Source organism: Stieleria mannarensis, assembly GCF_014154935.1.
Taxonomy (GTDB): Bacteria; Planctomycetota; Planctomycetia; order Pirellulales; family Pirellulaceae; genus Stieleria; species Stieleria mannarensis.
The window spans coordinates 115344-170321 of the sequence record NZ_JACEHH010000019.1 but is presented as its reverse complement, the minus strand read 5'-3'; the positions used below and the strand labels follow the sequence as shown (position 1 = coordinate 170321).

At 59.8% G+C, this 54978-nt stretch carries 38 protein-coding genes and 1 tRNA gene (1 of these 39 cut by a window edge); 16 read left to right on the top strand and 23 right to left on the bottom strand.

Annotated features, from left to right (window positions below):
* Positions 1-36: 36 nt before the first annotated feature.
* Complete coding sequence (locus H1B37_RS14780) at positions 37-615, bottom strand: RNA polymerase sigma factor (protein ID WP_182867429.1); 579 nt, start codon at positions 613-615, stop codon at positions 37-39.
* On the opposite strand from H1B37_RS14780, the gene H1B37_RS14775 reads away from it, so the two are divergent.
* Positions 614-2326 carry an FAD-binding protein gene (locus H1B37_RS14775; protein ID WP_182867428.1) on the top strand — a complete coding sequence of 571 codons (1713 nt, stop codon included), beginning with the start codon at positions 614-616 and terminating at the stop codon, positions 2324-2326. The genes H1B37_RS14780 and H1B37_RS14775 overlap by 2 nt on opposite strands.
* A gap of 226 nt (positions 2327-2552) precedes the next feature.
* Here H1B37_RS14775 and H1B37_RS14770 read toward each other — a convergent pair whose 3' ends face one another.
* Positions 2553-3110 carry a Uma2 family endonuclease gene (locus H1B37_RS14770; protein WP_182867427.1) on the bottom strand — a complete coding sequence of 186 codons (558 nt, stop codon included), beginning with the start codon at positions 3108-3110 and terminating at the stop codon, positions 2553-2555.
* Positions 3111-3150: 40 nt separating this feature from the next.
* A tRNA-Arg gene (locus H1B37_RS14765) sits at positions 3151-3224 on the bottom strand.
* Positions 3225-3736: 512 nt separating this feature from the next.
* Here H1B37_RS14765 and H1B37_RS14760 point away from each other — a divergent pair.
* Positions 3737-5383, top strand: a complete 1647-nt coding sequence (locus H1B37_RS14760) for a putative transporter (protein WP_182867426.1) — start codon at positions 3737-3739, stop codon at positions 5381-5383.
* 349 nt (positions 5384-5732) lie between these two features.
* Here H1B37_RS14760 and H1B37_RS14755 read toward each other — a convergent pair whose 3' ends face one another.
* The 3 genes from H1B37_RS14755 to H1B37_RS14745 form a co-directional block, all read right to left on the bottom strand.
* Positions 5733-12740, bottom strand: coding sequence for a hypothetical protein (locus tag H1B37_RS14755; RefSeq protein WP_182867425.1), 7008 nt, complete (start codon positions 12738-12740; stop codon positions 5733-5735).
* A 155-nt stretch (positions 12741-12895) separates the two neighbouring features.
* Complete coding sequence (locus H1B37_RS14750; RefSeq protein WP_182867424.1) at positions 12896-16396, bottom strand: YfbK domain-containing protein; 3501 nt, start codon at positions 16394-16396, stop codon at positions 12896-12898.
* Positions 16393-17004, bottom strand: coding sequence for an RNA polymerase sigma factor (locus H1B37_RS14745; RefSeq protein ID WP_353620845.1), 612 nt, complete (start codon positions 17002-17004; stop codon positions 16393-16395). The genes H1B37_RS14750 and H1B37_RS14745 overlap by 4 nt, the downstream gene beginning before the upstream one ends.
* Positions 17005-17495: 491 nt before the next feature.
* Here H1B37_RS14745 and H1B37_RS14740 point away from each other — a divergent pair, with 491 nt between their 5' ends.
* From H1B37_RS14740 to H1B37_RS14725, 4 genes are all read left to right on the top strand, one after another.
* Positions 17496-17828: a DUF427 domain-containing protein gene (locus tag H1B37_RS14740; protein ID WP_182867423.1), complete on the top strand. Its 333-nt coding sequence runs from the start codon at positions 17496-17498 to the stop codon at positions 17826-17828.
* Positions 17829-19160, top strand: a complete 1332-nt coding sequence (locus tag H1B37_RS14735) for an MFS transporter (RefSeq protein ID WP_286177767.1) — start codon at positions 17829-17831, stop codon at positions 19158-19160. It begins immediately after the preceding gene.
* Between the two features lie 121 nt (positions 19161-19281).
* Positions 19282-19812: an NAD-binding protein gene (locus tag H1B37_RS14730; RefSeq protein ID WP_182867422.1), complete on the top strand. Its 531-nt coding sequence runs from the start codon at positions 19282-19284 to the stop codon at positions 19810-19812.
* Complete coding sequence (locus H1B37_RS14725) at positions 19788-19961, top strand: hypothetical protein (protein ID WP_353620844.1); 174 nt, start codon at positions 19788-19790, stop codon at positions 19959-19961. Before H1B37_RS14730 ends, H1B37_RS14725 begins: the two co-directional genes overlap by 25 nt.
* A 124-nt stretch (positions 19962-20085) precedes the next feature.
* On the opposite strand, the gene H1B37_RS14720 is transcribed toward H1B37_RS14725, so the two are convergent.
* Entirely contained in the window at positions 20086-21105 is a 1020-nt protein-coding gene (locus H1B37_RS14720; protein ID WP_182867420.1) for an NAD(P)H-dependent flavin oxidoreductase, read from the bottom strand.
* 290 nt (positions 21106-21395) lie between these two features.
* Between H1B37_RS14720 and H1B37_RS14715 the strand changes: the two genes are divergently transcribed.
* Positions 21396-22931: a hypothetical protein gene (locus tag H1B37_RS14715; RefSeq protein WP_286177766.1), complete on the top strand. Its 1536-nt coding sequence runs from the start codon at positions 21396-21398 to the stop codon at positions 22929-22931.
* Positions 22932-22942: 11 nt separating this feature from the next.
* Here the strand turns inward: H1B37_RS14715 and H1B37_RS14710 are convergent, their stop codons facing one another.
* From H1B37_RS14710 to H1B37_RS14700, 3 genes are all read right to left on the bottom strand, one after another.
* Positions 22943-23404 (bottom strand): DUF1569 domain-containing protein, encoded by a 462-nt coding sequence (locus tag H1B37_RS14710; RefSeq protein ID WP_182867419.1) that lies wholly within the window; start codon positions 23402-23404, stop codon positions 22943-22945.
* 39 nt (positions 23405-23443) lie between these two features.
* On the bottom strand, positions 23444-24289 hold the full coding sequence (locus H1B37_RS14705) for a fumarylacetoacetate hydrolase family protein (RefSeq protein ID WP_182867418.1): 846 nt from the start codon (positions 24287-24289) through the stop codon (positions 23444-23446).
* Between the two features lie 137 nt (positions 24290-24426).
* Entirely contained in the window at positions 24427-25797 is a 1371-nt protein-coding gene (locus H1B37_RS14700; protein ID WP_286177765.1) for a sulfatase family protein, read from the bottom strand.
* A 248-nt stretch (positions 25798-26045) separates the two neighbouring features.
* On the opposite strand from H1B37_RS14700, the gene H1B37_RS14695 reads away from it, so the two are divergent.
* Positions 26046-26825 (top strand): hypothetical protein, encoded by a 780-nt coding sequence (locus tag H1B37_RS14695; protein ID WP_182867416.1) that lies wholly within the window; start codon positions 26046-26048, stop codon positions 26823-26825.
* Here H1B37_RS14695 and H1B37_RS14690 read toward each other — a convergent pair whose 3' ends face one another.
* Positions 26826-28202 (bottom strand): carboxypeptidase-like regulatory domain-containing protein, encoded by a 1377-nt coding sequence (locus H1B37_RS14690; RefSeq protein WP_182867415.1) that lies wholly within the window; start codon positions 28200-28202, stop codon positions 26826-26828. It abuts the gene before it with no gap.
* A 315-nt stretch (positions 28203-28517) separates the two neighbouring features.
* On the opposite strand from H1B37_RS14690, the gene H1B37_RS14685 reads away from it, so the two are divergent.
* The gene (locus tag H1B37_RS14685; protein ID WP_182867414.1) at positions 28518-29426 is read left to right on the top strand and encodes a DUF6655 family protein; all 909 of its coding nucleotides are present in this window, start codon (positions 28518-28520) and stop codon (positions 29424-29426) included.
* Between the two features lie 68 nt (positions 29427-29494).
* Here the strand turns inward: H1B37_RS14685 and H1B37_RS14680 are convergent, their stop codons facing one another.
* A complete protein-coding gene (locus H1B37_RS14680; RefSeq protein ID WP_182867413.1) occupies positions 29495-30529 on the bottom strand; it encodes a S26 family signal peptidase in 1035 nt (344 codons plus the stop codon).
* A gap of 167 nt (positions 30530-30696) precedes the next feature.
* Here H1B37_RS14680 and H1B37_RS14675 point away from each other — a divergent pair, with 167 nt between their 5' ends.
* A complete protein-coding gene (locus H1B37_RS14675; protein ID WP_286177763.1) occupies positions 30697-31800 on the top strand; it encodes a beta-ketoacyl-ACP synthase III in 1104 nt (367 codons plus the stop codon).
* A gap of 160 nt (positions 31801-31960) precedes the next feature.
* On the opposite strand, the gene rnc is transcribed toward H1B37_RS14675, so the two are convergent.
* Positions 31961-32713, bottom strand: coding sequence for a ribonuclease III (gene rnc / locus H1B37_RS14670; protein WP_182867434.1), 753 nt, complete (start codon positions 32711-32713; stop codon positions 31961-31963).
* Between the two features lie 653 nt (positions 32714-33366).
* On the opposite strand from rnc, the gene H1B37_RS14665 reads away from it, so the two are divergent.
* Positions 33367-35475, top strand: a complete 2109-nt coding sequence (locus H1B37_RS14665) for a sigma-70 family RNA polymerase sigma factor (protein ID WP_182867412.1) — start codon at positions 33367-33369, stop codon at positions 35473-35475.
* 90 nt (positions 35476-35565) lie between these two features.
* On the opposite strand, the gene H1B37_RS14660 is transcribed toward H1B37_RS14665, so the two are convergent.
* Positions 35566-36477, bottom strand: a complete 912-nt coding sequence (locus H1B37_RS14660) for a cysteine peptidase family C39 domain-containing protein (protein ID WP_182867411.1) — start codon at positions 36475-36477, stop codon at positions 35566-35568.
* A 212-nt stretch (positions 36478-36689) separates the two neighbouring features.
* Positions 36690-37022 (bottom strand): hypothetical protein, encoded by a 333-nt coding sequence (locus H1B37_RS14655; protein ID WP_182867410.1) that lies wholly within the window; start codon positions 37020-37022, stop codon positions 36690-36692.
* 379 nt (positions 37023-37401) lie between these two features.
* Here H1B37_RS14655 and H1B37_RS14650 point away from each other — a divergent pair, with 379 nt between their 5' ends.
* The 4 genes from H1B37_RS14650 to H1B37_RS14635 all read left to right on the top strand — a co-directional run bounded on the left by H1B37_RS14650 (position 37402) and on the right by H1B37_RS14635 (position 43342).
* Positions 37402-39015, top strand: coding sequence for a DUF1549 domain-containing protein (locus tag H1B37_RS14650; RefSeq protein ID WP_286177773.1), 1614 nt, complete (start codon positions 37402-37404; stop codon positions 39013-39015).
* Positions 39016-39127: 112 nt separating this feature from the next.
* Positions 39128-40372, top strand: coding sequence for a DUF1501 domain-containing protein (locus H1B37_RS14645; RefSeq protein WP_182867408.1), 1245 nt, complete (start codon positions 39128-39130; stop codon positions 40370-40372).
* A gap of 82 nt (positions 40373-40454) precedes the next feature.
* On the top strand, positions 40455-41075 hold the full coding sequence (locus H1B37_RS14640; protein WP_182867407.1) for an RNA polymerase sigma factor: 621 nt from the start codon (positions 40455-40457) through the stop codon (positions 41073-41075).
* Complete coding sequence (locus H1B37_RS14635) at positions 41072-43342, top strand: hypothetical protein (RefSeq protein WP_182867406.1); 2271 nt, start codon at positions 41072-41074, stop codon at positions 43340-43342. Before H1B37_RS14640 ends, H1B37_RS14635 begins: the two co-directional genes overlap by 4 nt.
* 94 nt (positions 43343-43436) lie before the next feature.
* Here the strand turns inward: H1B37_RS14635 and H1B37_RS14630 are convergent, their stop codons facing one another.
* Entirely contained in the window at positions 43437-44006 is a 570-nt protein-coding gene (locus H1B37_RS14630) for a GNAT family N-acetyltransferase (protein ID WP_182867433.1), read from the bottom strand.
* Between the two features lie 106 nt (positions 44007-44112).
* Between H1B37_RS14630 and miaA the strand changes: the two genes are divergently transcribed.
* Entirely contained in the window at positions 44113-45087 is a 975-nt protein-coding gene (gene miaA, locus H1B37_RS14625) for a tRNA (adenosine(37)-N6)-dimethylallyltransferase MiaA (protein WP_182867405.1), read from the top strand.
* A 176-nt stretch (positions 45088-45263) separates the two neighbouring features.
* On the opposite strand, the gene H1B37_RS14620 is transcribed toward miaA, so the two are convergent.
* The 7 genes from H1B37_RS14620 to H1B37_RS14590 all read right to left on the bottom strand — a co-directional run.
* Positions 45264-46202: a hypothetical protein gene (locus H1B37_RS14620; protein WP_182867404.1), complete on the bottom strand. Its 939-nt coding sequence runs from the start codon at positions 46200-46202 to the stop codon at positions 45264-45266.
* A gap of 84 nt (positions 46203-46286) precedes the next feature.
* Positions 46287-48371 carry a YyaL domain-containing protein gene (locus tag H1B37_RS14615; RefSeq protein ID WP_182867403.1) on the bottom strand — a complete coding sequence of 695 codons (2085 nt, stop codon included), beginning with the start codon at positions 48369-48371 and terminating at the stop codon, positions 46287-46289.
* Positions 48372-48557: 186 nt separating this feature from the next.
* Positions 48558-50996, bottom strand: coding sequence for a response regulator (locus H1B37_RS14610; RefSeq protein ID WP_182867402.1), 2439 nt, complete (start codon positions 50994-50996; stop codon positions 48558-48560).
* 4 nt (positions 50997-51000) lie between these two features.
* Positions 51001-51453: a response regulator gene (locus H1B37_RS14605; RefSeq protein ID WP_182867401.1), complete on the bottom strand. Its 453-nt coding sequence runs from the start codon at positions 51451-51453 to the stop codon at positions 51001-51003.
* A 57-nt stretch (positions 51454-51510) separates the two neighbouring features.
* Positions 51511-53040: an ATP-binding protein gene (locus H1B37_RS14600; protein WP_220498203.1), complete on the bottom strand. Its 1530-nt coding sequence runs from the start codon at positions 53038-53040 to the stop codon at positions 51511-51513.
* A 20-nt stretch (positions 53041-53060) separates the two neighbouring features.
* Positions 53061-53846 (bottom strand): YfiR family protein, encoded by a 786-nt coding sequence (locus H1B37_RS14595; protein WP_182867399.1) that lies wholly within the window; start codon positions 53844-53846, stop codon positions 53061-53063.
* Between the two features lie 33 nt (positions 53847-53879).
* Positions 53880-54978, bottom strand: the final stretch of a protein-coding gene (locus tag H1B37_RS14590) for a TonB-dependent receptor plug domain-containing protein (protein WP_182867398.1). It continues 1280 nt past the right edge of the window; the window shows 1099 of its 2379 coding nt (coding positions 1281-2379); its start codon lies beyond the right edge, outside the window; its stop codon occupies positions 53880-53882.

Here is a 54978-nt window from a genome sequence, read left to right as displayed (position 1 = left end):
AGTGGCGGATGGTGTTCGGTTGCTCGAGACTTACCCTCACTCATCCTGCGTCCCCATTCGATGAATCAGATTCTGCCTTCCTCGATAAAGCAATCCTGCTGCTGCGGACTCAGAGAGATCGAGGGACGTTGCGACTTCTTTCAGCGATAAACCTTGAAGATGCTTCATGATGACCGCCATACGCTGTTTGTCGGGCAGTTCTTGCAGTGAAGAAAGCATGGTTGCGATCTGTTCGTTGCGAGAGGCCAGTTGGCTCGGCGACGTCTCGTCTCCGGCCAGCACTTGCTCTAGGCGTGCGAAGGACTCCTCAAGTTCAGACTCTCGTACTCTCCGGCTGACGTCGTGTTTCTGTGTGTTCAGACGCTTTACCGCGTCTAGCATGTTGTTCTGGAGTGCTTTGCGTAGCCAACCGAAAAACGGGCCTTCGTCCAGGGGATCGAGAACTCCGGCACCAGCGTGCGCTTCCAGCAGCGTTTGCTGCACAAGGTCCGAAGCCTCGATATCACCTCGATAAGCAGGAGAAATCATGGCCTGGGCAATGGTCACAAGCACGGGCCGAAACCGTTCCAATGCCCCTTCAAAATCGCTCTTTTCTTCGTTATTGAGTTGTCCCATGGAGGATTCCTATTCTGCCAAGCGACGTATCACGGCCGATAGTGCGCGAAATTTCCAGAACTTATGTTTTTTCGCGCATAGAACTGCCGGCGAATTCGCTTTTCGTGTTGGGAGCAAGCTTATCACGCTCGACGGACTTCCTGCGAACATGAAGCGATTGAATTTCGGCCGCAATATCACGTTGAATCCTCGCGTACTGCACGCTCCCAGGTGCGAGCAGGAGGTGATCGAGATTCTTGACGCGAACAAGGGTAGTCGCATTCGCTGCATCGGTCGGCTTCATTCGTGGAGCGAAGCAGTCCAGTGCGACGATGTGTTGCTGGATCTGCGGTACCTCAGTCATGTAGAGCTATCCGCCTCCGGCGATACAGCGGTCGCGCGGGCCGGCGGGGGATGCCAGATCAAGCAACTGCTGGCAGAACTGGAGAAGCAGAATTGGACATTGCCATCGGTTGGTTTCATCACCGAGCAGTCGGTAGCTGGTGCGATTTCCACCGGCACGCACGGATCCGGCCGTCATTCACTTTCACACTACGTGACAAGCCTCCGAGTCGCGAGGTACGACCGCGATAGCGGCAAGGCGGTTATCGAGGAAATTGAATGTGGGGACGAGCTTCGCGCCGCCCGGTGTTCCTTGGGCTGTGTCGGTGTCATTCTTAGCGTCGCGATAAGGTGCCGCCCGATGTATCGCGTGGAGGAGCATTTTCGTGAACACGACAATCTGGACAGCGTCCTGAGCGCGGAGAAAGACTACCCACTTCAGCAATTCTACCTGGTCCCCTGGTGTTGGACATTCATCGCTCAACATCGACGTGAAGTGGAGGCCCCGAATTCTCGCACATCGTGCGTGTACCATTGGTATCGTTTCATCGCTCTCGACGTCGCAATGCACTTGTTGATTCTTCTTTCGGTGAGAGTCATCCGCATTCACGCTTTCATACGAACTCTGTTTCGCTGGGTGCTACCAACATTTGTCGTCCAGAACTGTCGGTTTGTTGCAGATTCAACGACGCAACTGGTCATGGAGCATGGACTATTTCGACATGTAGAGATCGAGTTGTTCGTGCAACGGGACCGGTTGGACGCGGCGCTCAAGTTCCTCCAGCATGCACTTTGTACTGCGGGAGATCGCGTAAGCGATCCTGACGAGGCGTTTCTTGATCAAGTTGACCAGGCGAACTGCACAGAAGCGCTCGATCAGTTGCGCGGCAAGTATTGTCATCACTACCCGATCTGTGTCCGTAAAGTCTTGCCGGACGATACGCTGATCTCGATGGCAAGCAATGCAAACGCGTCGCCAGTCTCCGAACCAGCCAACGCGACTGACCGCCCCCCAAACTACGCCTGGTACTCGATTACGTTGACCAACTACCACCGCGGGGCGAATCGAGAGCCCTTCGAGAACCTGGCTGAGTTTTTGGCAAGATCTATGAGACGCCTGTTTCGCGCCAGGCCACACTGGGGAAAGCTCTGTCCGCTATCCTCCGATGATCTTCATGCCCTCTATCCAGCAATGGGCCGATTTCGCGAAGTCTGTGCAGAACGCGATCCAGATGGGCGGTTCAACAATCTTTGGACGGAGAGCGTTATTCACCATAAAGACCAGCTCAAATACGAAAAACACAAGTCGAGTAACCGCCTTTGTGTTCGATCTTCTTTGCGTAGTGACCGCAATCAGCGACCACCAGATCTGACTTCGTCATCAGCTTGATCCTCTTCAGTATCGCAATGTGTATGCGGGACTTCGATCGGGGCAGAAGTAGGCTCCTGACCCGAATGGCACCGGGATAAGCCGATACGCTGAGCCGTAGACGCTAGCCTCGGGCCTTACCGCCGTGTTAAAGACGTATCAAGGCCCGCGACTAGCGCCGTCGGCTCGCTAAGCCCGTGCCATCCGCTCCTGACCCTTTTTCTCTTCTTGCCCTCAAACGAGAGGCTTAGCCTGTGGTGAGCGTCACCTGAATCGCCAGCGGAGGCAGACTTCCGATGGGGTTGCCAAATTCAAACGTTTCGTTTGTGCCGTAGCCTTCTTCGCCAGGGTGTGTGAATCGCTCGATTGTTTTGCTGCTTGGCAGAACGATCCAGTATTCAGGAATCTGAGCTTCGGCGTAGACCGCTGCCTTGGCTCGATCGATAGCTTCGGAACTGACGGCGACTTCAACGACCAACTGCGCTGTCGAAGGGTGGTTTGCGCCGGGCTGGTAAGACCCAACCTGGACGATCGCGATGTCGGGTTCCGGTTCCGATGACGAAAACGTCAGGGGCTCCTCCTTTCGCAGTTCCAACTCCGCGGGCAGTTGAGCCTCAATCGCTGAAACGAGTTGCTTGACGATCAACGTGTGCAGGGGCGACTTGATCATCTTTTGCAGGATTACCCCACCGATCAATTCCGTTCGCTGGTCGATGATCCCTGCCTTTCCCATTCGGTGATAGGTTTCGACCGAGATCGGAACAACGGCATCACGGATGGCGGGGTTTGATAAAAGAGCGCTCACCAGAAATTCCAGGCGTGCGACAGGTCAGACCGTCAGAAAGTACACCCGGCAGGATTCGAACCTGCAACCCTCGGTTCCGAAGACCGATGCGCTATCCAGTTGTGCCACGGGTGCTCGTCTTGCGACAAGAGACGTATTTTGCCTGATTCGGGTTCGGTTGTCTAGCGCTGTCGAGCAACTTCGTCACCCAGATTTTGAATCGGTTCTGCTGGGGCCGCGGAGCTCGATGCAGACTACGGGAAAAAGTGGTTGATCCGCAGCAGAAACTGTCGTGGTCTGCTGATTGAGTCGGTTTCACTCGCGGGTTCCTTGAATTTGAGTTCCCCCTCTCTTTCGGGGTGGCTCGGTCCGCAAGAAAGACAGGTGCCCACCGATGATAGCGCGAACCCACGGATCCGATGCGGCCGGGGATCTGAGGGCGGTCGATGAAGTGTCCGTGACTTTTTTGTCGCTAGCAGCGCAGAACGCACCGCAAGATGCGGACAACGGTGGTTTGTTCGTGGGGCAGCCTGTCGGTGCTATTGAGCGGTGGCGGCCGATCGAGTACGAATCCCTCGGGGCAGGGCGAGAATACAGGCACTTGCCACCGACGCACTTGCCACTTTCGACTTGGGAAATTTGATTCAATGCCGCCTGTCGCTGCTGCCATTTTGATCGTCACGCTCGTTGCCGTGAGCGGGCTGGTGCTGGGCGGAATTCGCATCCGCGGGATCGGGCTGGGGCCGGCCGGGGTGCTGTTTTCGGGGATCTTGTTCGGCCATTTCGGTGCCTCGATCGATCACGAGATCGCGGATTTTACGAAAGAGTTCGGGCTGATCCTGTTTGTTTTTACGATCGGATTGCAGCTCGGTCCCGGTGTGATCGAGCTTTGGAAGAAGCAAGGCATCCTGCTGAACTCGATGGCGCTGTCGATCGTCGTCCAAGCAGTCGTCTTGATCTGCATCTTCGTCACCGTGCTCGAGCTTCCGGCGTTGACGTCGGCAGGGTTGTTCAGCGGTGCGACCACCAACACGCCTTCCTTGGGTGCCGCCGAACAGGCCGCATTGTCACTTTCGGAGGATAATCGCGGCGGCATCGGATCGCTCGCGTCGGCCTATGCGGTCGCCTATCCGGGCGGCATCCTGGGAATCATCGCGTCGATGCTGCTGATCCGGCGGATATTCGGCGTGGACGTCAACGAAGAAGCGGCCAAGATCAAGCAGCAGGAGAAACAGGACTACGAACCGATCGAACGTCGCTCGATCGTCATCGACAATCCCCATTTGGGGTCGGTTCCGTTCGGCAAGATTCCCGGTGTCGAAGAGTCGGGGGTGCGGGTGTCGCGAATCCGGCGTGCTGGCGAAGACGTCGTCCACGTGGCGACCGACGAAACGGAATTGCGTGACGGAGACCTCGTCCAACTGGTCGGTCCACTGAGTGAGTTGGACCGCATCGAACCGGTGATCGGCCGTAAGGTTGATGTCGACCTGATGAAGGAACCGGGCGAGGTCGCTTATCGCCGTATCTTGGTCACCGATCCCCGCGCCTTGCGAAAGCCTTTGCGCGAGTTGTCGCTGGACCAAGTGTTCAATACGACGGTCACACGGATCATCCGTTCGGGCGTTGAATTGACGGTGCGTGGATCCAGCCGATTCAATTATGGGGACATCGCCCACATCGTCGGTGACAAGGAATCGATCGAGCGTGCGACGAAGTTTCTGGGCAACAGCGGGAAATCGATGAAGGAGACGCGGTTTTCGCCGCTGTTCTTTGGCATCGCCGTCGGGGTCGTCGCCGGCATGATTCCGTTTCATCTGCCCGGTGTGCCGTTCCCGATCCGGCTGGGGTTTGCCGGCGGACCGCTGATCGCGGCGATCGTGTTCAGTCTGATCGGCAGCATCGGCAAGTTCGTTTGGTACATCCCCTATTCGGCCAACCTGGCGCTCCGGGAACTGGGGATCATCCTCTTCCTGGCCTGTGCGGGATTGGGCGCCGGAGAAACCTTCTTTAAAGCCGCCCTCAGTGTCGAGGGCATCAAGTGGATGGGGCTGGGGATCATCGTCACGATGGTCCCGCTGCTGACGACGGGAATCGCGGCGCGGGTGATTTGGAAACAGAATTTCCTGACGATCTGTGGCGTGATCGCCGGCAGCATGACCGACCCGCCGGCGCTGGCGTTCGCCAATTCCCAAGCCGACTCGGACGCCAGTTCGACCGCCTATGCGGCCGTGTATCCGCTGACGATGATCCTGCGGATCATCGCCGCCCAGGCGATTGTGATGATGTTTGCGTGAGTGGTTGCGGCGGTCTCACCGATGGCAAGGCGCGGGTGTTCGTTGTGGCTCGGACGCTGGCGCGAACCGACTGATGTCAAATGAATATCAGCCGCTTTGCGCGAGCCCAATGTATGAGCCGACGGCGCTAGCCGCGGGCCTTGGATTGCCGCTCGAGACTCGTAAGGCCCGAGGCTAGCGCCTGCGGCTCAGTTTGTGATCGAAAGTAGGTGGCATTGGGCGCCAGCCTGCGGGCCCAATCATGAGCGAAACATCGCTGGCCCCCTCATCCCCAGCCCTTCTCCCCCGCAAAGCCGGGGGAGAAGGGAGCCATTGTAAGTTGTGTAGACACCAGTGGTTCCAGGGAGAGTTAATTCATTTTCGTGTCGGTTGGGCGGTTGCTGACCGCGACGGCCAGTGTGGCTGCCAGGCCGGCCAGCAATAGGGTGACCAGGGCGATTTGCCAGGATGAGATTCTGAAGAGCGAGGCGAATTCGAGTTCCAGTTCCAGCGGTGCATTCTCGGCGACTTGCACGGTGCGGCCGAAGGTGTAAACCGAGCCTTCGTCGGGCAAACTGATGATGATCGCTTGTGGTGCCGGTTCGGTGGTGCGTTGATGGCGGACCAGTCGGGCGGCGATCTGCTGCAGCACGGCGTTGTCTTCGGTCGTGTTGCCACGCAACAACTGGCTGAGCTGTTGGGGGCGGAAATTCAATTGGTCTTGCTGCAGGATCGGGTTCTCGGCCGCCGCTTGGCGTAGCTGTTGATCGTCGGCCATCGCCGTGTCGCTGGGCGTGTTGTCCAGGTACAGTCGTTGGCGGCGGGTGTTGAGTCCGACGATGGCTTGTTGGGTTTGCAAGTTTTCCAGCTGCACGAGGGCGTCTTCGTTGGACGCGGCGTCCAGGGCGTATTGGTTGGCGACGCTGTTGAGCGCCCAACGCGCCTTGGTCTGCTGGCCGGCTTGAAGCAATTCGTTAGCTTGTTCGAGCAACTGGGCGGCTTGCTGTGCTTGGGCCTGTCGCTTGCCGACGACCTTGGACAGGTAGGATCCGCGATCGTATTGTTCGTGCTGGGTCTGGGTGATCAGTTCCAGGTTCCCGTCGTCGTCGATCAGTTCAAAGCCTTTGGGGGCGACGACGTTCCATTGAATGTTCTCCAGCGGCACGTTCAGTTCGGGGCTGGTCAATTGCAAGTCACTCAAGCGACCGCCGGTGACCGAATAGACGAAGCGGACGGTCGCGGTGCGGTCGTCGATTCCCGGCAGAATATAAAACTGCCAGCGGTTGGTGTCGCCGCCCTGGCGAATCGAATGGACGCTTTCGCCGTTGACGAAGATGCTGAACAATTCACCGCCCTGGGGAAGCCCGACGCTCAGACTGCTCCGCTGGATGACTTCGACGGTCACGTCAACCGATGTCAATTGATCGCCGGTCGGTGACAGGATGGTGGTCAAGGAGCCTTGGGCGACACGGAGCTTGAGAGCATCGGCGATCGAGTGTCGTTGTGCGCGGACGGTCAACGGACTGTCGGGGGTGACCGCGCGGAACGTGAACACCGGGGCGTTGCGGTTTTCGGCTTCACGCAGTTGCGTCGGCAACGTGCTCCAATCGACGCGCTGCCAGCCATCGGAGAGGGGGTCGTGTTCCAGTTCTAAACGGCCACCGGCACGGACGGCGACGTAGTACGACAATTGTCTCGCCTGCGGGAACCCGGCCGGGCGGAGTGTTTCGCTGTCGTTTTCGCGTTCGCCGCGGCGTTCGTATTCGATGCGAAAGTCGACCTTGCCGACCACGCGGCGTTTGAATTGAATCTCCCAAATGTTCGAATCGGCAGCCGTCCGGATAAAGTCGCTGACCGTGTCGCCGCTGGCTCGCACGGTTTTGATCACGTCGGGATCCGTGATCGGCAGCACGACTTGCAAGGCCCGCACCGACGCATTTTGAATGTTAAAGTTTGCGATCATCGCCGATCGCGTCTGGCCTTCACGCAGCGTGACTTCGTGCAGCACTTGGCCGGTCACCCAGGGATCCAGTTTTTCGATCCCCAGAACCAAATTCCAATCGTGTTGGAGCAAACGAAACGCCAGCGCCCCTTGAGCCTGGCCGCCCATGGTCCGGGGGTCGGTTTCGGAGACGTTTTGACGCGAGACGGTTCGCAGGCGAATGCCGGTGGTCGGGCGGACGACCAGATCACCGGTTTGACGCGTGGCTTCGTTCAGCCGGAACCGCGGGATCTGCCACTGGCCGACGTCGCTGGGCGCGGCGCCCGAAAGTGCCATCGCAAAGGTCTGTGTGCCGAGGGTTTTGCCGCTCAAGTGCAGGATGATTTGCCGCTGGTCGCCTTCGTTCAGTTCGGCCCAGTGGTGCAGCGCCGCGCCGCTCAGCGATTCGACTTCCAATCCTTCGGGGAGCGGAAAACTTAATTGGAACAGCCCGGCTCGAGAGATTTCCGCGGCAAAATTGACTCCCAACACGACGCGTTCATCGCCCAGTGACAGCACTTGCTTGCTGACGACGCGCACCTCCGGCGCGACCGGTGCGACGCGCACGGCCACTTCACCGCCATCGGCGCCGTAGCGATACACGCGATGCAAGACGGCTTGCTTGTTGGTGATCAGGTCGGCGTCGAAGTCACCCAGGTTGACGACCGACATTTGATTCGGAACCGACGATTCAGGTTGGGCTTCGCCACCAAACGCGATCGCGACCAATCCGACTTCGCCGCCCGCCTGGGCGACCTTCATCGGCGACAACGTGACGTCGGTCGGCAGCGGATCGAGCCCCCGCTGGGTTTCGATGGTGACGTCAAAGGCTTGCGACTGTGCGGGGTCGATTTGCAGTTTCAGTTCGCCGCTGTCGGCATCAAATTGCCAGGAACCGACCGGACCGGTCACGGCGCTGACGGTCAGTCCCGAGGGGACCGTCACGTTCAATTCGCTGACCTGTCCCTGGGCGGTGCGGATGTGAAGTCGATGTCGGCCGTCGACGACACCGGGGCCGGGCAGGTACAGGTTGGACGCTTCGACGAAGAACTTCGTTTCCTCGGTCGTCACATCGCGGGCCTTGGGTTTGAGGAACAAACTGGCCGGTCCCGGCATCAGCAACACGTTGGCCTGGGTCGCGTCGGTGACTTCATCCGCATCGATCCGCACGGCGGTCGGGCAGCTGACGTCCCATCCGGCTTCGTCATAGCGAAGGTCGATTTCTTGGACGGCCGCAACTCCGGTCAACACCGGGATGCCCGCGGTCGGCTGGACGGCTTCCAGTTGAAACTGAAACGTCGCCCGGTAATCCGCGGTGGATTCCGGCGCAGTGTCTTCGGTCGCCTCCGTTTCCTCGCCCGGTCGTTCCGCCACCGGGATGCTGACGATGTACGACAGGCCTTCGTCGGCGACTTCGGTCTTGGTCAGACGCAACCCTTTTCCTTCGAATTGTGTCAGGATGGCGGGGGCTTTGAGCAACAGGAATCGATCGCCCGGTTTTCCGGAAAGTGTGATCGTTGCGTCGGCGGTCAGCCGCGCGTCATGATGCGTCAGTTGCCATTGTTGTTTGATGGAGCTGGCCGCATTGAAGCCTTCGGGAACCGCGGCCACACTGCTTGCCGACGAAGCGAGCAACAGGGCAAAGAAGACCAACATCGGCGTCGCACCGCCAAGTTCTTCGCCCGAGGCGGATTCCTTGGCTTCCCGTTTCGCCGCCCGTTTGGCTTTTTGTTGTTCGGCGAGTTCGCGTACGGAGTTTGTGGTGTGGCGGATCCACTGGCGGGCCGGTGGCACGAACAGGAACACCAGGATCGCCAGGGCGAGCAAGCCGAAGAACCACCCCGCACCGTCGCCTTGCAACAACACTCCCAAAGCGAGCAACAGGATGCCGCCGCCACGCAGCAGTTGTTGTTCTTGCGTGTTGGTTCGCCGAAAGGACCAGCCGATGGCGACCAGACCACACAGCAGTGCGGTCACACCGGATGACGACACATTGACTCGCCACAGCGGTGTGTTGCTGACTTGCAATTGAATCGTTTCCCCGGCCGCCAAAATCGGCACGCTCAACTGCAGCGGCTCCGGGGTGCCGATCTGTGAAAACGCGACCGCTGCGGTGACCAGCGCCACGCCGATCGCGACGGTCAAGCTGATCAGTCCTGCGACACGCCGGGATCCTGCGTACCGGCATCCCCAGACGCCGAGCAGAGTCAGCAACACGATCACGATCAACGGTCCGAGCCCACGTTTGGCAACCCAGTCAAACCCGGACGGCCGCAGCACCGGGACCGGCGGTGTCACGGTTCCGCCACTGGGGGCGAGCACGTATTGCTCATCGCCGGTCACGTCCCATTGGGTCTTTAGGACGGGCGCGAAAACGGTCGGCAAGGCGAGTTCGGGGTGGGACTGGTCGACGGTCGGTTTTCCCAAACGCAAGCGGACTTCGACCGGAACGTTGGGATCGGTGCCGCCGGGCAACGGGATCAACGTCGCATCGTCGCTTTGCCGCGCGGTGACCGGCTGGCCGGCAACCGAGACGGCCCACAGACGTACCGGATCCTCGGGCAACTCGATCCGCAACGCCCGTTGTCCACGCGTCTTGATGAAGTACAGAACGTCGGTGACCAGTTCTCCGTCCTGCGACACCCGACTCTTCGCCTCGGCAAACTCCACCACCTGCGTCACCGTCGTGCCGGGTTCGAACCAGTTCACGTTCAATGTCAAATTGAAGGGACGTTCGGTGTATTGCCACGTTCCCAGTGGCGGCGCGGTGCTGAGCAACCGCAATTCGGCGGGCAGTTCCAATGGATCCAGGTGCAACATGTCGTCGGACACCGACTCGGTTTGAATCTTGACCTGCATCGGGCTGACGACCTGGATAAATCCCCGTTCGCCCTGAACATCCAGCGGCGTGATTTGACCGGGCCGGAACGCGCCGTCGTTCGTGTCGGGTTTTTCTTCAAACGTCACCAACAACGTGTACGGGCCCATCACCGGTTGATGCAACGAAACAATCAACGTGTCGTCTTCACGACGGTACGTGCGAACGTCTCGCCCGTCGACCATCACGTTGCCCAGTTCGGCGGGGACCGTGATCCGCCACTGCGATACCGGCGCCCCGGTGACGAAGTAGTTGATCAACGCGCTGCCATAGACGGTTTCTTCGCTCAACGAATACAGATGAAACATGTCCGCCTGTACGCTGCGGTCGAGTCGCTCGACGCGCATCGTCGCCGACCAGCCGGGTTGTCGAATGCGAAACGCTTGCTGCAGGTTCGGCATCGGTTTGGGAAAGTACGACAGCGGTTTTTCGGCCAGAAGATCGGTGGTGTCGACCGAGATGCGGAATCCGGCGGCACCGATGATTCCGATATCACCGCGCACCGAATTGGCCTCGGGGTATTCGATCCGTGGCAGATCCCAATTGCCTTCCGATGCGGCTTCAGTTTTTTCCAGATGCAGCGAAACGAGTTGCCGGCCCGCCACGTCTTGGCCGAAGACGACTTTCAAGTTGCGTCGTCCATCGGTGACCGCCGACGCGGTGATGTAGTCGGCCACGTTGGCACCGGTGACCGAGACGACCGAATAGTCCGCTGGGATTCCGAAATCCCACTCGCGAATCGGTGCTTCGCGGACATCCAATTCGACGTCGGCCCGGATCACACGATCGGTTTCGGCAAGTTCGTACAGTACCAGTTCGGAGACGTTGACTTCCGGTTGGATTCGATCGGCGGCGATGGTGAAGGTGTGCTCGGCGGAGGGAAAGCGATACACGAAAACCTGTCGGGCCTGGACCGCTTCGCCGGGGAATTGATCGGGCGCCAGCTGATTCAATCCGCTCAACGCCGTCGGTTCCAGCCGCACCGACCCGGTGTTCATCAACCGCAAGAACCCCGAGTGCCGGATCGCACCGAGCGGATCCAGCCGCAGCCCTTCGACGCGGACCGGGAACGCGCCGAGCGCCGTTTGGCTGCGGATGTTGATCTGGCTGTGACCGCTGATCGGCTGGCTGAGCGTCGCTTCCAGACGGCGGTTGTCGTCGGTCCCGGAGACTTTCCAACCGATCAGATTGTCGCCTTGGACATCCAGGATTTCACCGGGGCCGCGAAGTGCGATGTCGAGCGATTTTAATTCGCCCTGCAGCACTTGATATTGGATCTGGTGGTCTTGGCGAAGCAGCCCCGCGCCGACCTTTGCTTCGACCTTGCCGGTGGTCGTGAAAAACAATTTTCCTTCACCGGTTTGCCTTGCCGTTTTCCATTGCAACTTGGCTCGCCCCGTCGCCGGCAAGAACCCCACCCAGGCGTCTTCACTGCGAAGCGGCACCACGGACTCCTGGTCGCGATGGAATTCCAGATCGGCATCGAGTCCGCGTAGCGTTAGCGGGACGACGGCGCTGGCGGCGACGGTGAAATCCATGTGTTGCACGTTGACGCCCGGCGTGGCCAGCGTGGCGACAAACTCCAATGACACGGGGAATGAACCCGCCTGGGGAAACGTCAGCTGGTAGACCGATCGGCCGTTCGGCGTCGCCAGTTGTAATTGGTAGTTCGGGTCGTTGGGAATTTCGCTGACGGCGGCATTGCCCGAAAGGACGACGAGTTTTGCATCGGGCTGGGTGACCTGGGCCGTGCCGCGGAGCTGAAAGCGAACGGATTTTCCATCGGGATTGATCTGGCCGTCTAGCGTCGTCTCAACAAGTTCAACCGCTGCGGGCGCGGCACCGTCACGATGGAGCGACAGTTTGATCTCGCCACCGGTGGCGGTTTGGAAACGACTTGCACGGTCGCCCGATTCCAGCGGAACAAACCCGTCGACGGAAACGACCGTGCCGAGAATCTCGGAGGCATACTGGATGGTCAAGACGCAGTCGAAGCCGACCGAGTCGCCGGGGGTCAGGTGTGTCAGGGCGATCGTCGCGGGCAGTTGAAGTTCGTCGGAGCGGGTTTTGATTTCGACTTGCAGGTCCGTGACGCCTTCGTCGACATGCAGATCCAGGAATCGCGCGTCGCCTTCGCGGCGAACCGCCCACGATCGTAGGTTTTCGCCGCGGACCTCGGTCACCTGATCGTCGCCGTGAACACCCACGCTTAACGTTTTCGCGCGGCCTTGAATCACCTTGAGTGTCAGTTGAATGGTTTGTTCGACGCGCTCGGGCGAGACGTTTGCCGTCGACGTGGCGCGGGCGGAATAGAAGACCGGCGGTTCGGGGATCTGCCCGCGGGCTTCGACGATGATCGTGCCGGTCCCATCGGCGGCGATGGAACTGTTGATGTTCGCCTGGGCCGCGTCGTCTTGGGCGTGGCACGGATGCTGATAAAGCGATAGCGGCCCCAACAGAAACAGGGTGACAAGAACGACGAGCGTTGCTTTCCGCGGTGACGATGTTGGCGCATTCATGGATGTCGTTCCTGGGGGAGAGGAGTTCTCGGTGCAAGGTGCGGGGAAGGTTGGTTGTGGCTGGGAGGCACTCCAGTTCCACCAATCGTCCCTCCCCTCGCTACGCTCGACCCTCCCTGCCAGGGAGGGTTTTGTCTTAACCTGAAACCTGAAGCTCAACCTCCGCCGATCTGTCGGGCTTGTCCGATCATCTGACGTAGTTGCTGGATTCGTTTCGCATTGCGGTAGGGTTCGGGCAATCCGGCCAGCAGGTCGGCGAGGGTTTTCAGTTCGACGCTTGCCCCCAGCGGTTCGCCTCGAAGCTTGGCGGCAAGCAGTGCGGCGGCGGTTGCCAGTTTCATCGACGGGGCGGCTTGATCGGGACGTGGTGCGTCGGGTTGGTAGGGGATCGGCCAACGGTTTTCGACCATTTGGCCGGTCGACAGATCACGGAACCGGACGGACACCGAGCCGACGTCGCCTTCGCCGTCGGGCAGGGCTTGGAATTGGTAGACGGCCACACCGGCTTCGGCGGCCGCCATCTCGGCCGCGTCGACTTTGTCGTTGCGAAAGTCTTCGGTTTTCAGCAGGTGCTTTTCGAAGCCCAACAGCTTGTAACGTCCGACCCGTTTGGGGTTGAATTCGATTTGCACTTTGACGTTCTTGGCCGACGGACGCAGCGCGCCGGCGATCTGTCGGACGAATCCGTCGTCGGCGTCTTGGGGGGAATCGAGCAGGTAGTAACGGCCATCGCCTTGGCGTGTGAGCGCTTCCAGGATTTCATCGTTCAAGCCTTCGGCGACGATTCCGGCGGCGTCGAGCGCGATTCCGGACTCGCGGATCGTCGTGATCAAACGCGACAGGCTTTCGGGGTTGGCATCACCCAGATTCACCGCGCCGTCGGTCAGCAGCACGATCCGGTTTTGTGCGTCGGCGTCGTGTTGTTCTTGTGCTTTCTCGAACGCCAATTGCAACGCGGCTTCGATGTTGGTGCCGCCTTGGCTGGGCAATCGCTCGATCAGTTCAACCAACTGATGTGACTGCCCGCCATCGACCTTGTCGGCCAACAATCGCGGCGTGCGTGCGAAACCGATCAGCGTGACCTGGTCGCCCGCTTTGAGTTGTTCAGCCAGCAGGGTGAACGCGCGGCGGACGGTTTGTTGGCGGTCGATGCGTTCCATCGACCCCGAGTTGTCCAGCAGAAACGTCAGTCGCAGCGGCGTGCTGCTGGCTCGTCCGGCGGCGGCCGTTCGCATCGAAACGCGAAGCAGGTTGCGTTGTTGCAGGAAGGGATGGATCGCTTGTTCGAGTTGGCAGGAGACCTTTTCGTCTTGACCGGGCATCGGGTCGCCATAGTCCAGGGCGTTGACGAATTCCTCGATGCGAATTTTCCCCGCCTCGGGCCATTGGCCTTGAGCTAGTGCTGCGGCGGCCAGTTTGAACGACACATCGCTGACGTGCAGCGAGAAAGTTGAAAACGCTTCCTCACCGGCGTTCTTTTCATCCAGCCCCGCGGGAACAGGAGTCTTCTCCACGCTCGATCGCTTTAAGAATTTCGATTTGGAAAGTATTTCCGGGATCAACCGCTCCGGCCCGGAAAGATTCGCTTGGCCGTTGCTTCGGCTGGCGACTTCGCCACGCTGTTGCAGTCGTTCCAACTCTTGAAGACTCTTGCTGTTGGCTTGATCGGCGGTTGCGCGTCGGCTGAATCGTTCGAGTCCTTCCAAGTTGGAGGCGATGCCCTGGGCTTGATCGGTTTGCAACTTGCCGCGCTGCGACTGGGGTGATTGGGGCTGCGCCGATTGTGGTAGCCTCTGGTCATACCAGCGGTCGGCCGGTTGCGGAGCCTTTTCGGCCGGCTGGATACCGTAGGAGAAATCTTTGCCGGTCATCGTTGCCTTTCGGCCCGACCCGGTAATCTGCAATCCCAACTCGGGGACGTATTCCTCCATCTCGGAAATCTGTTCGCCCAACCCGGAAATGCGTGTTTCAGCCGCAGCAAGGCCCCGTGTCTCTGATGCCCTAGTCTCGGGAACGATGATCCGCCCCTTGGCGATCGGCGCTGTGGCCGGTTCGGGAGATGCGATGTCGCCTAGCTCGGCCAATTCTTTCGTGGCATCGGCCGGTCTGTTTGCTGGGCTTGGTGCGATGGAACGACTTGGCATGGAGAAGGACGGGACGATGGAATCAGCGTAATGATCGGCCGCAGCTTCGCCCGACTTTGGAGCGGCAATCCCCCCGCCCATCCCCATCGCGCCGCCCATCCCCATCGCGCCGTCCATTTCCATTGCGCCGTTCATTTCCGTTTCACCGCCCGTCCCCATTCCGCCCAATCCCAGCATCGACGTGTCCATGCCCATTTCGAATCCCGCGTCGTCCTTCGCTTCCTCCCACAGGTTTTGGCCGTTCTGCGCGATTTGTTGTTGCGGTGCGTCCAGCTGTTTTTCCAATTGCTGTTCCACGGAACCTTGTCCACCCGCCATGCCGCCGCCGAATCCTCCTCCAGCGGCGACGCCAAAGTTGTTGTTTTCGGCGACGTCAAAATCCGAGGGCCCTGCGGGCGGCGTCATCAGATCCAGGTTCTTGGACCGCTCGACGCCACTGCGGTCGTCGGCGAGTTGCTCGATTCCACCCCGCTGCATTCCGGCGCGACCAAATCGCCAGGTCGAACTCTCGGCGAACGATTGTGCATCGGCCGCCAGCGAATCAACAGGCGGAGGTTCAACCGCCAAAGATTCGTCGGAGGAATCAAATTCCTGGTCGAACCGCTGCCGTCGGCCGGCTGAGATTGGTGGCGTCGATTCCGCTTGGGTTCCAAGTCCTTTGGCTTCGAAGGACTCACGCTTCAACTTGTCGGCTTGATTCGCGACGGACGCCGAGTCGGACAGAGCTACCTGGGGAACCGTGGGGAAATACTGGACGTCGTCCTGCAAGTAGTATGCGGACGGTTGATCTGCTTCGGCGACAATCGTTCCTGCGGCAAGGTGGTCTTCGATGGCCGACAGGGAGGCTTTCGAATCCATTTCGAAATCAACCGCTGGTGCGCTGGTCGGTTCGCTCGGCTTGGACGCTCGGCCGTTGCGGAAACGCCGTTCGGTACCACTTTGGGCTTCTTCCAGTTCGGCGAACAGCATCGTTGAGGGCGCTGCGCTGGCGGCCTCGGGGGCGGAAGCCTCGGCGGCGCTATCGGGCAACTGCATCGAATAATTGCGCATCTCCAGCACCTGTCGGCTATCGGCCGCGGCCTGACCGACTCGGGATGCCCGGGTGGCGCGGAGCAAGACGTACGATCCGGTGGCGAGCATCAAGAACAAACCGGCGACGCACAGGGAGACCGTGACCCGGGTGACGTTCCAGAACCGGTTGGACCGAACCAGTGATGGCAGCCCGCCGGGGGCTTCCGTCTGACCGCTGATGACCGACAGCACCTTGCCGCGCCGGTCCGCAGGCAGTTTCCAATCCTGGTCGTCGGCCGGTGGTTCTTCACCCGCGGCGACTTCACACATCAGCGAGTCGACGGATTCGAGTTCCTGCTTCAAGGCCTGCAAGTCGGGACGCGTTTGAATCAAACGTTCCAGTTGTTCCCGCTCCGCAGCGGACACTTCGCCATGAACGAGCGCAGCGATGCGGGCTTCCAGATCGGAGTCCATGCGGTCGTTTTTAGATTCTTCGTTCATGACTTTCCGTCGATTCCGAGCGGCCGGAGCTTGCCGGCCAGCTGCTTTAAAATGTGGTGCAATCGGTAACCCACGTTGCCGATGCTGAGTCCCGTCCGGGCGCTGATGTCGCTGTAGCTGAGGTTTTCGAAATACTTGAGTTTCACCAATTGTTGATCGGTCGGATCGAGCTGGTCCATGCTTTGGCGGAGCGCCGCAACGGCCTCCATCCGCAGCAGCATTTCTTCGGGGGATTCGTCCGGCGTGTCGCCGAATCCGGTTTCGTCGTAGGCCGATGGCGGCTTGCCGTCATCGGTGTGAAGCGATTCGCGTTTGAGGTGTCGGAGGTAGCTGAAGGCGCGATTGCGGACGCTGCGGAACAGCCAGGCACCGGGGTTCTGGACGTCCTCCCAACGCGCGTGTAGTTGCAGAAACACGTCTTGCACGATCTCCTCGGCCACCGCGCGTCGCCCGGTCAGCGAAAACGCATATCGCAACAGCGGTGTCTCCTCGGCCTCAAACAGCGCGCGCAGGGTGGGCTTTGACGCACCCTCGGCACCCGATGGTTTGAGATCAGGAGTCTGTTTCAACATGAATTCGGTTCGGTCCGCCTGGCAACTTTGAATCACGACCCCTTATCCTCTCACAAGACCAGACTCGCCGCGAAGGAATTTCTTAGTGGGATTCCGGCGTTTTTTCCAAGATTCGCGGGGGAGCGTGTCGGCGTGGCATGGAAGGTGGGCAGAATGATCGGGCCAGAACGATGGGGGGATTGCCTGCGGGAAGCGTAAGCGAGCGACCCGTGCTCGATAGGGGCAAAACGATGGAGGCAAAACGATGGAGGCAAAACGATGGGGGCGGAAGGATGGGAGGCGGAACGATGCGGGCGGAATTCACGTGTGGCCCACTCCCCGCGTCTCTCACATCATTCTGCCCCGAATCATTCTGCCTTTCCCACCACGACATTGTTTTGCCCCCATTGTTTTGCTCCTTACCCGCCGGCGCTCATCCGCCCGGACCTCGATCCACGCATCAGGCAGGGGAAGGACTTGCGGAGTTTGTGTATGTTGGGGGGCTGACGATTCCCGGATCTGCGTCAGCCCTAAAGTACGAGACCCTGATGGCCACTGCGAAATGGAACGGAACGATCATTGCCCAAAGTGACGACACGCTGGTCGTCGAGGGAAACCATTACTTTCCGGCCGAAAGCGTCGATGCGTCGCGTTTGCGTCCCAGCGACTACCAGACAACATGCGGCTGGAAAGGCGTCGCCAGCTACAAGAGCATTGAGGTCGACGGCAAGATCAACGAAAACGCCGCATGGTACTATCCCGATCCCAAGCCCCAAGCAGATAGCATCCGCGGCCGCTTTGCGTTTTGGAAAGGCGTTGTCGTCGAAGGGGCCAGCGGCGTCGACCAGGCTCCCGACGACGCCGAGTGCGAGATCGAGTAGTTGACCGATTCTGCCGCAGAACCGGTTGCTTTGACGTCGCTTCGCAGGCTGGTGATGATGCTCGCGCTGGTCACCGCGGGCGAGGCGGTGTTCTTTTTGCCGTTCGTGTTGCCGCGCATCTTTCGGCCGACGCTGTTGGACGTTTTCGAGATCACCAACTTCCAGTTGGGCGTGGCGTTTTCGATCTACGGCGTCGTGGCGATGCTGGCGTACTTCCCCGGTGGTCCGCTGGCCGATCGATTTGACGCGCGGAAGCTGATGGCAATTGCTTTGGTGGCAACGTCCGCCGGCGGATTGATGATGGCGACCCTTCCTTCTTTGAACGTGGTGAAGTCGCTGTACGGTTTTTGGGGCTTGACCACAATTTTGCTGTTTTGGTCCCCGCTGATCCGAGCGACTCGGCAGTGGGGCGCCGCCGGATCGGCGGGGCGAGTCTTGCCGGGACGGGCCTTCGGGATTCTCGACGGCGGTCGCGGTCTGATTGCCGCGTTGATCGCCAGCGTTTCGGTTTGGTTGTTCGCGGCATTGATCCCCGCCGACGTGCAAGCGGCAACCGCGGTCGAGCGGTCGCGGGCTTTCGGAAACGTGGTGCTGCTGTTTTCCGCGGTCACGTTTCTGTCCGCCGTGTTGCTGTGGTTTGCCTTGCCACGCAATCCCTCGCCGCGTGTCGTGGGGGATCAAAGACCTGCGGTGAGTGGAGAAATCATCGCAGTGATGCGGATGCCGTCGGTCTGGCTGCAGGCCGTCGTGGTCGTGTGCGCTTACGTGGCCTACAAGGGACTTGATGACGTGTCGCTGTATGCCAAAGAAGTCTTGTTGTTCGACGAAATCCAGGCCGCAACGATCGGCACGGTGTCGATGTGGATGCGTCCTCCGGCGGCGGTCGCGGCCGGCCTGGTCGCGGACCGATTCGGCGTGTCCAAGTCGACGATAGTGAGTTTTTCATTCGTCGCCGCTGGCACCGGTTTGTTGGCGACCGGCTTGCTGCGTCCCGGAGCGTTGGTCTTGTTTTTTGTGACGCTGGTCACGACCAGCGCGGCCGTCTTTGCACTTCGCGGGTTGTACTTTGCGTTGATGGAAGAAGGACGCGTGCCGATGGGACGGACCGGTACGGCGGTCGGGATCGTTTCGGTCGTCGGTTACACGCCCGATGTGTTCATGGGGCCCTTGATGGGCTGGCTGCTCGATCGCTCCCCCGGCGAACCGGGGCATCAACATCTATTCGCGGCCATCACCGCATTCGCCATCACGGGGCTGGTTGCCACGATCGTGTTCCGCAGCCTTTCGCGCAAAACCGGCAAATTGAAATCGGCGTCCGGGTGGCCTCGCTGAGTTTAAACTTAGCGGTATTGGGCGAAAGCCTGCACACCAGCGTTTCTGCCGCTCCTGCCCCCTGTCGGCAATCCCCACTTGTTCTCCGGCCCCGCGGACCCCATCACTGCTGCCAAAGGCGATGACGCAAACGCTTCTTCGCGACTTGCTGTTCATCCTGACCGCAGGCTTGCTGTCCGGATTGGTCTGCCGATGGCTGCATGTGTCGGTGTTGCTGGGCGTCGAAGCGGGGGTATTGAGTGAACTCGACTACCAGCGTGTCGTCGTGACCGCGGTGGGGTCGCTGGTCTTGACTCCGTCGCTCTTGCAATTTGGACTACGCCTGGTCCGTGACGAAGTCGGTCCAATCGAATCGGAGCCCGCCGAAGTCGCGGACACGATCGTCACGCGCCTGGCGACCATCATCGGCGCCGGCCCGATCGGATCGCGGATCGCATCGCAGTTGGAAACGGCCGGCAAAGACGTTTGTCTGGTCGACCTCAGCCCCGTCAATCTGCATCCCTTTTCGCAGCTCGGATTTCGCACCGTCGCCGGTGACGCCAGTGACCCCCAGATCCTCCACCGCGCCGAAACCCCCACGCGTCGGTCATCGTCGTGTGTGTCCCCAACGACCAGGTGGCGATCGGTGTGGTCCGCGCGATCCGCAAGCTGAACCGCCACGGCAAGCTGCTGGTCCGCTGCCGCTACCAATCCAGTGTCGCCAAGCTGGTTCGAAGCGGTGCCGATGTGGTCGTGACGGAAGAGACCGAAGCGTCACTGGACCTGTTGCGTGAACTGAGCCAATTGGAACATCCGGAATGAAACTCTGTACGCCCGTCCGGCCTTCTTCAAAGCAATCTTCCCGCTTCCCAAAATCTTCCCACCTCCAAAATCTTCCTGCCCCGTCATTTTCCTACCCCACCATTTTCGACGTTCAACTCGCTCCCTAATCCTCCCGCCCAGCGAGTTGATCCAACACCGTTTCGGCGTCGCTGACCATTCGACCGATCACCGTTGCCGCGGTCTCGATCGCAGTCACTTGCCCAGCGACCTGGCCGCCGAACATCGCCAGCTTTTCCAATTGGCCCGTCATCGATTTCAACGGCGAATCGGTGCTCATTAGATACACCGGACGCCCTTCCTCTTCGGCGACTTGTTCTCGCGGCATGTCTTCGCCGCGGTGTCCGAACGGATCGTGTTCGTACTTGAGCGTGCTCTCGTTCTTGATCACGCGCACCGGACTGTGCGGCGGCCAGTTGATCGCAAACGCATCGGTGTGCAGCGTGTCGGTCGCATCGGCGTTGACGATCCGCTGTTTGTGAATGTCATGGGCAAACGATTCCTGTGTGGCCAACAACACCGTGCCACAATGAATCCCTTGGGCGCCCAGTGCCAGCGCGGCGACCAGCGAGCGACCGGAACCGAACCCGCCCGAACCGATCACGGGAATCGAGACCGCATCGACGACTTGGGGCAGCAAGACCAGCGAGGTCACAGATCCATGGATGTGCCCACCGCCTTCGACGCCTTGGGCAATGATCGCGTCCGCTCCGGCAGCCTCCGCCTTGATCGCCTGTTCCACGTCGCCGACCTGATAAACGACTCGGCAGCCGGCTTGTTTGGCTCGCTTGACCGCGTCGGGCACGACGTCCCAAAAGTAAACCATCGTGTGCACGCCGGCATGGACGCAGGCATCGAGTTCCAGTCGAAACAGTTCCGGCTCCGTGGCCGCGGGAATCAGGTTGACTCCGAACGGTTGGTCGGTCCGCGACCGCACCTCGTCGATTTGTTGACGAATCCGCTGCGGCGATTCGCGGACCATGCCCAAACACCCGAATGCTCCCGCGGCCGACACCGCCGCGACCAGTTCTGCCCGCGCCACACCGCCCATGCCCGCCTGCAAGATCGGGTAGCGACAGCCCAGCAGGTCACAGATCGGTGTCCAAAGCGGTTCGGTGGACGGCATCACGTTTTCCCTTACGGTGGTGTAGGTCGAAGCAGCGGCTGTTGATCCGGCGTATTCTACACCCTTCGATGTGCATTCAGAGTCCTTCCCAGGACGATTCGTTTCGTCCCCCGACGCGGACGATCTGCGACACCAAACCAACCTTCCAACGCGTGTGAATCATCCCCTCCATTTTTTCAGTCTCCCAGCTTTTCGACAACACCACGGCATGACGTCTTTCGTCCGGAGCACTTTGCAGTCGCGATTGCGAGTAAACTGCTGAGTCACTCGTTCTGCTTCAAGGAGCTGCTATGACACTGAAACACAACTCGCTTTCTCGACGCCGCTGGTTGCAATCGGCCGCTGCCGGCACCATCGCCGCCGCGGTCGGATCGACTGAAAATCGCTCGTTTGCCGCCGACGAATCGCCCGAAGTTGTCGCCATCGGTTCACGACGGGAGTTGTTTGTCGACGATGAATTGATCGAGTCGCTCGACGATATCGACTTGGTTCTGCATCGCCCCCGCGACGAAGGCCAGGTGCTGGCGTTTGACGAACCCTGGGAAGGCGGTTTTTGCGCCTACGCCACCGTGATTCGCGACGGCGACCGACTGCGTTTGTACTATCGCGGGCTCGGGGTCGCCGGCCAAGACGGCAATCGCAGCGAAACGACCTGCTATGCCGAGTCGACCGATGGTGTCGATTGGACCAAACCCGACTTGGGACTGTTCGAAGTCAAGGGGACGCGGCAGAACAATGTCGTGCTGTCCGACGCGGCGCCGGTCACGCACAACTTCAGCCCGATGTTGGACACTCGTCCGGGCGTTCCGCAGGAACAGCGTTACAAGGCGCTTGGTGGGACGGTCAAAAGCGGCCTGGTCGCCTGGGTCTCGGCCGATGGCACTCGGTGGCGCAGGTTACAGGACGCTCCCGTGATTCCCAGCGATCAGGTTCCGTTCCCGCACTTTTTCGATTCCCAGAATCTGGCGTTCTGGTCGACGGCCGAGCAACAGTACGTTTGTTTCTTTCGTGTGTTCCAAGACAAGATCCGCCGGATCGCTCGCTGCGTCAGTGAGGACTTCGTCCATTGGTCGCCGCCGGTGGTGATGGACTATCGTCATCGGGGCGGCCAGGCCCCGATCGAACACTTGTACACAAATCAAACGCACCCGTATTTCCGCGCCCCGCATCTGTACGTTTCCATCGCCGCGCGTTTCATGCCCCGGCGACAGGTCTTGACCGACGATCAAGCTCGGGCGATCAACGTCAATCCTCGCTACTTCAAAGACACGTCCGATGCGATCCTGATGACCGCGCGACCGGGACGTGAGTACTACGACCGAACGTTTTTGAGCAGCTTCGTGCGGCCGGGCATCGGAGCCCGCAATTGGGTGTCGCGGACCAACTATCCGGCCTTGAACGTGGTCCAGACCGGGCCGACGGAGATGTCGGTCTACCTGAATCAAGACTATGCCCAGCCGACCGCCCATCTGCGACGCTATTCGATGCGGTTGGACGGCTTTGCGTCGGCGCAAGCCGATTACCATGGTGGCGAATTGGTCACCAAGCCGTTGACGTTCACCGGATCACAATTGGCGATCAACTTCGCGACCTCCGCCGCCGGGGGCATCCGCGTGGAGATGCAAGACGAAAACGGCCAGCCGATTCCGGGCTACACGCTTGACGAATCACGCGAGCAAATCGGCAACGAGATCGATCGAATCGTGAGCTGGAGATCCGGCCCCGACGTCTCGCCGCTGGCCGGACGCCCCGTGCGACTCCGCTTCGCCATGAAGGATGCCGATCTGTTTGCCATGCAGTTCAGCGATACGGCAACGACCGGATAAGTGCGGCATGTTCAGGACACCGGGTGGACAAACCCCAAATGGCCTTCGAAGTGTCGACATTGCAGTGCGTCGTGCTGTTGACGTGTCATGTTGCCAAAGAACACGTGCTTGGGCAACGGATCGGCCGCCTTGAATCGCCGGTACGCGTCACGAAGATGCTTGAGTCCGTCTTCGGTCGAAACGGCCTCGCTGGGCCAGAGCACGTTTTGTGCTTTAGATGGCAATTTGAACCCAGTGCTGGCCTTTCGCAACACCATCGGGCGGACCATGCGGGAGAGGATTCGCATCGGCAGCGCCGCCGGCGGCATCTCGCGCTCGTGCATCGCAACCTCCAGGGTGCGGGCCAGGTGTTCCAGGATTTGCCCGAGCGAAAACTGGCCCGTGGTCCGCGTGGGCGACGCGGCCAGTCGCTCGGCTTCCGCCATCGCCTCTTCTATCGAACCAAAACGGAGCTTGCGGTGTTCAACGGCCATGAGAATGCCCAAAGGGGACGGGGGTTGATTTCGCCATCGCTACTGGCAGGTGTTCGTCAGCGTTCCGATGCCGTCGACGATCACGCTGCATCGGTCGCCGGGGCGCAGGTACACCGGCGGGTCCTTGGCATCGCCGACCCCCGGTGGTGTGCCGGTGAAGATCACGTCGCCGGGTTTCAGCGTGACGAACTTGGACAGGTGCGCGATCGTCGTGGGGATATCAAAGATCAATTGCGCCGTGGTGCTGTCCTGGACGATTTCGCCGTTGAGTTCCATTTGCACCCGCACGTTTGACGGGTCGGGCAGTTCGTCGGTCGTCACGACACAAGGCCCCAGCGGCGCGAAGGTGTCGAACGTCTTGCCGAGCAACCACTGGCCACCCGGACGCCCCTTTTGCCAATCACGTGCCGAGACGTCGTGGCCACAGGTGTAGCCATAAACGTGCTGCATGGCATCCACCACAGGAATGTCACGTCCTTCGCGGCCGATCACGACGACCAATTCGGCTTCATAGTCGACCTTTTGGGAAATCGACGGCAACTGAATCGCTTGGCCGTGCCCGATGACCGACGTGCTGAACTTGTTGAAAACGACCGGTTCGGATGGGATCGGCGAATTCGTTTCGATCGCGTGATCGCGATAGTTCAACCCGATGCAAATCACTTTTTCAGGCGTCGGAACCGGTGGCAACAACGCCTCGGGGGCCGGCGACCAGTGTTCGGCGGCGATCGAGTCTGGATTCGGTACGTCATCTGACCGTAATCCGAACAACTCTGCTTCCGACGGTGCGGCGTCCATCACCAATCGCAGCGGACAAACCTGGTTGTTTTGATAGTACGCGTACTCGGGGCGTCCGTCAGGACCTGGGATGCGACAGATTGGCATGGGGCAATCATCATTGAGCAGAAAGGATTGGGTCAGCGGGATCATCCTGCACTGTTGATGCACGGCTGCCAACCCGGCAACCGGTCGTTGTCGGTGGAGGTAGGAAGATTTTCTACCTCGTCAAAAAAACATGACCTTTAGAAATCCGAAATCATCTGTTCGCGTAGTTTCATCAACTCGATCACCAGATCGCTCCGCTCGCCGGCCAAATTCTGTTGCTCGCCAGGATCGCGGCTCAGATCTGCCAGGAACAACTTCTCTTTCAATTGACCGCCTCGGATTTGTTGGGTTTGCGGCAATGTGGTGTCGCGCGGATTTCCGATCAATTTCCATCGGCCGCGGCGCACGGCCCATTGCGGCGAGCGACCGCCGCCCATCTGCCAATAGAACTGTTCGCGTGGTGCCGCCGTGTTGTTGACCAACACATCCACCATCGAAACGCCGTCCAGCTTGGTTTCGGGCAACTGGACGCCGCACCACTGCGCGACGGTCGGGAACCAATCGCAAGACGTCATGAATTGGTCGCGGGTTTCACCGGCCGGTAACCGGCCTGGATACCGGACCACACTGGGCACCCGGATGCCGCCTTCGAACAAAGAAAACTTCGCACCGCGGTACGGCCCGGCATTGCCGCCACCACCAAAGGCTCGCGTTTCCGTACTGTGTCCATGGTCGGGTTGATAAATCACGATCGTGTTGTCGGCCAACCCCTGATCCTCCAGATAGTCCAGCACCATTCCGATGTACTGGTCCATCGTCGAGACGAACGCGCAGTACTCACGGCGCGGCGTCGGCAACTCGCGATAGTGTTCCAGCCACTCGGGTGTGCCCTGGTAGGGATAGTGGGGCGCGTTGAACGCCCAGTACAGCAGCCAAGGTTTTGAGTTCGGTCCCTCGCCGGATTGTCGGTCGATGAACTGTTTGCAACGATCGACCATCAATTGTGGAAAGTACTCGCCCGGGCGATGCACCTCCGTCCCGTTGTCCCACAGGTCGTGCCGGTTCGGGCCCGACCAGTAAAAGAAGTGTGAGAAGTTATCGATGCAGCCTTCCAGGTGACCAAACCAACGATCGAATCCCTGGCCGGCCGGATTGATCGTGTCGGTGCGTCCGAGGTGCCACTTGCCGACGTGCCCGGTCGCGTACCCGGATCGGCGAAACGATTCGGCGATCGTGATCTCTTCGGTCCTCAGGTCCCCGTTGCCGGGTTGTCCGGCGCGCGCCGGATACCGTCCGGTCAACAGTCCGACGCGGCTGGCCGAACAGACCGGTGCGGCGGAGTACATTTGGGTGAGCTGCAGCCCTTGTGCGGCCAAGCGGTCCATGTTGGGTGTTTCTAAGTCCTCGACACCGAAACACCCCATGTCGATCGAACCTTGATCGTCGCCATAGATGATCAGCACGTTGGGACGTTGGGAGGTGTCACGTGAGGCTGCTGAAGCCGTCGGGTCGGCATCCTGTGCCGCGGTCGCAGACGCGATGGCAACGATCAGCGCAATGGTAAGCAAAAAAGATTGAATCGGTCTCATGGCAGGGGATGGGTGGGGAGAGGGCGAACGACCATCTAGACGGGATAGTGTAACGCGATCGTGACGATTGTACCGACAACAGGATCGTCAGCGGCCCCGGAATGGATCTGCCAACATCGCGAGTGGTGCGATCGCGACGAAGAGTTAGTCGTAGCGAGATGGTCGCGTCGGGAACTCGACCGAACGCATCGTCGCTCCGCCGACAGTCTTTGCACGGGCTTCCTGTCATGAATTCCAACCATCTTTCGCGCCGACGCTTCGCTTTCTGGGCCGGTTTCGCGATGTTCTCGCTCGGTGAGCGGATCTCCGCCGACGGGCTCGACGACTTGGCCGCGGTTGCAACGTCCATCGCCGGCAGCGATGGTGTCGACCGATTGCCCACCGACATCGTCCCATCGACATCGGCCGCCGAACGTGCGAGGGCCGAACACTGGTCCGTGGTCCGCAATGCATCGTGGCGCTGGTACGAGCGTGAGAGTTTGATCGACGGGAACTACTGGAAAACCACCGGTATCACCACGCCGATCCATCGCGAAACGGGAAAACGGCATGTCGGAAAAGCGGGCTATTTGGACGAACGACTGGTTCCTGCTGTGATGTTGGTCCCGGCAGACCGCAAACGTCTCGGATACTCGATCCTGGCGGTCGATTCGTGGCAAGACCGACAATTCGCGAACATCATTGGCGCCGACGTTTCGTCGATCAATTCCCAAGACCCGGAAACCATGCCGGTGGAATTCGGGGATCGCAGCCGGCCCGATGCGGGGCGCAGCAGCGGGGAGCGGCGCAGTCGTCACGGGCGACCGCCGAGCGATTGGCTACTGAGTTTGGAAGCCGACGAAATCAGAATCTGGCTGGCAAACGTCGAGATCCAAGAAGCGATGGTCAGTGGCATGACGTTTTGGACCCACCTGACTCGCGACCACTCCTTCGATCCGAAGAAGATCTGTGGATTAACCGAAGCGGAACTGGCCGAATTGCACGGGGCGGCCCACGAAGGCTTTTAGTCACTTCGCAATCAGATTGACGTCGTGATGGTCCTCGCCTTTGATTTGAACCCTGGTGGGGTCGGTTCGGTCGCTGGTACGCCCAGGGTTCGGCTTGCCGGTGACGAGGTAATCGCCTGGTGGAATATTTGTGAACGTGTAAGTCCCATCGGCGTTGATGTTGGCCGACCCTCCCCAGCTGCCGCGTTTGGATTCATCGCCGCGGCCGGCATCGGCCTGTTCGATTTCAACGATGTACTTGGACGTGACCGCTTGTCCGTCGGCACTGACAACCGACACCTTGACCGTTCCGGTGGCCAGCAACTTCAAAACAATCGGCGACTCGCCGGTGTCGTGTTCGTTCAGTACTGAGTTGTAGAAATAGCCCCGCGTGCGGCTGATGAATTTGAGTTTGCCGTGGGGCACGTCGGTCACCACGAACTCGCCGGCGGAATCGGTCTTGTATTCGTGTTCGCCCGCGACGCGGTAAACGTTTCCCGAGCGGTCGATAGAGTTGCTGACGCGGATCACGACGTCAGGGATCGGTTTCCCTTGGCGGTCGACAGCGCACACACGCACCTCGGCAGCTTTGGCCAGGGTCACATCCAGCTTCTTGAACGTCGTCTCCTTGAACGAGTGATAGTATTTGTCTTTGGACGCGAATCCTGGGGCGGTGACCACGACCTGATGTGTGCCCTCGGGGATCCCGGTCGCCAGGAAGGCCCCCTCGGCGTCATTCGTTGCTGTGATCCGGTCCGCGTCTTTGCCAATCGTGATCGTCGCAGCGGCGATCGGACGCCCGTCCGCATCACGGACACGGCCCTGGAGCGCCGCACCTTGATCGGCCGTCAGCCCGTTGGATTCCAGACGTTCATCGACGACCGACAACGCCCGCGGAATCGTTAGCGAATCCCACTCGATCCGATCGCTGAGGTAAACGACCAGCTCTGTTTTGGGCCCTTGGCCTTCTTCTCCCGGCGGCAACAAGCCCATTTTCGCATCACACAGGTGCTGCCAATTGCTCGGTCGCCAGACCACGAACTGCCAGTCGATCGGTTGCGGCTTGGTTTTGTCGGTGACATTCAACCAGAAACTGTTCTGGACGCCGCTGCGAACGACCAGTTGCTTGCGCGGCGAGTCGACTTGGACGAATAGGTCGATGGCGACTTGCAGGTCGGCGGTTGTGCCGGAGTACTCGAAGTGGTATTGCCCGCCGCCAAAGGGCGGCCCCTCCCACCATGCGATTCGTGTTTTCAGGTTGGCCAGCGGCAATGCCCCCTCGGGCAGCCCCTTCACGTTGATCGGTTCGTCCCTCCCGCCGGTGATCAAGGCATTGGCCGGGGATGCCATCGCGGTGCATAGACCGATCACGAGCAACACACATCGAATCATGACCATCGTCTTGAGTCCTCCTCAGCGGTGTTTCAAACCAGACAGCGAATGATCCACTGTATCGCCAGACGAACGAGCAACCTGTCTCTTAGGAAGAAATTCCGTTTTTCTAGCGATTTCCCCTGCCGATGCGACCGGGCCGCACCCCCGCTCAAATCGCGACGTGCGAACCGGACTTGCCAGCGATGGCCGGGAGCGGTTAACAGTGACCCTTGACGCCGCCTCGCCGACTCCTTCCAACAATCCCCTCCGACTCGCCGCTGCTACCTTCGCTAGATGTTTCACGCCGCTGGAATCCGAACTCCGCTAGCATTGCGGAACGTGCAGGCGCTGGTATGCAACGCGTTGGTCGCGACGGCACTGCTGCAAACGGGCTGTGGGACGACGCGCAACTATGGGGCGACCGAACAATTGGTCGTCAGCGATGCCGTCGATCGCAGCGTCCAACACATTGATTTTCGGCCGCTCTCGGGACGCAAAGTTTACTTGGATTCAAGCTACTTGCGGCAGGTCAAGGGAACCGGATTCGTCAACGCAGAGTATGTGATCAGCGCGTTGCGGCAACAAATCCTGGCCGCCGGTTGTTTGTTACAGGATTCGGCCAACGATTCGGAAGTGGTCATCGAGGCCAGGATCGGTGCGTTGGGTTCGGACGAACATCAGGTGACCTATGGGATTCCAGAAAACAATTCCTTGAACAGCGCGGCCAGCGCGATCCCCAACGCGCCGACCATCCCGACGCTGCCCGAATTGTCGCTGGCGCGGCGGGAGGCTCGTGAAGCGGCCGCCAAGATCGCGGCCTTTGCCTACGACCGTGAAACTCGAAAACCGATCTGGCAGTCGGGCGTGCGGCATTCGATCGCGACGGCCAAGAACACCTGGGTGATGGGCATCGGACCGTTCCAGGGAGGAACGATTCGCGAAAAAACCAAATTGGCCGGGAGTGGATTCCAGTTCGGTCGACGAAGCCGGAACGCGTCGGTCGCCGAACACTACGACCGCCCACCGGTGGATTACAACGCCGAAACACGCTTCAACCAGGGCTACCCCGCGTTCGGCGACTCCGTCGATGGGCACGAAATGCTCGCCTCCGACGGCGGCACTCAAGATCCGAACGTCCCGACGCCCCCGGAACTCGAATCGTCAGAGGAAGCCAATGAGAAAACCGACAAGCCGGACGAGCCGGTGAGGGTGGCCAAAGGGCCCAAGCCTTCAAGACCGAAGAAGTGACCGGCGTGAAGACGGGATTTCAGGTTTCATGTCCACGCCCCCGGTTCCACACCTCATTTTCCTGCCCCCTATTTTTCTGTCGATCCCTTCTCGCCGGCGTCCGTAGGACGCACGACTCTTCCCAGGACCGCAGACTGTTTCAAGGGACCGACAGCTCGGCTGTCGACTGACACCGGCACGTTGTCTCCGACGACAAACACTTCGTCCGCGGCCAGTGTGATCGGATAGTCCACTTGGCCACTCGGTTGATCGTCACGGTACTCGATCTCTCGAAACACTCGCAGCGTGTAGCGTCGGGCTTGGCGTTGATCCAACTGCACGGCGATAGGGTGGGCCGCATCGAGTGCCGCCACCAGAGCCTCTCGTTCGGCGGATGCGACGGCAACCTCTGGACGTGCATCGCGGTAACGTGCCTGGCCGGAGCGTGTCGCGGTTGCAACGATGCAATGCAAGGGATCATAAAACGACACCGCCACCGACGGATTGGATCGAGGCGTCGGGATGCCCGCCCGCGGTCGGATCTGGACCACCAACCGATCGACGGGATTGAGAATGCGACGCACCGAGCGGTTGATCGGATAGTCGTCCACGACCGCGGTGATGCGACCGGCTTGATAGGGGTTGCGATAGCCGTAGACCAGCCAGTTGGCCGCTGCATCGCTGCGACCCCAATGATCGGGCTGCGATTCCACCGCCACGAGCGCCGGTGGCAGCAACGCATCTCGGTCCTGACCCGAATCAGCTCGAGATGCGATCATGTCTTCCAGTCGTCGTCCGTCGATGGTCAATCTGCCGTCGACCAGATCGACACGGTTTCCGCCGAGAGCGGCGATGCGTTTGACATGTTGTTTGCCGCCCCACTGGATCGCGACCACGTCACCAATCTCCAGCTCCCCGCGGACCTCACCGATCCGACAAACCTGGCCGTCCATCAGGGTGGGGGCCATCGAGTCGCCGACGATCTGAAACGCTGTCTTCGCTGAGCCATCGGTGGCAGTCACGCCGTGGGTCGATCGTTTCCCCCACTGATAGGCGCAGACGGAAACCGCGACAGCGAACGCTGCGGCCACCATCGGAACGGCGCGGCGAACCAGTGAGTTCATTGGCTGGGTTCATCAGCTGGGGGGGCGACGACCGGCGGATTCATCGTTGACCGGGTTCACCTGACGAAAAAACGAGCCCTCGTTATACTCCGTCGCGGCTGCCCGACGCAGACGCAACGTGTTTTCGTTGATTGATTCATGCCCGCTCCCGTGATGAATGCCTCCTGATGCCCGACCCGACCACGATTGATCGCACCGAACGAGCTTCCCTTCCCACGACACGAGGCCGAATGGGAGCGGCACCGGGAGTTCGCATCCTGGGATGCGGGTCCTATGTCCCGGATAACGTGGTCACCAACGAGGACTTGGCGGCACTGGGATGTGACAGCGATTGGATCGTGCGACGAACCGGGATACTCGAGCGGCGTCACGCGGCGGCCGACCAAGCCACCAGTGATCTGTGCTATGAAGCCGCCCTACGTTGTCTGGCCGACGCCTCGGTCTCGGTCGACGAAATCGATTTGATCCTGGTTGCCACCATCACCCCGGATCATTTCACGCCCTCGACGGCCTGTCATCTACAACGACGCCTGGGCGCGTTCGCCGCCGCGATGGACCTGGGCGCCGCCTGCGCGGGGTTTATGTACGCGCTGACGACCGCTGCCCAATTCGTCGCCGCCGGAAATGCGAAACGCGTGTTGGTCGTCGGCGCGGATTTGATGAGCCGAACGATCGACCCGCACGACAAAAAAACGTACCCGCTGTTCGGTGACGCCGCCGGCGCCGTCTTGATCGGCCCAGACGAAACACGCTGCGGCGACTCGAGTAGCGACGATGACGGCGACCAACCGCGTGACGCCGAAGGCCCGTCGGGGATCCTCTCGTACCAGCTGGGCAGCGAGGGGTGCGGCGGCGAAATGCTTTGCATTCCCGGCGGCGGCACCCGTTTGCCGCTGACCGATGAAGGTCTGCGCGATGGCATGCAGTACATGAAGATGGACGGCCGGAACGTGTTCAAATGGGCCGTTCGCGTGTTCGACGAAAGCGCCAAAGACGTCTTGGCGGCGGCACAGGTCGACGCCGACGAACTTGCGCTGGTCATCCTGCACCAAGCCAACCAACGGATCATCGACGCCGCCGTTTCCGATCTTGGCGTTCCCAAGGACAGGGTGTTCGTGAATCTCGATCGCTACGGAAACACCTCCGGGGCCAGTATCCCGCTGGCGATGGACGAAGCGTTCCGGCAAGGCAGACTGGTCCGCGGCGACTATGTGCTGTTGTGTGGATTCGGCAGCGGCTTGGCCTGGGGGACGGCGCTGCTGCGGTACTAGGGTGGACCGCAGCTTGGCATTGGATTGGGCGGGACAGTCGCCGTCCTCTCCGAGGTCGGCGCGGGGCAAAGCTTCGCTTTTTCGCGGCTCGCCGAGTTCGGAGAACACGGCGACAAATCGGAACGCATCGTCATGATGAAAACCGAGCGACGGTAGACGACTAGTTGGGATCCTCTGGCAGCGGATAGGGGAGCGGGTCGCCGTTCATTTCCGCCAACGCATTGGCTGCCGCTTTCTGTTCGGCCTCCTTCTTGTTGGTGCCCCACGCGGCGGTGTATTCACTGCCGTCGATGACCGCGCTGATCAAGAACGACTTTCGGTGATCGGGCCCCATCTCGCGTTTCAACCGATACATCGGCGTGCAAGCGATATCGCGTTGGGCACGCTGCTGGAGCGTCGACTTGTAATTCGTCGCCCCTTGGCTGGTCACGGCCATTTCAACCTCGCCCTTCAACCAGGTCTTCAATCGGTCCCGGACGATGTCGTGGCCGCCATCGAGATACAGCGCCGCCACAATCGACTCGAAAACGTCACTGACCAACGATCGCGGGTAGCTGCGATTGCGCGTCACCCCGCGGCCGACGATCAAACATTCGTCCAGTCCGATTTGACAGGCCACTTTCCCGCACGTTCGCCGACTGACCACGGCCGACTTGATCTTCGTTAAATCGCCCTCGTTGTATTCCGGGTACTCTTCGTACAACCACGAGCAGATGACGAAGCCGAGGATCGAATCGCCCAGGAATTCCAAACGCTCGTTGCTGGCCAGGCGATGCGACGCCCCGGATGCGTGCGTCAATGCATAACGCAACAATTCTTGGTCCTTGAACTGATAATCGATCAGCTGTTGGCAGCGAGAGAGTTTTTCGGAGTGGTCCAGGTCGCCCGATTCATCTCGCGGCGAAGCGACCAGACGAACATCGTCGCCCGTCCCGGGTGGATCGAAGTGGCGTGGCGGCCCCTCCGGATCAGCATCGCCATCGAGATCGAGATCCTCGAGGCGCGTGTGTTCGACGCGGCGTGCGTGTTCGTCGCGGCTCGCGGTCGGATCGGTATCAGTGTCGAGGGGACTGGCCTGGACCAGTTCGACATCATCTGATTCTGGGTCAAGCGGTACAGACAAGGAGCAATGCGTGTGAAAGAGTCATGCGTCGGTAAGCACGTGCCGAACTGCATCACCCGCTTGCGGCCTCGACCGGCAGTCCCGGCGGAGACACAAACGCAAAGAGAGATCGTTGTGACACGTGAGGCAAGCGGGGGCACCACGGGTGGTGCCGGCACTGCCATCCATGTCACACGCCGGCGAACGGGTCTCGTCCGTTCCCTGTTGGAATCTTACCGGAACGACCCGTCCGCCGGTGTGCGACGCGAAGCTCCTACGGTAACAACTGTTGGCCTTCATGGGTAGTCGAATCGATCTGAAAAGGGGGCCTGGGCGAACGGCGTTTTCGGCGGTGATGCTCGGACGGCAAGCCAGCGATCGAGAAAAAGCGGCGAAAATCCAGAGGGATCGAAGGTTTTCTGCGCGCCCTCGGTACGTCCGGTCGCACTAACATGCAGATAGCCATGAATAGGAAAGCACCAACCGAATCCATCGACAAATCCAATCCCGGTGGGACGTGCACCGGAGCGATCGAGCGTTTCAGCGACGCCGAGCTTCTGGACGCCTGGACACATGATCGGCTTGCCGCGGCCTTTGCGGTCCTGGTCGAACGCTACAGCCGCATGGTCTTGACCGTTTGTCAACGCAAATGCCGTAGCGCCGCGGATGCCGATGATGCATACCAAACCACGTTTTTATTACTGGCCAAGAACAGCGCAAGAATCTCGCGCCCCGAGTGCCTGCCCGGTTGGCTGCATCGCGTCGCCCATCGCGCGTCGATCGCCACGCTGACCGGAAACCACCGAAACGCCGAACCGATGATTGAACCAGTGCTGATCGACGATCCGCTGGACCGCATCGCCCAGCAACACGATGCGATCGTGCTGGATGAGGAACTCGCCGGTCTGCCTGAACAATATCGCGCTGCGGTGGTGATGCAGATCTATGACGACTGTTCACTGCAGCGAATGGCCGAGCACTTTCAAACATCGCTGGGGTCGATTCGCGGTCGACTGCAGCGGGGCAAGAAACTGCTCGCCGACCGTTTGCGACGGCGGGGCGTCGTCCCGCTGCTGGCCGTCGCCGCCGCCGGATCCTACACCGCCGCGGCCAACGAAGTCTCCGCCGCCAGAGCGTCGCTGCTGTCGTCACTGGCCGACGGGCCGCCGCCGGCGCCACCGATAGCCGAAAACCTACTCCATCCCCTCGTCGCTTCAGGAAAACGAATCATGACTCCGTGGAACATCGTCGGCGGACTGACCGCCGCCGGAACCGTCGCCGCCATGTTGCTCTCAACCTCAATCGCCAGCGATAGCGGTTCCCCCGCTTCGCCAACTGCATCGGCGCCGATCTCCATCGCTGCCGATCCCGATGCGATCGTCGCCCAGTTTGCCACGTCTGCTGCCCCAGCCGATGCGACAGCTGGGACCTCAAGCGACCAGACTCCCAAACCCGCCTCCGCGATCCAGGGCAGTGCGATGCCCAGTGAGTCCCTGCCGGCGGTCTCGGCCGGGGTGGTCACGCCTGCGTCGCGCCCCTCGTCGGATACGCAAACCGTCTTGAAACGACGCTTTCGCGCCGCGACCCCCACTGGAAAACTCGCCGAAACACTGGCCGAAATGATGGACCAGCCCGTCGACCTGCAGATCGCCGGAACGCTGGATTCCATGGTCGATCAATTGCAGTCCCAACTTCAGCAACCCGTCATCCTTCATCCCCGCGTGATCGAATATGCCCAACTGCAAGGCGACGCGCCGCTGGACTACTCGGGACAATCCGAACCGCTGCGAACCGCACTCCGCAAACTGCTGCAACCGCTGGGGCTGAAAGCGACCATCGAAAGCGAAGGCCTGGTGATCACCGCCGATCACAGCGAGCTCGTTCATCGTGGAATCGGAACCGACCGCTGGCTCAGCGTGGACGACGCGATGATGCGTCAGGCCGAAGAGAAACTGGCCAAACCGATCGGCGAAACCTTTATCGAAACTCCGCTCGCCGAAGCCGTCTCGCAATTTAGCCAAGCACTGGACCTGCCGATCGTGATCGACAAGCGTTCCTTGGAAGACATCGGTATCGATCCTGATTTGCCCGTCAACGCAGATCTCCATCATCTTTCCGGATACGATCTGATCGCATACCTCCTGCGAGAGCATGACCTGGCGCTGACGGTCAAGGACAACCTGCACACGGTGGGATCGGCTGAGTTTGCCGAATACCACATGCTCTCCCGAGTCTACTGGCTCGAAGGCATCGGCCTCGGTGGGGACTTCGATAGCCTGATGGGCTTGATCGAGTCCACCATCGATCCGGATAACTGGGAATCCCTCGGTGGCAATTCCACCCTGTCGCCCGCTCCGGGCAACCGTCCGGGCATCGTGATCAGCACCACTTATGAAACCCATCGCCAGATCGAACAATTGCTCGCTGCCCTCCGTGAAAATTCCTTCGCCCCCGACGCGATCGCCGAAGAAGTCGAAGTTGCCGTCCCCCAGCCACCGGCGGGACTGCGTGGTTTCGGCGGGGGAGTTGGATTCGGCGGCGGTGGCGGCGGAATGGGTGGTGGATTCATGTAGTCCCCGCCTCCCCGAGTACGATGGCCCTTCCGGGCCGTCGTCCGTGGGACTCACCGCGACGCCCCGGAAGGGACGTCGTACTTACGGCGGTCACTTTCCGGCCGTCAAATAAATCGCATCACCGGTGAACAGCTGACGGAATTGTTCGTCGCTCCAGTAGCGCCATCCGACCGCGGGATCGGCGATCTTCCAGCGTCCGTCGGCGGTTCGGCTGTGCACCACCACGGCATGGCCTTCGCCATCGGTCCCGAGCAGTTGCCGAACCGGTTGGCGGTCGCGGCGATCGTTGAAACGCACCACCGCGACGTTGGGCAATTGACCGCGGGCCACCCACATCCCCGGATCTTGGTCGGCGACCTCCACCGTGTGCGAACTGCCGGCAACGGCAAGCCGTAATCCTCGCACCAATCCCAGCGACGAGGTGCCCTGGTTGCTGGTCAGACAGGCATCGGCCATCAAGCGTTCGGCCGACGGCAAGGGCGCGGTCGCCCATTGCCCGCCGCCGTAGGTCAACCGTGCCGGGGTCAGCATCGCCGACTGATGCAACAGCGTCGCTGCCGCGGCCGGACCGCAACTGGCCTCATGACTTTGCATACACACACCGTCCTGCCAGTGCGCGATCTGGTCCACCTGAATCGGAAACAGTTGCGGACGAAGGACCGGCAGGACCAGAAACCCGATCGCAAGCACGCCCATCAGCCCCGCGACTCCACGCCGCCACGTCGCCCGCAATGCCGAGACTTCACTGGCCAAGCCGGCGGTGAAGGACAGCAGCACCGGCACCCAGTTGGACCAACACAACGCCGCGGGAGTGGGGAAGGCGTGTGCCCACGACAATCGATTGGACAGCCCGAACGCGAATACCAAGGAGAAGATCAGGCATTCGGCGAACAACAGAGGCTTGTTTTGATAGACCGACAGCGCCAATCGCCGCCCCGCGACAAACGCGAGTGCGGCGACCGCGGCGATGAATCCGATCGCAATCCCGAGGTCCATTCCCATTGCCCGACTCTTTGGGGGAAACCATAACCTTCCAAATGTCACCGAGGCAACGGAAGATTAATGGCACACCGAGTTTCGGTGAAGATACGGTTAATTATCGGTGTGCGAAAAGTGTAGACGGGCCGATTTCGCTTTCTGAGACACCGTTTTTATTAAAAAAACTGACGGCCAAAGCCGGCCACCCCCATTGCATCGATGTGACGGACGCCAGGTTAGCGGTCGCGTTTGAGAAAGATAATCTCGACCGAGTCCCCGACCTTGAGCCCTAAATCCGACGCGTACCGAAGCGCCGGCCCGGGGGCGGGAAACCAAGTGGCCCAGCGTGGGGAACACCACTGGCCGGTTGCCAGTTGCAAACATCGCGGCGAAGGTTGTCGCGGTGACCGAATGCCGGTGACCCTGTCGGCGACTTTGAAATCCGTCTTTTCGGCGATCAGCCAACCGGCGGCCATTCCGACCGCAGACGAATCCAGCGACCGATCACCGCGTTCGGGGGCCGGCACCACGCGATGCTCGCGATCGCTTGCTCGATGCACGTGTTGCATTTCGAATTCCTTGAAATGGCTGACAGGGTGGTTGATCCCCCGAGCCTCGCGATCGGCGTGACACGTTTGGTCATTCTGCGGGGCTTTCTGCGACTTGCCGCAAAAATGACGATTGGTGGGGCGTCCAGGCGGCTAAAGGGATACCATTGTGCACAGGATCGCGTTTCTGCGACGGTTTCGTCCATTGTGTGACAAAACTGTCAATTGGTGAGGTACCCTCGTCCTGCGATTTCGTTTGATAAATAGCAGAAATCACGCTTTTCCTGCCGTTTTTGGGCCCCCGCTCAATCAACAAAGCACCCCGGGTTTCGTATTCATGACGCCAGCATCCATTTTCAACTTGAGACTCACGGCCGTCCTGGGCGGTCTGATCGCCGTCATGATGGGCGGTGCGTTGCAGGCTCGAGCCCAGAGTGTCGCCCCGCCGCAAATCGCGATGATCAACGATGCGATCGAGCAGGGATGGGCGGACTATGAAATCACGCCCGCAAAAGAAGCGGCCGATGCGATTTGGTGCCGGCGTGTTTTCCTGGACATCATCGGCCGGATTCCGAACCTGGAAGAGCAGCAGGAATTCGCCTCCGACCGCGGCGGCGACCGTCGCGCCAAGCTGGTCGATCGCTTGCTGCACGATGATCGCTACACCGAAGAATACGCGAACCACTGGGCCACGGTTTGGACCAATTTGTTGATCGGCCGCGGCGGCGGGATGGATCGGCGTGATCTGACCAACCGCGACGGGATGATGAAGTACCTGCGAGATTCGTTCGCGGCGAACAAGTCCTATGATCGGATGGTTTACGAACTGGTGACGGCCGAGGGGGCGACCAAACCCGGCGCGGCTGGGTTCAACGGTGCCGTCAACTTTTTGGTCGGCAAGGTCAACGAAGAAAAAGCGGTGTTGGCCGCCAGCAGCGTGTCGCGGATCTTCCTGGGCCAACAAGTGCAGTGCACGCAATGCCACAATCACCCCTTCAACGATTGGAAGCAACAAAAGTTCTGGGAGTTCAATTCGTTCTTTCGTCAAACCCGAGCCCTGCGGCGGTTTGTCGACGGAACACGCGATGTCGAGTACGCCGAACTGGTCAGCGAAGATTATGCCGGCGAAGCGGGCGACCCCAACGACGCGTTGGTGTTTTACGAAATGCGAAACGGGCTGACCCGCGTGGCGTACCCGGTGTTTACCGACGGCACGGAGATCGCCAAAAGCGGATATGTCGATGACGTCAACCGCCGCAAAGAACTCGGACGCTTGATGCTGGACAGCCAATCGCTCGATCGGATGGCGATCAATCGTTACTGGTCGATGTTCCTGGGATACGGATTCACCAAGCCCATCGACGACATGGGACCGCACAACAATCCGACGCACCCGGAACTGTTGGACAACTTGTCCGAAGCGTTTCGCGGTTCCAGTTACAACCTCAAAGACCTGATCACTTGGATCACGCTCAGCCGCCCCTACTCGCTCGCATCGGTGCTGGGCAGCAACAATCAAATCGATGACCCGTCGATCGGCGAAACGCCAAAGTTCTCCCGCTTTTATCTGCGTCAGATGAGCGCCGAACAACTTTACCAGTCGCTCGTTTCCGCGTCGGGCGGCAACGCTCAAGGGACCTACGAACAACAGGAAAAGAAACGCCGTGATTGGATGCGCCAGTTTGTGGTGACGTTCGGAACCGATGAAGGCGACGAGGCGACCACGTTTGACGGTTCCATCCCCCAAGCGTTGATGCTGTTCAACGGCGAACTGACCCAGAATGCGACCAGTATCAAGCCGGGCAGCTTTCTGGATCGGTTGTCGCAGTCGGGGCGGTCGGCCCGCGAGCGTTTAAACCGATTATATATGGCAGGCTTGTCGCGAACGCCGACCAAACGCGAACTCGCTTTGGCCGGTGAACTGTATCGGGCCCGTGGCGGGAAAGAAATCGAAATGCTGCAAGACGTCTGGTGGGCGATCTTAAACAGCAATGAATTCATCATGCAGCATTGACGTTGGGTTCAATGTCGAATCTCAAGCGTTACCAATCTGACAACACTTCCTTCGAAACCGAACTCTTCGATAGGCAATCGCCATGATTTCAAACTGGAAAACCCCGCGCGGAATGAGCCGCCGTCATTTCATGAACCACATGGCCGGTTCGACCGCGGCCGTGTCGGCGGCGATGACGATGGGGGGAGCGATTGCAGCCAACGCCGATCAAATGCGTCGTGAACGCAAGTCGGCGATCATGTTGTGGATGGGCGGTGGACCGCCGACGATCGATCTGTGGGACCTGAAACCGGGCGCGCCCACCGGTGGCCCCTTTCAACCGATCAGCACCTCCGGTGACATGCAGATCTGCGAGCATTTGCCGATGGTCGCCAAACAGATGCACAACCTATCGATTGTTCGCAGCATGTCGACGCGTGAGGCCGATCACAACCGCGGCCGTTATTACATGCACACCGGCTTTGTCCCCAATCCGAACATCGAACACCCCAGCTACGGAGCGGTCGTCGCGCATGAATTGATGTCGCAGCGTCCCGAGTTGGAGATTCCTCCGTTTGTCACCGTCGGTGGTGCCAGCGCGGGCCCCGGATTTTTGGGCATGGCCTGGTCGCCGTTTGCCGTCACCAGCAGCGGCCGGATTCGAAACCTGGACATGAAACTGGATGGTTCCAGGCTGCGTCAGCGGATGGCGGCGCTGCAAGAAATCGAAAGCGGTTTCGCCAACCGAACCCGCGGCCTGCCCGCCGGCGAACACGGCAAGGTGCTCAAGAAAACCTTCGACTTGATGACCAGCAGCCAAATGGAAGCTTTCCGTGTCGAGAAGGAGGACGAAAAGACGAAGGAACGTTATGGGACCAACGGCTTCGGTCAGGGCTGTCTGTTGGCCCGACGTCTGGTCGAAGGCGGCGTGCCCTTTGTCGAAGTCGACTTGGGCGGCTGGGATTTGCACAACAACGTGCACCAGACCCTGTCCGACACCAAACTGCCGCAACTGGACAAAGCGATGAGCGCCTTGGTGGAAGATTTGGAACAGCGGGGATTGCTGCAGGACACCGCGATCATTTGGATGGGAGAATTCGGACGCACCCCGCGGATCAACCAGAACGCCGGACGAGACCACTGGGCGCGGTCCTGGTCGTGCGTCGTCGGTGGGGCGGGCATCAAGGGCGGCTTGGCGGTCGGCGAAACCAGCAGCGACGGGATGGCCGTCGAATCCGAACCGTTCAGCAGCGAAGATTTGATGGCGACGGTCTGCAAAGGTCTCGGCATCTCCCTGGACACGACGTTTATGAGCAAGAACCGCCGACCGATGAAAATTGCCAATGGTGGAAAAGTGATCAGCGAATTAGTGGCTTAGATGATTGGTGGCTTGATGATTGGTGGATGATGCCAGCCGAGGCGGACAGACGCCAAGCTCGACCGGGCCGAGCACCGGCTCGATGACCCAGTCAAACGACAATCCCGACGAATCGTTGCCCGACGGTAACGTTCCTGGGGAAGCTGTGCACGACCAGCCGTCCCGGGCATCGGAAACACTGGACGCGGAAACACTGGACGCGGAAACACTGATCCATCGCCATCAACGTGGCGTCTGGCGCTACCTGCGAATGCTCGGTTGCGACGACGCCACCGCCGATGATTTGACGCAAGAAACCTTCTTGCGGGTGCTGCGACGTGATGATTTCGTCCAACACAACGACAACGCCACCGCCGGTTACCTGCGGCGGACCGCCTACAACCTGCTGGTTTCCAGACACCGCAAGTTGGGACGGGTCCAAACCACCGGAGAACCCGAACTGCTGGACGAAACCTGGGACCGCTGGGCGGGCAAAGACCTGACCGGCGACGCCGCCGTCGAAGCCCTCCAGCAATGTTTCCAAAAACTGACCGAACGGGCTCAAATCGCTTTGCGAATGAGATTTGATTCCAGTGCCAGCCGCATCGAAATCGGTGAAGCACTCGGCATCACCGATCACGGAGCCCGAAACCTGATGCAACGAGCCAAGCAACAGCTGCGAAACTGTGTTGAAGAAAAACTGCAGCTGAACAACGAACCATGAACCACCCCTCAAGCCATCATCCGCACGAAGCACGCAGCGATGCCGATCCGGTCATCGATGCGTTGTTGGCTGAATTTGTTCCCAGCGACGCGAGCAAGCGAAAGCGGCCGCCGGATCTGTCGGCGCGGATCATCGCACAGCTCGCGTCCCCCAGCGGCGATCACCCCCAACGGCCCGCAGACGAGGATCACGATCCGGTCATCGACACGCTGTTGGCCGAGTTCTTGCCGGATGATCCGTCGCGGCGATCATCACCGCCCGATCTGTCCGTGGCCATCCTGCGGCGGCTGGATGAATCAGCCGCCCATCGACGCAACGAGTTTGCCGAAGACGCTGATCCCGTCGTCGACACGTTGTTGACCGAATTTGTCCCGGTCGACCCGAGTAAGCGTAAGGTACCGCCGAATCTGGTCGCACCGATTCTGGCCAAAACGCCGGTCGCGACGGGGCGCAGCAGCACGTCGATCCCCGCGATGCCCCCGTCAACCGGCGGCGTCTCGATCACGCGTTTGGTTTCCGTCTTGATCGCGGTCGCGGCGTGCATCATCGCGGTTGTTTACCTCTCTGGACCGGATACCCTCGTCGACCGACCGGACGGTTCGAACTTGATCGTCGGCTCCGACGTCCCCAGCACCCTCGATCCATCCGAATCGATGGTTTCGCCGTCGAACGACCCTGCCAGCATCGCCAGTTCGACGACAGACGCCACTGCCGATCCCCTGAACGGGCGCGACGATTCCGAACCGCCGCGCGGGATCACGCTTGACGGACCGCGCATTGTTTCAAGCACCGATCGCTCCCCCAAGAACATCCCCGGGGCACAGCCTGAACCGGAACCGTCGCGCGAAACCCAAGCGGTCACCTTGGTGGCCGCCCAAACCGCCGAAACCGTGCGGGCCTATTGGCGAACACTCGGAATCACCCCGACTCCCGACGCGGCACCCGCGGAGATGACGGCGCGGCTGAAAACCAAATTGGGAATCACGCTTCCCGAGCCGGCCATCAATGACCCTCAGGGACTGAGGGATCTGTTGGCCGAATCGTCCAACGCCGACGAAATCGCCAAACGCTGGCTCGCCTTGACGACCGGGAACAGCATCGCCGCGATGGGACGCCCCCAGTATTCCGGCTTGGTCGACGAACTCTCAAAGAGCGTCTCCGGCGGTGCCGACCTGGACGTGACCCTGGTCTCCTTGATCGACGGGTCCAACGAGCACTCCGGTCAATGGTATCAAGCGGTCGGGCGTCGCGGCAGCGAAGGGATTGCCAGGCAGCTTGCCAACCTCTCGATCAATGCCGACATGCGTTGCGTCCGCTGCCATGATTCGCACATCGGCCGCTCCGGCACCCAAGACGATTACTGGTCCTTCGTCGCGTTGGTCAAAAACGCGGTCAAGCGGCAAAACAAGCGTTGGATCGTTGCCGAGCAAACCGATGCGTCGACACCGACGTTTTACGAGTTGCTCGATGGGCGGATGAGCATGGCGTCGCCCAAGGTCAGCAAGTACCTGCTGCAGTCGACCGAGCAAATGGAAGACTTTCACAACTGGACCAAGACTTTGGTCGGCAGCGATGTGCTGGCCGGCAGCATGGTCGATTCGCTGTGGCAACTGGTCCACGGCCGACCCTTGAAACCTTCGCCCGTGGACGCGTTTGCACCTCCGGTCGACGGGAATCTGGATCGCTTGCACCGACAGCTTGCCGACGACTTGAAAGCCCATGACTTTGATGTCGCACGGACATTGGCATTGATCATTTCATCGCCGATGGCGCGTCGCAGTGTTCCGGAGGTCTTACAGGGCGACGCGGTGCTGACGGCGACTGATCCGCAACGAAAACACGCCCTTGATTTAGTCCAGGCGTTCGCCGGGGCGATCGAAACGCCTCCTTCCTCGCTCAACCATCGCTTGGAGGTCGCGATGCGACGGATCGGTGGAAGCTTGAGTTCGGATGGCCAGACCACGCTTTTGGCGCAACCAATCGATGGCAACTCCCGTACGAAGAAGTCGCTCGCCGCGCTCGACGCTCAAAACGCGGCCTCCGGTTTCCTGCAACAATTGAGCGTCGATTTTCCAGGCGACGATGCCGCACTGCCGGTGTCGTGGTTGCGGTCGATCGACGATTTTGATCGCCAAGTCCAACACCTGGTCTATCTGTCTGGCCGCAGCACTGTCACCCCGGAAATCAGCGCCGCGGCCGAACGCTTGAAAGAATCCGGCAGCCGAGAATCGGCGCTCAGCCGCATCTGGTGGATCCTGAGAAACTAGCGCTCTGTCAGCGTGAAATTTTCGGGTAGTGGACGAGGCGACGAGTCCATTCGGGTTGCCAGTTGCAAGGACTTCTCGCGTCGTCCACTACCGATCACGCGCCGGCGACCTCGGCCGCTTTGTAAACGACGCTGGATCGTTTGAACCCCAACCGTTCGTACAAACGCACCGCGCCGGTATTCTCCGTCGTGACTTCCAAGTGCATTCGTTCCAATCCGACGGCGCGAAATCCGGTCGCGGCCTTGGACAGTAAAATCGATCCCAATCCCTTGCCACGATGAGCCGGGTCGATCCCGACGTTCTGTATCGATCCCCATCCCTCGGTCGACAGCCCCTGGATCGTGCCCACCGCGTAGGATTGGATCGCACCGGTGTTGGGATTGGTTTCGCGAAACCGGATCAGCCAAGTCGCGTCGGGGACGAAATCGCCGCGGCTGGTGATCTCGCGCATCAGACGCAGACAACCGTCGCGTCTGGACAAGCATGGAAACACGTTCGCATCCAGTTCTTCCTTGAAACTGTTGAATTTGGCGATCGCGTGTTCTCGCAACAGCCCCGGCAGGTAGGGCAGGATTTCGTATCCATCGGGCAGACGTGGATCGGCCCCACGCCAATCGCGAAGGTCGAATTCCATTCGGTACCGTTTGAAATACGTCATGCCCATGATGCTCGATTCTACCATGCGTTTACCGATCGGGCCTCATCGACGTAAACTTTGGGTAACCCGATCAATCGGCAGACCTTCTCTTTCTGGCTTCTCCGGCGTGCTGATGTCCGACCCCTCTCCCACCACCTTCCCTCCCCTGGTCCAAGAAACGATTGTCCTGACCGGCCCGACGGCTTCTGGAAAAACGTCCTTGGCGGTGCAGTTGGCCCAGCGGATCGGCGGCGAAATCCTGTCGCTCGATTCGATCGCGGTGTATCGACACATGGATATCGGAACGGCCAAGCCGAGTGCGGCCGAACGCGCCACCGTGCCCCACTATCTGCTCGATCTGGCGGACCCGGACCAGGATTTCAGTGTGGCGTGCTACCTGGACGAAGCCCATCGACGGGTCCGCGAGATCGCCGAGCGTGGGAAACGCCCGATCTTTGTCGGCGGGACCCCGATGTTCCTCAAAGCGGTCTTGAGGGGTTTCGATGTGGGGCCACCGCCGGATTGGGAGTTCCGCGAATCGGTGCAACGCGACATCGAGACGTTCGGGGTCGATGCGCTGCGCGAGCGGCTGGCCCAGGTGGATCCGATTTCGGCGTCCCGGATCGCGCCGGGGGATACACGCCGAATGATCCGTGCGTTGGAGGTGTCCAAGCAGACCGGAAAGCCGCTCAGCCATCGCCAAGTGCAATTCGACCGCCACGTCGACGCTCGCTCCTGCAACGTGTTCGCATTGCAACACGAACGATCCACTTTGCACCAGCGAATCAACGAGCGCGTCGAGCAGATGTTCCAGCGTGGCTTGATCGCAGAAGTCGAACAACTGCTCGCGCGGTTTGGACCGTTGTCCCGGACCGCATCCCAAGCCGTCGGCTATCGAGAGATCCTGGACTGGATGAACGACGGCGGAGAGGTCGATGCCTTGAAAGATTTGGTCGCCACCCACACCCGGCAGTTGGCCAAACGCCAAGAAACCTGGTTCCGATCGTTCAGCGAAATCACCTCCGTCCCGATGAATCAATTCGACAACGAATCCGCAGCACTGGAGTTTGTGCTCCACCACATCCGGCGGGTGGAAACCGCATCATAGTGGTCTGTTGCGTGTTTGATCCAAACTTGATTCTAAAGTAGCGCTGCACAAACGGTCGGGAACGGTACGAGCATACGTGTTGGTGTCTAGCCTTGAGGCGTTTCCCGGTCGCTGCGATCGCAGCGACCGAGGCGGCTAAAGCCTGCACACCAGCGCTTGCTGCATCGCTTTTGCCTTTATCCCCGTGTATTCGGGTCGGGAATTAAATCGAGAGGTGTTACGCCTCGACGTTGCCAATCAACATCGAAAAGAATGCGGCGTTTTTCCCGCCAGTCCGGCATCTCGCTGTCAATAATCTTTGCAGGGATCTCTTTCCCAAGTCTCCAATCAAAATCAATATTGAAAGTCTGCGACAAGCCGCTGGGCTGATTGGAAATTGCCTTTAAATGTGATGGGACTTTGATTTTTCGCTTTTGCTTCCACTCGATCAGCTGATGGGAGAGAGGAATCTCCCGATTTCCAGGCACCGTCACGGTCTGCTTGACATCGATTGGCAGAAAGTCCGACTTCTTGCCGAACGTGATTGTCATTGTACCAGGGTAGTTCCAATCGAGCTTAAAGAAGGCGACGACGTTTCCGTCTTCGTCGTACTTCCCCTCGACAAGCTCACATGTGTCGGAGAGAAGCATCTCCCAATTGTTTCGACGTGATTTCCCTCCAGTACGTAAACTGCTAGCAGTGCCGAAAACTTGGTCGAACGGATCGATTCGACTGATTGCCCGAAGCGTCTCTTTCTTCTCATCCTCTTCAAGCTCTTTGAGAACTGTCGCCGGTTTGTCACTGTAGATACGGGTACGCAGCAACACGCCACGCTTGGATTCAAAACGCTGGTTCCAGCCTTCGCGATAATCCCCCGTCGATGATGTGTACGTTTGCGAACTCGCGAACAGCGACTTACCTCCTTGCTCACACCCGACGTACCAGTGGTCTTGGGGCATCACCTCCCCCTTCCTCAACCGGACGGATTTCCCCTTGCCCACAAACGCCCAAGGCTGCGAACGCAGATCTTCGCAGTTCAACTGGTAATCTGCGATCAGACTGTAGACGCGCCCCGTCAAATCAGTTTCTTGAGCTTCGGCACTCGCGAGACCGGCCAGACTGAGCAAGCAAAGCATCCAAGTGCGCATCGATCCAGCTCGCGAAAAGTTTGAAGTTAAGTTTCGTGCCGCCAATGGTGAGCGAGCCTCGGTTTCCGTCCGTCAAAACGACCGCCAGTCCACGCCCAGTTTTTCAAAGTCGGCCGCGGCGGTCAGGAAGTGTGCGGTGATCCAGTAGATGTTCCACCGTTCGGCGTAATCACCGCGCATCCCTTCGACGACGTCTCGGGGGTCATGCTGTTCGTAATTGGTTTGCAGCAACTGTTCGCCCTGAACGCCCGTCGCCAAGTCGGTCATTTGGCCGCAACTGACGAACATGATTTTGGCGATTTCGCGGTAACGCGGGTCGCCGGTCCAGTCGGCCAGTTCCCAAAAAACCGGCGTGAACACGACCCCGAAAACGTCCAGGTGTTGGTTCTGAACCGACACACTGGTCCAACCGCGCGTCTTGAGGTCGTGATCGGCCAGCCGCCCCGGCGGCAACATCACGTCCCAAACATACAGATAGCTCAAACAGATATCACCGGCATGAACCGCCGCGCGCAGGTAGCGGGGATCGTCGGTCGCCCGGTACATCGCCGCAAACCCTTGCAGCGCCGCCCAAGCCCCTTCCTTGTCCTCACAGCGGGCATCCAACGTTCCGCCCCAATACGGTTCCTGCATGTCCAGATGTCGATCGATCGTGTGATCGGCCAACTTCGTCGCCGCCTCCATCCAACGTTCGTTGGCGGCGTAACGGCTGCCTTTGACCAACGGAGCGATCGCAAAGGCTTCGTTGGTTGAAACCGGCCGCCAATCCGCTTTCAAGACACGGTCCGCGATCGCGTCCAACTGCGTCGCGACGAAGTCCATCCAGCGATCACGATGCGGATGATCTGATTCGGTGATGGCATCCATCATGCCGTTGAGCGCCTGTGCCTGTGACAGCGGGTTCTGACGTTCCAGCCAACGGTGCGTTTGGTAGTCGTAGACGATCGGAAAACCGACACCGTAGGAAGCCTTGCGGGTGGGCGCGGAGGTCAGGAAGTCGAGCGAGGCGGCGGCACGTTGTTTCCACAGATCCGGTTGGTTGGTGTACGGCCGCAGGTCCATCCCCAGCAGAGCCCGCAGAGGGACTTCGGCGCGATCGGCCCAGCCCATCATGATCCAGGGTCGGGTGCCCGGTGGGCGCGTCCGAAATCCCTGGCAGCGATCATCTTCATGCCAACGATCGAAGGTGTCGACCAGTTTGGCAGCCATCACGTCGGCCGGATGCGGCAGCGAGCGATCGGTGCGGGGATCAAACCAATCGATCGACGTCCACAGCGGAACCCGAAAGCCGTGTCCTTGCACCGGAGCGGGCGTCAATTGCAGCATGAACTGTTTCTCGATCACCGCGCCCGGCGGGATGTCGACCAAGTGCGCGCGTTCGTACGGCAAGAACATTGTTTGACGCGCCTTGACGACGCCTCGTTTGCCGTTGGAAGCGGTCGGTCCACTGCGCAGCGTCAACTCCGTGGAAGCCTCACCGGCAACCAACCCCAGCGACCACCAAAGATCCTCGCGTGCGGCAAAGGGCAACCTGGACGGACGCGTGTGCAGCGCGGCGACAAACTGGCCGCTCTGTTCGACTGCCGCAAACGGCAGCGGATAACGATGCTCTTCGTACAACGCTTCCTCGCCCGGCCGGCCCGACCAGGTGGGGACGCGCGAGGCATCGATTCGTGTGCCCGACGGGTTGCCGTAGTAGTTGATGCCGGGCAAGAAAGGCTGTGGGGCGTTCTCGGCCGCGGAATCAACAACGTATCGCACCGACAGCACGACCGGGCCGCTGGGCTTGGCACCGGTGTAGTGCCAGCGCCGTTTGGCCTGAACGGCCCCCTGCGGTGTCACTCGGTACTGGTCGCGGATCTCCCAAGTCCCGTCGGCCGTTGCAACGGTCCCTGTCGCGATCGTCCATGGCCCACGTTGCTCGACTTGGTCCGGCCCGCCGTGGTGCCAATCGGTCGGCGCGTCGTCACTCCACCCGGTTCCGATCGACCACAGTCCCTCGGCGGGCGATCGGAGTTTGCTCGGTCCGAGAGCCGAGTGAGTGAGCACCAGCCGCCCCTGGTCGATGGACAGCGATAGGGGAGACTGCGCTGATGCGAGTGGGGCGGCCGAGATCATGAACGGCAGCAAACAGAAGAAGATGAAGCGAAGTAGCATCGATCAAGTGTCGGTGGTGAATGGCGCGGGCATACGTGTTGGTGTGCAGGCTTTAGCCGCCCTTGGTCGCTGCGTAGCAGCGACCGGGAATCGCCTCAAGGCTAGACACCAACGATTGCCGCATTGCTTTGAACGCCTGCCCGCGTCATTCGGGTCAGCGGTGTTGGGTCCGTTAGATCGCCTATTCTAGTCCTGTTGCTCAGCGGCGGGCACCGTCAGTTCCTTGACCGCGTTGATCAGCTGCGTCACTTCCTGCTCGAGTTCCGCTAGGGCCGCGGCGGCCGAATCCAGATCTTCGTCGCGGGCAAAGTATTCGATTCGTTTGGCCGCGGCGACGACCCGCTTTGCCGCGAACCAATCGGCGGAGCCTTTGAGTGTGTGGGCGCTGCGTCGGACTTGATTGGCGTCTTTGTTGGCCAAACCCTCGCCGATGGCGTCGATCATCTTGGGGCATTCATCGAGCAATAGCCGGGCGACTTCTTTCACGCCGTCGGCGCCGCCGGGGATGCGCGTTTGGGCAAATTCCAAATCGATCACGTCGGACGGGTCTGATTCGGGTGCCGGGGGCTGATCGGTATCGCCAGCCGCGGTCGGGGGTTGTGAAACGGCCGGCGCGAACGCGCTGAGCGTGCGGGTCAGCTGATCGGGGTCGATCGGTTTAGAAATGTAGCCGTCCATCCCGACTTCCAAGCACTTTTCTCGGTCGCCCTTCATCGCAGCGGCGGTCATCGCAATGATCGGGGTGTGGCGGCCTCGTGGTTTCTCCATTTGGCGGATCGCCATCGTCGCCTCCAATCCGTCCATTTCCGGCATTTGTACATCCATCAACACGACGTCATAACGATCGTTGCGGATCGCATCGACAGCTTCTTTGCCGTTGTTGGCGATCGTCACCTCGTGTCCCCGCATCTGGAGCAACCCGACCGCGACACGTTGGTTGACCAGACCGTCTTCGGCGAGCAGGATCTTCAGCCGCAACGATGCCTCTACCGGTTCGGCCGAGGCAGATAGTGGCGAATGATTCTCTGCCGCCCGCTGGCCAAAAATCGTCAGCAGGGCCTCCAACAACTCCGATTGGACGACCGGCTTGGTCATGTAGCGGGCGACCCCGAGTTGGCGGCATCGATCGGCGTCGCCGGGCCGGGCGGCCGAGGAGATCATGATCTGATCACAGGTCTCGATCCGCGGATCATCCGCGATCCGGCCTGCCAATTCAAAGCCGTCCATCGCCGGCATCATCGCGTCGGTCAACACCAACTGGTACGGCCGGCCGGCTTCGGTGGCCCGAGTCAATTCGCCCAAGGCCGCCGCCCCGCTCTCGACCGTCACCGGCCGCATGCTCCAGTTCGTCAGGATTTCTTCCAGGATTCGGCGGTTGGTCAGGTTGTCGTCAACGACCAGCACCGGCACTCCGTTCAGGGCGGAGCGGTCGACCGGCGTTACGGCCGGTTGCTCCTGACCGATTCCGAACACACAGGTGAAATGAAACGTGGTCCCGGTGCCCAGTTCGCTTTCCAACCAAATCCGTCCGCCCATCATTTCAACCAATTGCGACGAGATGGCCAGCCCCAACCCCGTGCCACCGAATTTCCGGGTGATCGACGAATCGGCCTGTTCAAAGACGCCGAACACGTTCGCTTGGTGCTCCGGCGCGATCCCGATCCCGGTGTCCTGGACGGAGATGTGCAGCGTGACTTGATCGTCGTCACGGGACTGCTCGGCCACATTGATGACGACTTCACCTTCGTCGGTGAATTTGATGGCGTTCCCGGCAAGATTGACAATGATCTGTCGCAACCGGCCCGCGTCACCGATCAGATACTCCGGCAACGAGGGATCGATCCGGCAATGCAATTCCAGTGACTTGGCGGTCGCCCGAATCCCCAGCGTTTGCCCCGTCTTGCCGACGCAATCACGCACGTTGAAGTGTGTCGCTTCGAGGGCCAATTTGCCGGCTTCGATTTTGGAAAAATCCAAGATGTCGTTCAGCAGACGCAACAGCGCGTCGGCCGAATCTTTGACCATCGCCAAGTATTCATTCTGCTCGGCGGTGTGTTTGGTACTGAGCAACAATTCGGTCATCCCGATGATGCCGTTCATCGGCGTGCGAATCTCGTGACTCATGTTGGCCAGGAAGTCGCTCTTGGCCCGGTTGGCCGCTTCGGCCGCTTCTTTGGCCAGTTGCAGTTGCTCGTTGCGTTGTTTCAACTCCTCGCGTTGCAGTTCGACCTCGCGTTGCAGGCTGACGCGTTCGACCGCGTTGGTGACGGCGCGTTGCAAGTTGTCCGACGTCAACTCGCCCTTGACCAGGTAATCCTGGGCCCCTTTCTTCATCGCTTCGACGGCGATCGATTCGTTGCCCTGGCCGGTCAGCATGACGATGGCAAAGGGATGCTCGCCGGCGACGTCACGAAGTTCGGTCAGAAATTCCAATCCGTCCAGATCGGGCAAGTTGTAATCCAACAGCAAGCAGTCCGGTGGACGGGAACGGCAAAGCTCCAGCCCATCCTCTCCGCAGTCGGCATCGGTCACGTCGTATTCGTTCCAAGCCTGCTGACTCAACAGCCGCCGATAAACCTCGCGGTCTTCGGGGCTGTCGTCGACGATCAAGATACGAAGCGCCATGTTGTCAGTCGTCGGTCTTGGGGAACACCACGATTTGGAACCAGTAATCCTTCAGCCGCTGAATCGCATTGACAAATCCCGCCAGATCGACGGGTTTTTGGATGTAGCTGTTCGCACCGAACTCATAACACGCTTCGATGTCGCGTTCGTCGGTGGACGTGGTGAGCACGACGACGGGGATTTTCTTTAGATCCGGGCACTGCTTGATCTCCTCCAGCACTTCGCGGCCGTCGGTCCCGGGCAGATTCAAGTCCAGCAAGATGATTCCCGGTCGCGGTGCATCCTCGGCCGACGCGTAATCGCCGCGGCGGTGCAGGTAGTCGAGTGCTTCATCACCGTCGCTGCAACGATGAAGGGAATTGCGAAGCCCCGAAGACCGTAGCGCGCGGACCGTCGCTTCAAAGTCCTCCGGACTGTCCTCGACGATCAAAATCGGTTGATTGCTCCAGTCGACCATCTGCCTTAAGACTCCTGTTCATTGAGTGCGGCCCAACAACAACGACACACGGGTAACTCATGCGACCACTCCCGGTTCGACCGTGAAATAGAATGTGGTTCCGTCACCATAGGTCGATTCAAGCCAGATTTTTCCACCGTGCCGCTCCACAATCTTTTTGACAAACGTCAGCCCCGCGCCGGTTCCGCCTCCGTACTTGTCGCGGGCGTGAAGCCGTTTGAAGATACGGAAGACGGATTGCTGATGTTTTTCGCGAATACCGATCCCGTTGTCGCGGACATAGAACACGACGCCGTCTTGCTTGAGAAGATTCGTGTTCTCCTGACCGTGTTGCAGGAAACCGATCTCGATCCACTTCTCCGGCTTGTCATTGTACTTTACCGCATTCGTCATCAGATTGCGATAAACTTCAGCGATTCGAACCGAATCGCACTTGACGGTCGGCAAGGGGCGCGGAACTCGCACGTCGACGCCCTGTTCGTCCAACGTGACATGCATCATGTCACACACCTGTTCGACGATCTCATTCAAGTCGGTCGGGGCGATGGCGAATTCGGCGCGGCCGACGCGGGAATAATGCAGCAGGGAATCGATCAGATTCTCCTGACGTAAACACAGCCGCTGGAGCGTCTCGATTTTTTCGTGCCCGGCCTGGTCCAACTGGTCGCCGTAATCTTCGGCCAGAAAGGAGGAGTACCTTGAGATACCGCGCAGCGGTTCCTTTAGATCGTGCGACACGATGTAGGCAAAATCATCCAGCTCCTGATTGCTGCGTTCGAGTCGTTCGTTGGAATCGGTCAACTCCTGTGTCTGGGCCTCCAGCCGACTGGTCCGTTCGTGCACCAATTCTTCCAGGTGCGTGCGATGCTTTTCCAATTCTCGATCCCGCTGTTGGATCTGTTCCAACATCGTGTTGAAACCGTCGCACAATACGCCGAGTTCATCACCGGTGGTGATGTCGACTCGTGCCGAATAATCGCCTTCTCGGGCGACCTTCTTCGTCGCAGCAGCCAGTTGCTGGATCGGTTTGGCGATGGCCCGCTGCAAGAGTGAGCCGAGTAGGACGGCGATGCCGAGACAGATCAACAAGGAAAGCGTCGCGAGATAAACCTTGTGACGCGTGGTCGCGTAAAGACTTCTCATGCTGGCGCGTAAGTAGATTCGCCCCACCACCTCGTCCTCATAAACGATCGGCTTGGAAACGTGCAGGAACTCGCCCTTGAAAAGAATCTGGTCTTGTCCGGGAGAAAGTAACACGTCGTCCGAAACCGAATCTGATTGTTTGTAAGAGGCGAAGCGATTTCCGGCGGAATCAAAAGTTTGTACAAAGACAAGCTTGGGTTCCAAGCGTGCCGATGCGAGCACTTCCGCACCGGTCTCGTCATCAAAGAAGGCCAATGCCGTTGTGCTGGCTTCGCCCAAGGAATCCGCCAAGACAGAAAACTGGTTTACCATCGCCGCTTTGGACGATTGATAATGTTCCACGAGCCCGGCAACTGTCGACAACACAAGTACGACACTGACTACAGTGACCAATGATCCAATCAACTTGATTCGGATCGACAGGTCATGTAGGTTCTGCATCATAGGGCGTCCTGGTTGGCGTCTTAGAGCAATGTCACGATGCTCAAGTGAAGTAAGGGGGCGCGAATGGTCAGTTGCGCATTCCGTTCGGCCTGGCGATTGATGATCATTTTCAGACGGTCCGCATTAAGATCATTCCAATAGCAAATTGTCACGCCGGATGCGGCGATCGATTCAGATTCTCTTTTGTTGACCGCTTCGCCGACCAATAGCACGGGCTGGCCTTTGGTTTTTTGCAAGGCGACACTGACTCGTTCCTGCACAGTTTCGGCCCGCGACCCTGGCGCCGACGATCGTGAGATGAACAGGATGTGGCAGGGACGATAGTTCATTTCAAACTCATCGACCGAGTCGTATTCGATCACCTTGATTCTCTTTCGCTGAATCTTCCCAATCGAGTTTCTGAATTGGCTGGAATCAATCACGAAGCCATCCGGACCGGGGCGCAAGTGCGTTCCAAACGGATTGCTCCCCAGCACGCCGATCACGAATTCCTTTTCGGCACCCTGAAAGGGATTGCTGGGCCATTGGACGTATCCGCCGAAAAAAAAGAAATACCCCGCCTTGATATCGTATTCACGGTTCCGAACCGCTTGCTGGGCGTCAGCGGTGGATGAATGCGACAGCGCGGTAAAGCACAGAGCGAGACAAAGCGTTGAAAGGATCCGGCGCATGGGTGGCCTCGCGGACCTTTTCGGTGGCGTCCGCTGTTCCATTGGATTTTCTGCCCCGCAGATCGGCAGCCGAGTGCCTACGCTCCCTCCGATACTGTTTCTATTCAACTTAGTCATTGCAAACCGGCCGGGCAAGAATTGTCGAATCGTGGCGTGACAGATCACCCGCTAAAACTTCTGCTGGTACGTCAACGCGATCGCCGCCGCTTCGGATCGATAGTAGGCACGACGCAGCACGTTGCGTTTATTCAGGTCTTTGTCGATCCAGCCGAGCACGTTGTAGAAGTCCAACCGCATCCGACCCTGGCCGCAACAGAGGTTGCGTTGGATGCCGAAGTCCAGGAAATAGCTGCCGCGAAACGCCTTCTTGTATCCCGGATCAGCAGATGGCAAAAATCCGTTGGGATCCGGCAGACTGGCGTTGTAGTTGGCCAAGTCCTCGTCACCGGGGAATCCCCAGTAGGCCCGCAGTGACCCGCTGGTGCTCCAGAGATCATTCCAGTTTCGGTTGGCGTACAGTTTGGTTTGTTGAGGCGACCAGCTCACCAAGTCGCTGCCAAACCCGTAAGGCTCTGCCGTGATGCCTTGATTGCGTGACAGATCGGGAAGCACTCCGTTGATCAGTTGTGTGTAGGAGTGCGAGATCGACCATTGACGTTGCTCGGTTTTATAGGACGCTTCCAATTCCAAACCGGCGATGTCAAAGCTGCCCAGAACGTTCTGCTGGCGCGGCTCCGTCGTCGGATCAAAACCGATCGCCGTGTAGTGCTGATAGAATCCGCTGGCGGCGAAGAAACGGTGGTCGCAGGGCCGTCGCTCGTAACGAAACTCCGCGCTTTCGTTTTCTTCGTTTTCGGCAAACGTTCCCGACTGAACGAATTGGCGTCTCAAATCACCATCGGTCCCACGCCGGTTGGCCACCGACCAGATTGATTTGTAGGTGTCTCGTTCGTTGGGCGCAAACACCAATGCCGCCCGCGGTGAAAGCAGCCACTCGCTATAAGTGTGTTTGTCGCTGCGGAGGCCGGCGAAGGCGGTCCAACGCTCATTGAATCGCAGCACGTATTCTCCCATCAACGAAAACGTATCCGTTTCCCAGGGGCCTTCGATGTCCGGAGGCACGCCCCCGGAGTTGGCCGGCAACCCCGGATACCCCGGGCTCGGCAGTCCAAACCACTCGTAGGACAACGCCGTGCCGAGTGCCAGTGTGTGCCGCTCGGTGGGGGTCCAGCGGGCGAGCAGACGCGTGTAGAATTCGTCTTCGCGG

Bases quoted from the DNA above. Each gene is read 5' to 3' on its own strand.
- H1B37_RS14775 (WP_182867428.1), top strand. From the start codon at position 614: ATGGAGGATTCCTATTCTGCCAAGCGACGTATCACGGCCGATAGTGCG.
- H1B37_RS14780 (WP_182867429.1), bottom strand. From the start codon at position 615: ATGGGACAACTCAATAACGAAGAAAAGAGCGATTTTGAAGGGGCATTG.
- H1B37_RS14760 (WP_182867426.1), top strand. From the start codon at position 3,737: ATGCCGCCTGTCGCTGCTGCCATTTTGATCGTCACGCTCGTTGCCGTG.
- H1B37_RS14755 (WP_182867425.1), bottom strand. From the start codon at position 12,740: ATGAATGCGCCAACATCGTCACCGCGGAAAGCAACGCTCGTCGTTCTT.
- H1B37_RS14750 (WP_182867424.1), bottom strand. From the start codon at position 16,396: ATGAACGAAGAATCTAAAAACGACCGCATGGACTCCGATCTGGAAGCC.
- H1B37_RS14740 (WP_182867423.1), top strand. From the start codon at position 17,496: ATGGCCACTGCGAAATGGAACGGAACGATCATTGCCCAAAGTGACGAC.
- H1B37_RS14730 (WP_182867422.1), top strand. From the start codon at position 19,282: ATGACGCAAACGCTTCTTCGCGACTTGCTGTTCATCCTGACCGCAGGC.
- H1B37_RS14720 (WP_182867420.1), bottom strand. From the start codon at position 21,105: ATGCCGTCCACCGAACCGCTTTGGACACCGATCTGTGACCTGCTGGGC.
- H1B37_RS14715 (WP_286177766.1), top strand. From the start codon at position 21,396: ATGACACTGAAACACAACTCGCTTTCTCGACGCCGCTGGTTGCAATCG.
- H1B37_RS14710 (WP_182867419.1), bottom strand. From the start codon at position 23,404: ATGGCCGTTGAACACCGCAAGCTCCGTTTTGGTTCGATAGAAGAGGCG.
- H1B37_RS14705 (WP_182867418.1), bottom strand. From the start codon at position 24,289: ATGCCAATCTGTCGCATCCCAGGTCCTGACGGACGCCCCGAGTACGCG.
- H1B37_RS14695 (WP_182867416.1), top strand. From the start codon at position 26,046: ATGAATTCCAACCATCTTTCGCGCCGACGCTTCGCTTTCTGGGCCGGT.
- H1B37_RS14690 (WP_182867415.1), bottom strand. From the start codon at position 28,202: ATGGTCATGATTCGATGTGTGTTGCTCGTGATCGGTCTATGCACCGCG.
- H1B37_RS14680 (WP_182867413.1), bottom strand. From the start codon at position 30,529: ATGAACTCACTGGTTCGCCGCGCCGTTCCGATGGTGGCCGCAGCGTTC.
- H1B37_RS14675 (WP_286177763.1), top strand. From the start codon at position 30,697: ATGCCCGACCCGACCACGATTGATCGCACCGAACGAGCTTCCCTTCCC.
- H1B37_RS14665 (WP_182867412.1), top strand. From the start codon at position 33,367: ATGAATAGGAAAGCACCAACCGAATCCATCGACAAATCCAATCCCGGT.
- H1B37_RS14660 (WP_182867411.1), bottom strand. From the start codon at position 36,477: ATGGGAATGGACCTCGGGATTGCGATCGGATTCATCGCCGCGGTCGCC.
- H1B37_RS14655 (WP_182867410.1), bottom strand. From the start codon at position 37,022: ATGCAACACGTGCATCGAGCAAGCGATCGCGAGCATCGCGTGGTGCCG.
- H1B37_RS14650 (WP_286177773.1), top strand. From the start codon at position 37,402: ATGATGGGCGGTGCGTTGCAGGCTCGAGCCCAGAGTGTCGCCCCGCCG.
- H1B37_RS14645 (WP_182867408.1), top strand. From the start codon at position 39,128: ATGAGCCGCCGTCATTTCATGAACCACATGGCCGGTTCGACCGCGGCC.
- H1B37_RS14640 (WP_182867407.1), top strand. From the start codon at position 40,455: ATGACCCAGTCAAACGACAATCCCGACGAATCGTTGCCCGACGGTAAC.
- H1B37_RS14635 (WP_182867406.1), top strand. From the start codon at position 41,072: ATGAACCACCCCTCAAGCCATCATCCGCACGAAGCACGCAGCGATGCC.
- H1B37_RS14630 (WP_182867433.1), bottom strand. From the start codon at position 44,006: ATGGGCATGACGTATTTCAAACGGTACCGAATGGAATTCGACCTTCGC.
- miaA (WP_182867405.1), top strand. From the start codon at position 44,113: ATGTCCGACCCCTCTCCCACCACCTTCCCTCCCCTGGTCCAAGAAACG.
- H1B37_RS14620 (WP_182867404.1), bottom strand. From the start codon at position 46,202: ATGCTTTGCTTGCTCAGTCTGGCCGGTCTCGCGAGTGCCGAAGCTCAA.
- H1B37_RS14615 (WP_182867403.1), bottom strand. From the start codon at position 48,371: ATGCTACTTCGCTTCATCTTCTTCTGTTTGCTGCCGTTCATGATCTCG.
- H1B37_RS14610 (WP_182867402.1), bottom strand. From the start codon at position 50,996: ATGGCGCTTCGTATCTTGATCGTCGACGACAGCCCCGAAGACCGCGAG.
- H1B37_RS14605 (WP_182867401.1), bottom strand. From the start codon at position 51,453: ATGGTCGACTGGAGCAATCAACCGATTTTGATCGTCGAGGACAGTCCG.
- H1B37_RS14600 (WP_220498203.1), bottom strand. From the start codon at position 53,040: ATGATGCAGAACCTACATGACCTGTCGATCCGAATCAAGTTGATTGGA.